This is a genomic window from Paenibacillus sp. MER TA 81-3 (assembly GCF_023713585.1).
Taxonomy (GTDB): domain Bacteria; phylum Bacillota; class Bacilli; order Paenibacillales; family Paenibacillaceae; genus Paenibacillus_B; species Paenibacillus_B profundus.
In genome coordinates this window covers 1-57,671 of sequence record NZ_JAMAWB010000002.1, presented here as the reverse complement: position 1 = coordinate 57,671, position 57,671 = coordinate 1, and the positions used below count along the sequence as shown (strand labels likewise).

60 protein-coding genes, 2 pseudogenes and 2 riboswitches (1 of these 64 running past the window's edge) are annotated in these 57,671 nt (G+C 46.2%); of the genes and pseudogenes, 53 read left to right on the top strand and 9 right to left on the bottom strand.

What is annotated here, in order from left to right:
• Positions 1-740: the start of an SLC13 family permease gene (locus tag M3650_RS02505; protein WP_251572109.1), read on the bottom strand. The gene continues 1,126 nt to the left of window position 1, outside the view; only the first 740 of its 1,866 coding nucleotides appear in the window; the start codon lies at positions 738-740; its stop codon lies off the left edge, out of view.
• Positions 741-1,517: 777 nt separating this feature from the next.
• On the opposite strand from M3650_RS02505, the gene M3650_RS02500 reads away from it, so the two are divergent.
• The 21 genes from M3650_RS02500 (at position 1,518) to M3650_RS02400 (ending at position 26,746) form a co-directional block, all read left to right on the top strand.
• Positions 1,518-2,468, top strand: coding sequence for an ABC transporter permease (locus M3650_RS02500; protein WP_251572107.1), 951 nt, complete (start codon positions 1,518-1,520; stop codon positions 2,466-2,468).
• Positions 2,469-2,562: 94 nt separating this feature from the next.
• On the top strand, positions 2,563-4,293 hold the full coding sequence (locus M3650_RS02495) for an extracellular solute-binding protein (RefSeq protein WP_251572105.1): 1,731 nt from the start codon (positions 2,563-2,565) through the stop codon (positions 4,291-4,293).
• Positions 4,294-4,387: 94 nt separating this feature from the next.
• Entirely contained in the window at positions 4,388-5,296 is a 909-nt protein-coding gene (locus tag M3650_RS02490) for a carbohydrate ABC transporter permease (protein WP_251572103.1), read from the top strand.
• Positions 5,297-5,324: 28 nt separating this feature from the next.
• Positions 5,325-6,215: a CehA/McbA family metallohydrolase domain-containing protein gene (locus M3650_RS02485; RefSeq protein WP_251572732.1), complete on the top strand. Its 891-nt coding sequence runs from the start codon at positions 5,325-5,327 to the stop codon at positions 6,213-6,215.
• 41 nt (positions 6,216-6,256) lie between these two features.
• Entirely contained in the window at positions 6,257-7,264 is a 1,008-nt protein-coding gene (locus M3650_RS02480) for a LacI family DNA-binding transcriptional regulator (protein WP_233699093.1), read from the top strand.
• 81 nt (positions 7,265-7,345) lie between these two features.
• Positions 7,346-8,278, top strand: coding sequence for a carbohydrate kinase family protein (locus tag M3650_RS02475; protein ID WP_251572101.1), 933 nt, complete (start codon positions 7,346-7,348; stop codon positions 8,276-8,278).
• A gap of 23 nt (positions 8,279-8,301) precedes the next feature.
• Positions 8,302-9,672: a family 4 glycosyl hydrolase gene (locus tag M3650_RS02470; protein WP_251572098.1), complete on the top strand. Its 1,371-nt coding sequence runs from the start codon at positions 8,302-8,304 to the stop codon at positions 9,670-9,672.
• Positions 9,669-12,521, top strand: coding sequence for an alpha-mannosidase (locus tag M3650_RS02465; RefSeq protein ID WP_251572096.1), 2,853 nt, complete (start codon positions 9,669-9,671; stop codon positions 12,519-12,521). Before M3650_RS02470 ends, M3650_RS02465 begins: the two co-directional genes overlap by 4 nt.
• A gap of 382 nt (positions 12,522-12,903) precedes the next feature.
• Positions 12,904-13,809, top strand: a complete 906-nt coding sequence (locus M3650_RS02460; RefSeq protein ID WP_251572094.1) for a metallophosphoesterase family protein — start codon at positions 12,904-12,906, stop codon at positions 13,807-13,809.
• On the top strand, positions 13,809-15,236 hold the full coding sequence (locus tag M3650_RS02455; protein ID WP_251572092.1) for a leucyl aminopeptidase family protein: 1,428 nt from the start codon (positions 13,809-13,811) through the stop codon (positions 15,234-15,236). Before M3650_RS02460 ends, M3650_RS02455 begins: the two co-directional genes overlap by 1 nt.
• A 263-nt stretch (positions 15,237-15,499) precedes the next feature.
• Positions 15,500-16,219 carry a glycerophosphodiester phosphodiesterase gene (locus M3650_RS02450; RefSeq protein ID WP_251572090.1) on the top strand — a complete coding sequence of 240 codons (720 nt, stop codon included), beginning with the start codon at positions 15,500-15,502 and terminating at the stop codon, positions 16,217-16,219.
• 509 nt (positions 16,220-16,728) lie between these two features.
• Positions 16,729-16,789, top strand: a riboswitch (Fluoride riboswitch).
• A gap of 60 nt (positions 16,790-16,849) precedes the next feature.
• Positions 16,850-18,169, top strand: a complete 1,320-nt coding sequence (locus tag M3650_RS02445; RefSeq protein WP_251572088.1) for a voltage-gated chloride channel family protein — start codon at positions 16,850-16,852, stop codon at positions 18,167-18,169.
• 104 nt (positions 18,170-18,273) lie between these two features.
• A complete protein-coding gene (locus M3650_RS02440; RefSeq protein WP_251572086.1) occupies positions 18,274-18,531 on the top strand; it encodes a TroA family protein in 258 nt (85 codons plus the stop codon).
• Positions 18,532-18,601: 70 nt separating this feature from the next.
• Entirely contained in the window at positions 18,602-19,291 is a 690-nt protein-coding gene (locus tag M3650_RS02435; protein ID WP_251572084.1) for a metallophosphoesterase family protein, read from the top strand.
• 65 nt (positions 19,292-19,356) lie between these two features.
• Positions 19,357-19,548, top strand: coding sequence for a DUF4083 family protein (locus M3650_RS02430; RefSeq protein ID WP_251572082.1), 192 nt, complete (start codon positions 19,357-19,359; stop codon positions 19,546-19,548).
• A 331-nt stretch (positions 19,549-19,879) separates the two neighbouring features.
• The gene (locus tag M3650_RS02425) at positions 19,880-20,155 is read left to right on the top strand and encodes an alpha/beta fold hydrolase (RefSeq protein ID WP_251572081.1); all 276 of its coding nucleotides are present in this window, start codon (positions 19,880-19,882) and stop codon (positions 20,153-20,155) included.
• Positions 20,156-20,366: 211 nt separating this feature from the next.
• Positions 20,367-21,401 (top strand): ABC transporter substrate-binding protein, encoded by a 1,035-nt coding sequence (locus M3650_RS02420; RefSeq protein WP_251572079.1) that lies wholly within the window; start codon positions 20,367-20,369, stop codon positions 21,399-21,401.
• 217 nt (positions 21,402-21,618) lie between these two features.
• Positions 21,619-22,107 carry a ferric iron uptake transcriptional regulator gene (gene fur / locus M3650_RS02415; RefSeq protein WP_285848258.1) on the top strand — a complete coding sequence of 163 codons (489 nt, stop codon included), beginning with the start codon at positions 21,619-21,621 and terminating at the stop codon, positions 22,105-22,107.
• Between the two features lie 161 nt (positions 22,108-22,268).
• Positions 22,269-23,237 carry an ABC transporter substrate-binding protein gene (locus M3650_RS02410; RefSeq protein WP_251572077.1) on the top strand — a complete coding sequence of 323 codons (969 nt, stop codon included), beginning with the start codon at positions 22,269-22,271 and terminating at the stop codon, positions 23,235-23,237.
• A 4-nt stretch (positions 23,238-23,241) separates the two neighbouring features.
• The gene (locus tag M3650_RS02405; RefSeq protein ID WP_251572075.1) at positions 23,242-25,014 is read left to right on the top strand and encodes an ABC transporter ATP-binding protein; all 1,773 of its coding nucleotides are present in this window, start codon (positions 23,242-23,244) and stop codon (positions 25,012-25,014) included.
• Complete coding sequence (locus M3650_RS02400) at positions 25,007-26,746, top strand: ABC transporter ATP-binding protein (protein ID WP_251572073.1); 1,740 nt, start codon at positions 25,007-25,009, stop codon at positions 26,744-26,746. The genes M3650_RS02405 and M3650_RS02400 overlap by 8 nt, the downstream gene beginning before the upstream one ends.
• A 213-nt stretch (positions 26,747-26,959) precedes the next feature.
• On the opposite strand, the gene M3650_RS02395 is transcribed toward M3650_RS02400, so the two are convergent.
• Entirely contained in the window at positions 26,960-27,277 is a 318-nt protein-coding gene (locus M3650_RS02395; protein ID WP_251572071.1) for an AzlD domain-containing protein, read from the bottom strand.
• On the bottom strand, positions 27,274-27,984 hold the full coding sequence (locus M3650_RS02390) for an AzlC family ABC transporter permease (protein WP_251572069.1): 711 nt from the start codon (positions 27,982-27,984) through the stop codon (positions 27,274-27,276). The genes M3650_RS02395 and M3650_RS02390 overlap by 4 nt, the downstream gene beginning before the upstream one ends.
• Positions 27,985-28,139: 155 nt before the next feature.
• Between M3650_RS02390 and M3650_RS02385 the strand changes: the two genes are divergently transcribed.
• The gene (locus tag M3650_RS02385) at positions 28,140-28,718 is read left to right on the top strand and encodes a helix-turn-helix domain-containing protein (protein ID WP_251572067.1); all 579 of its coding nucleotides are present in this window, start codon (positions 28,140-28,142) and stop codon (positions 28,716-28,718) included.
• 81 nt (positions 28,719-28,799) lie between these two features.
• Here the strand turns inward: M3650_RS02385 and M3650_RS02380 are convergent, their stop codons facing one another.
• Both M3650_RS02380 and dhaS read right to left on the bottom strand, forming a co-directional pair.
• Complete coding sequence (locus M3650_RS02380; protein WP_251572065.1) at positions 28,800-30,380, bottom strand: oleate hydratase; 1,581 nt, start codon at positions 30,378-30,380, stop codon at positions 28,800-28,802.
• Between the two features lie 251 nt (positions 30,381-30,631).
• Complete coding sequence (dhaS, locus tag M3650_RS02375) at positions 30,632-31,201, bottom strand: dihydroxyacetone kinase transcriptional activator DhaS (protein WP_251572063.1); 570 nt, start codon at positions 31,199-31,201, stop codon at positions 30,632-30,634.
• 139 nt (positions 31,202-31,340) lie between these two features.
• Here dhaS and M3650_RS02370 point away from each other — a divergent pair, with 139 nt between their 5' ends.
• The 7 genes and pseudogenes from M3650_RS02370 to M3650_RS02345 all read left to right on the top strand — a co-directional run.
• Positions 31,341-32,027, top strand: a complete 687-nt coding sequence (locus M3650_RS02370) for a serine hydrolase domain-containing protein (protein ID WP_311295016.1) — start codon at positions 31,341-31,343, stop codon at positions 32,025-32,027.
• Positions 32,018-32,338, top strand: a complete 321-nt coding sequence (locus M3650_RS02365; protein ID WP_251572059.1) for a hypothetical protein — start codon at positions 32,018-32,020, stop codon at positions 32,336-32,338. Before M3650_RS02370 ends, M3650_RS02365 begins: the two co-directional genes overlap by 10 nt.
• Before the next feature lie 646 nt (positions 32,339-32,984).
• Positions 32,985-33,446, top strand: a complete 462-nt coding sequence (locus M3650_RS02360; RefSeq protein WP_251572057.1) for a hypothetical protein — start codon at positions 32,985-32,987, stop codon at positions 33,444-33,446.
• Between the two features lie 730 nt (positions 33,447-34,176).
• Positions 34,177-34,359, top strand: coding sequence for a hypothetical protein (locus M3650_RS02355; RefSeq protein WP_251572055.1), 183 nt, complete (start codon positions 34,177-34,179; stop codon positions 34,357-34,359).
• The gene (locus M3650_RS02350) at positions 34,356-34,619 is read left to right on the top strand and encodes a hypothetical protein (RefSeq protein WP_251572053.1); all 264 of its coding nucleotides are present in this window, start codon (positions 34,356-34,358) and stop codon (positions 34,617-34,619) included. Before M3650_RS02355 ends, M3650_RS02350 begins: the two co-directional genes overlap by 4 nt.
• 632 nt (positions 34,620-35,251) lie before the next feature.
• A complete protein-coding gene (locus M3650_RS32465) occupies positions 35,252-35,329 on the top strand; it encodes a phage terminase small subunit-related protein (protein WP_369011088.1) in 78 nt (25 codons plus the stop codon).
• 92 nt (positions 35,330-35,421) lie between these two features.
• Positions 35,422-35,667, top strand: a pseudogene (locus tag M3650_RS02345) (DNA translocase FtsK); the annotation flags it as partial.
• Between the two features lie 146 nt (positions 35,668-35,813).
• On the opposite strand, the gene M3650_RS02340 reads toward M3650_RS02345, so the two are convergent.
• Positions 35,814-35,963, bottom strand: coding sequence for a hypothetical protein (locus M3650_RS02340; RefSeq protein ID WP_251572051.1), 150 nt, complete (start codon positions 35,961-35,963; stop codon positions 35,814-35,816).
• A gap of 432 nt (positions 35,964-36,395) precedes the next feature.
• Here M3650_RS02340 and M3650_RS31740 point away from each other — a divergent pair, with 432 nt between their 5' ends.
• Positions 36,396-36,518, top strand: coding sequence for a hypothetical protein (locus M3650_RS31740; RefSeq protein WP_019424478.1), 123 nt, complete (start codon positions 36,396-36,398; stop codon positions 36,516-36,518).
• A gap of 339 nt (positions 36,519-36,857) precedes the next feature.
• On the opposite strand, the gene mgtA is transcribed toward M3650_RS31740, so the two are convergent.
• Positions 36,858-39,503, bottom strand: a complete 2,646-nt coding sequence (gene mgtA, locus M3650_RS02335) for a magnesium-translocating P-type ATPase (RefSeq protein ID WP_251572049.1) — start codon at positions 39,501-39,503, stop codon at positions 36,858-36,860.
• A 364-nt stretch (positions 39,504-39,867) separates the two neighbouring features.
• A riboswitch (M-box (ykoK) riboswitch) is annotated at positions 39,868-40,040 on the bottom strand.
• Positions 40,041-40,400: 360 nt separating this feature from the next.
• Here mgtA and speD point away from each other — a divergent pair.
• The 23 genes from speD (at position 40,401) to M3650_RS02220 (ending at position 56,584) form a co-directional block, all read left to right on the top strand.
• Positions 40,401-40,790 (top strand): adenosylmethionine decarboxylase, encoded by a 390-nt coding sequence (speD, locus tag M3650_RS02330; RefSeq protein WP_251572047.1) that lies wholly within the window; start codon positions 40,401-40,403, stop codon positions 40,788-40,790.
• A gap of 323 nt (positions 40,791-41,113) precedes the next feature.
• Positions 41,114-41,812, top strand: coding sequence for an MgtC/SapB family protein (locus M3650_RS02325; RefSeq protein WP_483311724.1), 699 nt, complete (start codon positions 41,114-41,116; stop codon positions 41,810-41,812).
• An 87-nt stretch (positions 41,813-41,899) separates the two neighbouring features.
• A complete protein-coding gene (locus M3650_RS02320; protein ID WP_251572045.1) occupies positions 41,900-42,076 on the top strand; it encodes a magnesium transporter MgtE N-terminal domain-containing protein in 177 nt (58 codons plus the stop codon).
• A gap of 166 nt (positions 42,077-42,242) precedes the next feature.
• On the top strand, positions 42,243-42,914 hold the full coding sequence (locus M3650_RS02315; RefSeq protein ID WP_251572044.1) for a GNAT family N-acetyltransferase: 672 nt from the start codon (positions 42,243-42,245) through the stop codon (positions 42,912-42,914).
• Between the two features lie 140 nt (positions 42,915-43,054).
• Positions 43,055-43,627 carry a histidine phosphatase family protein gene (locus tag M3650_RS02310; RefSeq protein WP_251572042.1) on the top strand — a complete coding sequence of 191 codons (573 nt, stop codon included), beginning with the start codon at positions 43,055-43,057 and terminating at the stop codon, positions 43,625-43,627.
• Between the two features lie 305 nt (positions 43,628-43,932).
• On the top strand, positions 43,933-44,553 hold the full coding sequence (locus tag M3650_RS02305; RefSeq protein ID WP_311295010.1) for an apurinic/apyrimidinic endonuclease family protein: 621 nt from the start codon (positions 43,933-43,935) through the stop codon (positions 44,551-44,553).
• A gap of 276 nt (positions 44,554-44,829) precedes the next feature.
• Positions 44,830-45,045 (top strand): hypothetical protein, encoded by a 216-nt coding sequence (locus M3650_RS02300; RefSeq protein WP_251572040.1) that lies wholly within the window; start codon positions 44,830-44,832, stop codon positions 45,043-45,045.
• Positions 45,046-45,131: 86 nt separating this feature from the next.
• Complete coding sequence (locus M3650_RS02295) at positions 45,132-45,446, top strand: hypothetical protein (protein WP_251572039.1); 315 nt, start codon at positions 45,132-45,134, stop codon at positions 45,444-45,446.
• A gap of 69 nt (positions 45,447-45,515) precedes the next feature.
• On the top strand, positions 45,516-45,977 hold the full coding sequence (locus M3650_RS02290) for an NUDIX hydrolase (protein ID WP_251572037.1): 462 nt from the start codon (positions 45,516-45,518) through the stop codon (positions 45,975-45,977).
• A gap of 152 nt (positions 45,978-46,129) precedes the next feature.
• Positions 46,130-46,366, top strand: coding sequence for a hypothetical protein (locus tag M3650_RS02285; protein ID WP_251572035.1), 237 nt, complete (start codon positions 46,130-46,132; stop codon positions 46,364-46,366).
• 115 nt (positions 46,367-46,481) lie between these two features.
• On the top strand, positions 46,482-47,423 hold the full coding sequence (locus M3650_RS02280; protein ID WP_251572033.1) for a phosphotransferase enzyme family protein: 942 nt from the start codon (positions 46,482-46,484) through the stop codon (positions 47,421-47,423).
• Between the two features lie 152 nt (positions 47,424-47,575).
• Entirely contained in the window at positions 47,576-48,298 is a 723-nt protein-coding gene (locus M3650_RS02275) for a cupin domain-containing protein (RefSeq protein WP_251572031.1), read from the top strand.
• Between the two features lie 131 nt (positions 48,299-48,429).
• The gene (locus tag M3650_RS02270) at positions 48,430-48,987 is read left to right on the top strand and encodes a histidine phosphatase family protein (protein WP_251572029.1); all 558 of its coding nucleotides are present in this window, start codon (positions 48,430-48,432) and stop codon (positions 48,985-48,987) included.
• A 121-nt stretch (positions 48,988-49,108) separates the two neighbouring features.
• Positions 49,109-49,606: a phosphotransferase gene (locus tag M3650_RS02265; RefSeq protein WP_251572026.1), complete on the top strand. Its 498-nt coding sequence runs from the start codon at positions 49,109-49,111 to the stop codon at positions 49,604-49,606.
• Positions 49,607-49,640: 34 nt separating this feature from the next.
• A complete protein-coding gene (locus tag M3650_RS02260; RefSeq protein ID WP_251572024.1) occupies positions 49,641-49,970 on the top strand; it encodes an antibiotic biosynthesis monooxygenase family protein in 330 nt (109 codons plus the stop codon).
• Positions 49,971-50,170: 200 nt separating this feature from the next.
• On the top strand, positions 50,171-50,701 hold the full coding sequence (locus M3650_RS02255) for a DUF1697 domain-containing protein (RefSeq protein ID WP_251572022.1): 531 nt from the start codon (positions 50,171-50,173) through the stop codon (positions 50,699-50,701).
• A gap of 28 nt (positions 50,702-50,729) precedes the next feature.
• The gene (rpiA, locus tag M3650_RS02250) at positions 50,730-51,398 is read left to right on the top strand and encodes a ribose-5-phosphate isomerase RpiA (RefSeq protein ID WP_251572020.1); all 669 of its coding nucleotides are present in this window, start codon (positions 50,730-50,732) and stop codon (positions 51,396-51,398) included.
• A 107-nt stretch (positions 51,399-51,505) separates the two neighbouring features.
• Positions 51,506-52,579 (top strand): hypothetical protein, encoded by a 1,074-nt coding sequence (locus M3650_RS02245; protein WP_251572018.1) that lies wholly within the window; start codon positions 51,506-51,508, stop codon positions 52,577-52,579.
• Between the two features lie 30 nt (positions 52,580-52,609).
• Complete coding sequence (locus M3650_RS02240; RefSeq protein WP_251572016.1) at positions 52,610-53,527, top strand: DUF7638 domain-containing protein; 918 nt, start codon at positions 52,610-52,612, stop codon at positions 53,525-53,527.
• Between the two features lie 3 nt (positions 53,528-53,530).
• A complete protein-coding gene (locus M3650_RS02235; RefSeq protein WP_251572014.1) occupies positions 53,531-54,235 on the top strand; it encodes a Type 1 glutamine amidotransferase-like domain-containing protein in 705 nt (234 codons plus the stop codon).
• Between the two features lie 26 nt (positions 54,236-54,261).
• A complete protein-coding gene (locus M3650_RS02230) occupies positions 54,262-54,879 on the top strand; it encodes a hypothetical protein (RefSeq protein WP_251572012.1) in 618 nt (205 codons plus the stop codon).
• Between the two features lie 29 nt (positions 54,880-54,908).
• Positions 54,909-55,556: a DUF2625 family protein gene (locus tag M3650_RS02225; protein WP_251572010.1), complete on the top strand. Its 648-nt coding sequence runs from the start codon at positions 54,909-54,911 to the stop codon at positions 55,554-55,556.
• Positions 55,557-55,570: 14 nt separating this feature from the next.
• The gene (locus tag M3650_RS02220) at positions 55,571-56,584 is read left to right on the top strand and encodes a Gfo/Idh/MocA family protein (RefSeq protein ID WP_251572008.1); all 1,014 of its coding nucleotides are present in this window, start codon (positions 55,571-55,573) and stop codon (positions 56,582-56,584) included.
• A 155-nt stretch (positions 56,585-56,739) separates the two neighbouring features.
• Here the strand turns inward: M3650_RS02220 and M3650_RS02215 are convergent.
• Positions 56,740-57,432: pseudogene (locus M3650_RS02215) on the bottom strand (SDR family NAD(P)-dependent oxidoreductase); the annotation flags it as partial.
• A 24-nt stretch (positions 57,433-57,456) separates the two neighbouring features.
• Positions 57,457-57,671 (bottom strand): transposase (locus M3650_RS02210; RefSeq protein ID WP_251572006.1); only part of this gene is annotated, 215 nt, incomplete at its 5' end.

Genomic DNA, 57,671 nt, shown 5'->3' with positions numbered 1-57,671 from the left:
TCAAGCAGCGTCTTTGTTGTGATGAGAGAGTCGTCACTCACTTGGACGCGATATAGATTTTGCGAGAGCCGGTACTGACGGGCAAGCTCGTTCAAGGAGCGGCCGCGTCTGTTTCCTTTCCCCTCACCATGTTCTTTAGGCAGCAGCTTGCTGAGAAGCAGGATAAGGCCGGTGCCGATAACCAAGCAGACCAATCCGATCGGGGTGAACGAGAAGAAGGATAGTTCCTCGAATCCCGCCTTGCTTAGCGTTTCGCTGATGACTAGATTGGGAGGAGTACCGATCAAGGTAAGCGTGCCGCCCAAGCTGCTGGCAAAAGCCAACGGCATAAGCAAACGCCCCGGACTGATATTAGCACTCGTGGCCAGACTGACCACAATGGGCAGCATGACGGCTACCGTACCCGTGTTGCTGACGAAGGCGCCGATAAAGGAAGTGGCCAGCATCACGGTTATTAATAAACGGAACTCGCTCTCTCCCGCCAGCTTGAGCATTTTCCCGCTAGCCATCTTGGCAAGACCCGTCTGAAAAATGCCGCCCCCAACGATGAACAGGCCGATCATCATAATGACGATGGAGTTGGAGAAGCCAGAAAGCGCCTCATTCGGACTTAAAATATCGAGCAAAACAAGCAGGACTAATGAGCAGATTGCTACTAGATCGGACCGGACCTTGCCGCTCATGAACAGAATAGCTGCTGCTGCTAAAACCACGAGAGTGATAATCATGTCTGCAGTCACTGTAAAGCCCCTTTCCTGACTATTTCTGTATGACTTATAAGGAATACATAGGGTTCATATATACATATGATACTTTGTATTCAAGCCGAATGGGATGCACTTTTATGACATGTTTTCGAGCATGCGATTTTCAGAACGTGAAATGGAGAAGTATAATCTATAAGATAAACCCCTTGGAAAAAAAGCATCCTTCGCAATTATTGTGACGCAATCGTATAAAGGAGAGGGAGTATCCTAGCCTGGACGGCCTCCATTAGAAGAGCACTTTTGCTTCGGGCCACTTTCATTGGCTGTGTAGAACAACCATTAGGACGATGTGAGCGCCAACATTTCTGTTGACTCTGGAAAGGTTTTTAGATAGAATAACGCTAAAAGGAAAGCGCTTACTCGTATGAGATGCGGCAACTTCATGATCAAATGGAAGCCGAGCCTATTTTGGGTTAATTATCCTAGACCGAAGGCATTTTTCTCATTCTTGAGTGTATTTTCTAGCTCTTTATGGTAACGTTATCATACGGTTTTTTGTTCAAGTGAGAAGAAAAAGGAATTACCCCGGTATTATAATCATCTGCTAAAAAAAACTCTAATCTTAATCGCTCGCTTTCTTGGATATAGGATAATCTATAGCAGGACAGTATTATAAACTTATTTTTTTGTTGCTTCACTTTGTTAATCTGATATTTTTTTTATTCTAATATGGTAACGATTTCTTATAGAAGGAGGTGAGTAAAAAGTCAATCCGACAGCCTCACAGACTCTAGGGAAAGGACTGATGGAATGCACGCGAATATTCAAACTGCCGGAATTCGGTTGGAAAAACGGCGGAAGCTATGGAAAAGGATTGTACTACATAAATATTTGTACTTTATGCTTTTGCCATGTATCGTGTACTTTATTATTTTTAACTATATTCCTATGGGTGGCTTGGTACTAGCATTTAAAGATTACAAGTTTAATATGGGGATATTAGGAAGTCCGTGGATTGGCTTTGACTATTTCAAGGCATTTTTCAATGATTATCAATTTTGGATGTTGATCAAAAATACGCTCATTATCAGCTCGCTGAAGCTGTTTGTTGGATTGCCTTTTCCGATTATTTTGGCTCTCATGTTCAACGAAGTGAGACATAAACGATTTAAAGGGATTGCCCAAAGCATTTCTTATTTGCCTCACTTTATTTCCTGGGTGGTCGTAGTCGGCATGCTGCAAAGAATATTGGCGCCGGATACCGGACTGCTCAATCAAGCAATCAGCGCTTTTGGCGGAGACGGCTCAATTTTTTACCTTATGGAAGGCAACTATTTTTACTCTATAATGTTCTGGAGCTACATATGGAAAGGGATCGGCTGGGAATCGATTATTTATTTGGCAGCCATATCCGGCATTAATCCTGAGCTATATGAAGCCGGAAAAATTGACGGAACGAACAAATGGAACGAAATTTGGAGCATTACGCTTCCATCCATATTGCCAACTATCGTCATTTTATTCATTCTATCGCTTGGCAACATATTATCTGCCGGATTTGATCAGATATATCTGTTAAGGACACCTGGGAATATGCATCTGGCGGAAATATTGGATACGTACATTATTCGTGTCGGTTTGCAAAACGGCCAGTTCGGCTATGCGACCGCAGTCGGTATGATTCAAGGGATGATTGGCCTTATCCTTGTCATTGTTGCCAATAAAATATCCCGCAAGGTTTCCGACACATCATTGTGGTAACGATTCCATGTTTTTGACGGACCAATTGTTATTCAGCATGAACGGCTTCGAAAGACGTCTTTCATAAACCAATTAAAAGAAAAGGGGTGTGGGTATGAAGGGGAAATGGGGAAAGTGGATGACATTAATGCTTGCCATCGTCATGCTGTTAAGCGCTTGCAGCGGGGGAGGGTCTGATAGCCAGTCAGCGGGAGGCAGTGATTCGACGAGTATGGATAAGGGGGAGAAGCCGGCGACCTGGATCGCGGATCGCATCATTAAGGGGCGTTTGTTCATGAATGGAGTCATGAATGATATTTCGGGCAATCAGATTGACAACGAAGTAGCCAAAAAAATTAAAGAACTGACCGGAATTACGCTTGAGTGGGAGAATACCCCGGCAAACAGCTCCCTGGAAGGATTGACGGCCGGACTGGCTACAGGTGATTTGCCAGATGTTATCGTCAGTTATTTGAATCATAGCGGACGGCCGGAAATGCCGATTCTGCTCAAAGCGGCCCGTGAAGGAATGTTTACGGATTTAACGCCTTATTTAAAGGATATGAAAATATACAGCAAATATTTAGAAGACGGTTTTCTGCCTGTCGATACGAAAAACGGTGTCATGTTTCGTCCGGAATTCAATGGCTCAACCTATTTCGTTCATATGCGAATAAACCGCGAGGGCGGTCAGGAAACCCGGAAATGGGTAGGGGGGCCGCATATCCGCAAAGATATTGCGGAAGCGCTTCAAATCGACCCGAAATCCATTACAACCTCCGAACAATTGTATGAGTTGGCGAAGAAGATTAAGGCCGGCAACTTCAAAGATTCGAATGGCAATGAAGTGTATCCGATTGGGCCTCGTTATTGGGGCGGCAATGAAAACAGCTACATCTACTCCGATCTGTGGTGGGGAGACGAAGGATTCTTTACGGACAGCGATGGCGCCATCAAGCACGAGAGTCAGACGGAGTATGCAATGAAGCGGATCGAGTTCGTTCAGAAATTGCTCAATGGAGGCTTGCTCCATCCAGAATACTATACGATGGACGAGACGCGCGCTACAGAAGGGGCTCTGAACGGCTCATTCGCTATTATTTCCGACATGCACAACTACTTGGAGTTCAATAAAGATATGCATTACTTGCCGCTCGGTCCTTTGAACAGCGTGGAAGGCCCGTATCAGATGAGTCTGACTTACAAATCGGGGTACAACATGTGGGCGATCCCGGCTACGACGGAACGCCCGGAGGAAATTGTGAAGTTCGCCGATTTCCTGGCAAGCCGCGAAGGCAAGCTGTTATGGCAGTATGGGATAGAAGGCCGCGATTACACTTTGGATGAGAAAGGCAACCCGATCGTGAAGAAGGAAGTTATCGATCTGAAAAAGCAGGATCCAAAAGCAGCGCAGCAGCTTGCTTTCCAAGGCGCAGGCGATACGTGGGGCGAGTACCTCGGCAATACGGATTTGGATCCGGTAGCTGACTTCGGCGAAGCGGAATATGGGGACGCCGCATTCCCGGCCGAAAATGAAGGTCCTAACAAAATCGCCGACTATTTCGGTTGGGACGAGAAATATAAAAATGCGAAAGTCGAAGACGGCTATGGACCGCTGTCCTTCCTTGGCGAATATGAAAAAGGTACGCAATTGAAAACGGCATTGGATAATTATAATGAGAGCTTAATCCGGGCGTATTATTCGAAGTCGATGACTGAAGCGGCCAAGATTATGGAGTCCGTTAGCAAGCAGCTTGAGGCGGCGGATGTGCAAGGCTACATCCATCTGTTAGAGCAAAAGGGCAAAGATCCGAGCACGCCAATCTTGTTAAGACCTGCGCAGTAGACAGAAAGGAGCAGAATCCGTAGAGGCATTCCCTCGGCGGACGAGGGCCTCTACGGGTATTCCTGCTGCATTTCAAAAGGAAAGGGGAACGACTGTGAACGATTTCTATAAAATTTCTAGAGGCGAGAAAATATACCGCATCGTCATCTATGCCGTCATCATATTGTTATGCCTGTCGATTATCCTTCCGTTTCTCAATATATTTGCGCTGTCGTTCAATGCGGGGAAAGATGCGGAAAGAGGCGGCATTTTTTTCTGGCCTCGGGTATGGACCTTGGAGAATTATCAAGAAGTGTTCCATTCATCCAATATTTTAGGGGCTTACGCCATTACGCTTTTCCGTACGATTGTAGGCACGTTCTTCAGCGTGTTCCTGACAGCGATGGCCGCTTATACATTGAAGAGCAAAACACTTCCGGGAGTCAAGTTTTTTACGTTAATGATCTTCTTTACGATGCTCTTCAGCGGTGGCGTAATTCCGTACTATATGCTGTTGAAGCAGCTTCATTTGGTGAATACGATCTGGGTCTATGTCATTCCCGGGCTGTACAGCGCTTGGAACATCATCATTATGAGAACGTTCTTCTCGCAAATCAGCGTCAGTCTGGAAGAGTCGGCGAAGCTTGACGGCTGCAACGATTTTACGACCTTCCTCCGAATTATTATGCCGCTTAGCAAACCGGTTATTGCGGTTATCAGTCTGTTCAACGCGGTAGGGCATTGGAATGATTGGTTCACCGGAGCATTCTATGTGCAAAAAACGAATCTGAGGCCGGTATCGACGCTTCTGCAAGAGATGTTGACGAGACAAGACGCGATTCGTGCCGCATTGATGCAGAACGCGGGCACGACGTCGTATGAGATTTTGGAGAAGATGCAGGTTACAGGCAATTCGTTGAAGATGGCAACCATTATCGTTGTCGTAACTCCGATTATTTGCGTATATCCGTTTATTCAGAAGTTTTTTGCTGAAGGTGTTATGATCGGATCGGTCAAAGAATAAGCGAGAAGGCGAGGTTTTCACTGTGATAATGATAAAAAATCCATACGATAAGCAGGGAGTATGGCTGAAAGGCAGCTTTCACAATCATACGACCAACAGCAAGTGCGGCACGCAGCCGCTTGAAGTGGTCTATCAAATGTATGGACAATATGATTATTTGGGCATCTCGGATCACGATGTCATTACGGCTCATAAGGGAGAGCGGCGTATTCCGACGGTATTCGAAGGGATGGAAGTGAGTAGTCCCGAAGCGCATATGGTGCTTGTCCAGCCGCCGCATTCGATTATGGAGGGCTACCATCATACGTTTACGATTGATAACTATCAGCATTTATCCGATGCATGCATTTCCAATGACGGAATTAGTATTTTGGCGCATCCGAATCGTTATTTTTCCCAATATTGGCGTTTGGAAGATATGTTGAGCTTAACGGGCTATACGGGCATAGAAATTGTTAACGGCGACGGCAACCCGGAGTATGACGTGGCATTCGACAAGTGGGATCAACTGCTGACTGCGGGCCGCACCGTATGGGGATTCGGCAACGATGATTTTCATGTGTATGGTCAAGAGAAGCGCGCCTGGAATATGGTTCTTACGGAGCGAAATACGAACGAGAGCATTTTGGAAGCCGTCAGGGCGGGAAGCTTCTATGTATCTACCGGATTTGATTTCGCTGGCATCCATGCTGCCGAAGGGCTGATTACCGTTGATCTGCCCGCTAATGAGAGATTGAATCAGATGTATAAGTATGTTACGCTGATTGGAAAAGAAGGCCAAGTGTTACATGAAGAGACAGGCCGTCTGAACCGCGTACAGTATCAATGCAGCGGAGACGAAGGCTATGTCCGAATAGCGGCATATCTCGAAGGGGGCTATGGAGCGTTTTCCCAACCTTTATTCGTAGATTATGACTAGCAGGATGAATACATTGTATTGTGTAAAGGAATCGATGGACTATGGCAGTGCGAATTAAAGACGTGGCCCGGAAAGCGGGCGTGTCGGTTACGACCGTATCGAGAGTATTGAACAATGAGAAATATGTAACGGATGAATTGAAGAAAAAAGTGCTGGCAGCCATTGAAGAGCTCGATTACAGTCCGAATCATATTGCCAGAAGTCTGGTGCGCAAGAAAACGAACTTAATCGGGGTTATTGTGCCTGATCTCGCCTCCAGCTTCTATTCGACCATTTTAAGCAGCGTGGAAGAAGCGGCGAGCGAGAATGGATACAATCTGCTTGTCTGCAATATCATTGAAGACACAGATAAGGAATTGAAATATTTGAATGTGTTCCAGGAGATGCGCGTAGAAGGCATCATTATTATGCACGAGAAGATCAATAATGAAATTAAGCATTTTTTAGACAGATCCAATATACCTGTTATTTTTTCAAGCGTGAAACCGGTGAACCGCAAGTTCCATTCCGTTATTATCGACGATTACAAGGCGGCTTATGAAGCGACGGAATATTTAGTTTCCCTGGGACATAGCCGGATTGGGTTCATCGGCGGAGACATGAGAGACATTACTTCCGGTCAGAATCGATATGCTGCGTACCGCAATGCATTGGCCGCCTATGAGATTCCTATTTTGTATGAATATATTAAATTCGGCGACTACAAGCTTCAGAGCGGATACGCCATAATGGAGGAGTTGCTGCAATGCGATCCGATGCCGACGGCGGTTTTTGCCGTCAGCGACGATATGGCGCTGGGAGCGATGAATTGCATTAGCGACCATCAGTTGCAAGTGCCTGAGCATATCTCGATCATCGGCTTCGACGGAAGCCCGTTCACGGAAATTATTCGCCCGCGGCTTACCTCGATGCAGCAGCCGATTCAGCAGATGGGAAAAGAGTCGGTAAAGGCATTGCTGAGTCTCATATCGGAACCGTCCGCTCTGAATCAAGACATCATTTTACAGCATGAGCTTGTCGTACGGGATAGTACCAGAAAGATAAAGTAATTTTTTTTATTTCAATATGGTAACGATACCATATTGAATATGACAACATTCCTTTGAGAGGCAGAGATGAGGGGAAGGCTATTGAAAAAATATGATGCAGTAGTCATTGGTGATGCGAATATCGATCTTGTTGTGGTGGGCTGTCCAGAGATGCCGGCGCCTGGGGAAGAAGTATTTGCCGATCAGATGCAGGTGCATGTAGGTGGAGGAGCGGCGCTGTTCACATTGTCACTGGCAAAGTTAGGATTGAAGCTTGCTTTCAATGGCGTATTGGGAAAAGACGATGACGGGCAGTATATTTTGAACGAGTTCCAAAAGCATGGCGTAGATACACAATATATAAAAATAAGCGAACGGAATAACACGGGAATATCGATCGCGCTTAATTCGGACAAAGACCGCTCATTCATCACGTATATGGGCACCAACAAAGAAATCGATCTGCAGCAACTTGATCTGAAAAGCGTCGAGCTTGCAAGACATGTTCATTTAACAGGATATCGCGGCCGCAGAAATCATGACGATTATATGGGGATGATTGCCAGGCTGAAATCGATGGGTGTGACATTGTCATGCGATGTCGGCTGGGACGATACGGGCGAGTGGTATGAAGGAATATATGAATTGATGAGGACGGTTGACATATTTTTCATGAACGAAGCGGAAGCGCTGCACTATACTCGTTGCTCTTGTGAAGCGGACAGTATTGCGCAGTTAAGGAAGCACTCCTCTCATTTTGTCATCAAATTGAGCTCCAGGGGAGCGCTCGCGTGCATTGACGGCAAGACGACCCACAGTGAGGGCTTTAAGGTGGACGCCATTGATACGACGGGCGCAGGTGACGCCTTTAATGCCGGATATATGTTCGGATACTTATCGGGCAGACCTGTAGAGGAATGCTTATTGTACGGAAATGCATGCGGCGCTTGTTCCGTCATGAATTACGGAGGGAGTACGGGCATTCCGGACATCTACGCGCTGCAGCAATTCATAACTTCAATAACAACGGTGTAATCCATTTGGCGGGAGGACTTACGATGAAATTAGCACTAATTGGCGGAGGCGGCGTTCGGGCCGTATTGTTTACGAAAAGTCTAACATTAAAGGCGGAGCAGACCGGAATCACGCAACTGGTGTTGCATGACACCGACGAGGAACAGTTGGCGATAATCGGGAAGCTATGCCGAATTGTCATCGAACAAAGCGGCATCGATCTTCGGCTCGATACGACTGTGGATGCTCGGACGGCGTTGGAAGGAGCGGATTATATTGTTACGACGATTCGCGTCGGGAAGGAGCAATCGCGGTATATCGATGAGAAGATTGCGCTCGACCGGGGATTGCTTGGGCAAGAGACGACCGGACCGGCCGGCTTCTCCATGGCGTTGCGAACGATTCCGGTATTGCGGATGTATTGCGAATTAGCGAAGGAGGTTGCGCCGAACGCCTGGATTTTCAACTTCTCGAATCCTTCCGGTCTTGTCACGCAAGCGTTGAGAAGCTACGGATACGACCGTGTCATCGGAATATGTGATACGCCCAGTCATACGAAGCTGCGCATTGCGGAAGCCGTTGGCCTGGATGAACAGAAGCTGCAAACCGAAGTTTTCGGCCTGAACCATCTTTCCTGGATCAGCAAACTGATGTATGAGGGAAAAGATCTGCTGCCGGAACTGAAAAACGATCCGGCCTTCGTGAAGTCAGTTGCGGAATTGAAAATGTTCGATCCTGATTTGCTGCGGGAACTGCCGTATTTGCCGAATGAGTACTTATATTATTACTACCATCGCGAGAAATCGCTGGATAATATTCAACAGGCGGCAATGACGCGCGGACAAATGATAGCGCTGAATAATAAGGCCATGCTTGATGAGTTGAAAAAAATGGATATTGACAGCGACCCGCAACTGGCGATTCAAACTTATCTCTATTACACGCAAAAGCGTGAAGCGTCCTATATGTCTGCGGAAACGAATTCGGAGGTCAAGGAAATGCTTCCGATCGAGCAGCTGATGCTTCCCGAAACGCTCGGATATGCGGGAGTGATGCTGGATTTCGTGGAATCATTGCAGACCGGCCGCCAACACAATATCGTTCTGTCCGTCCCGAACGAGGGAAGCATCAATGGCTTTGAGGATGACGATGTCGTTGAAATTTCTTGTTATATCGCGAAGGATGGAGCCCATCCGGTGAAGATCGGCAGCATTCCGGACGATATGCATGCGTTGATGAAATCGGTGAAGCTGTTCGAAAGACTGACGGTAGAAGCGGTTGCGAAGAAGTCGAGAAGTCTGGCCGTGAAAGCGCTATCGGTTCATCCGCTTGTCAATTCGTATTCTCTGGCAAAAGCTCTTGTTGCCGATTATTTGGAAGCTTATCGTGATACGTTAGGAGAATGGAACGGATGAATACGAACGAATTGTATGGCAAGCTGACGGCTTTGACGAAGAGAACCCTGCCGGGCTACTGGGGAAAACGAATCCTATCCCAATTGGAGTATATGAATCGAGTATCCTATGTACAAGATCGAAAGTGGGATGGGGCCATTCTCCCGGTTGTCGAATGGCTGCTTGCTCGCGTGGATAACGAGGGCGCCATTACAGAGAGGACAGCGCTCCAGGCGGAGAGCATGCTGGCCGAATGCGGGCCAGCCGCCAAGAGCTATACGCTTCATTGCGCTGCACATGCTCATCTGGATATGAACTTTCTATGGGGCTGGGCGGAGACGGTATCCGCCACGTTGAATACGTTCCGCACGATGCTCGATCTGCTGGAGGAGTATTCGGACTATTTGTTCTCCCATTCGCAAGCGGCCGCTTATCACATCGTGGAGCAATACGATCCCGAGATGCTTGAGGAGATCAAGGCGCGGGTCCAGGAGGGACGGTGGGAAGTCACGGCTTCAACCTGGGTCGAAGCGGATAAAAACATGCCTAGCGGCGAGAGCATGGCAAGGCAATTGTTGTATGCCAAAACCTATCTTTCGCAGCTGTTCGGCCTCGATCCAGACAGCCTGCAAATCGATTTCGAGCCCGATACGTTCGGACATAGCATCAACGTTCCGGAAGCGTTGAATCATGCCGGCGTGAAGTATTACTACTATTGCCGGGGCCATAACGACAACGGCCATCATTTGTTCAGATGGGAGTCCCCGTCAGGGCGATCTGTCGTCGCATACAAGGAGCCGCATTGGTACGATTCCAGAATCGAGCCGGAAATGGCGCTTACGGTGCCTGAATTTTGCTCGCGAACGAATATGACCACGATGCTGAAAGTGTATGGGGTCGGGGATCATGGCGGCGGACCGACGCGTCGCGATATCGAACGAATACGGGATATGCAGACATGGCCGATTTTCCCGAACATTCAGTTTGGAACCTATCAGCAATTTTTTGCTTTAACGGAGCGAATAGCGGACAGCTTGCCGGTAATTCGCGAGGAGTTGAATTTTATATTTACCGGCTGCTACAGCTCGGAATCGAGAATCAAGCTTGCGAACCGGATGTCGGAAAATATGCTCGGCGAAGCGGAACTGTTCGGCAGCATTGCTTCTCTATTCACGTCGGCCCGCTATTTTGGAGAAGAATTGGGCGATGCCTGGAAGAAAACCTGCTTTAATCAATTTCATGATATTTTGCCTGGCTCCTGCGTATTGGAGACAAGAGAACATGCTATGGCTTCGTTCCAGGAGATTATGGCGACGGCCGGCAGCAAGAAAAGCTACGCTATCCGCAAACTTGCTGAGCAAATCGATACGTCGGCTTATATCATTGCCGATGAAGATGTGCGCGAGAGTATGTCCGAAGGGGCCGGCCCCGGCGTTGGCGTGCATTTGTTCCGGATGGGTGCAAGCGAACGCGGCCGGGGGAAGACGCGCATATTCCATCTGTTCAACTCTTCCGTCCGTGCGCGCGAAGAACTTGCGGAGATTGTGATCTGGGATTGGAACGGGCATATTGACAGCATTCAGTTCCAAGACAGTGAAGGACAGAGCGTTCCTTTTCAGTATATAGACAGAGGATTCATAGAGCATTGGGGCCACTACTTTTTACGAGTGCTGCTGAAGGTGAACGTGCCCGCCATTGGATACAGCACGTACGTCATGACCGAGAAGGACGGCGATATGACACGGTTATCCGCCAATGATTTCTATTTAGCCGAACAAAATTTGCCGCCAATCGAGAAATATGAGTTCGTACTAGAGAACGCTCATCTTACCGCACGGTTTGATACGCAGCGATTTACGATCACTTCCCTGATCGACAAGCATACCAATCGTGAATACATAGACCCGGCAAATACCGCGGGCGTATTCCGATTCATTGAGGAAGATACGTTTAACGGCGGAGGCAATGCTTGGCTTGTCGGAAGATATCGCCATGTGGAACCATTGATTCAGTGGAATCTTGAAAGCTGTGAAATCGGTGAAGGCTTTCTGCGCCAGTCTATCACGATCCGCACGACCTTTAGAAGCTCGAAACTGAAGGTCATCGTTTCTTTGGATCGCGATAGCTGCGCCTTAAATTATAAGGTAGAGTGTGATTGGCATGAGATTGGAAAGAAGGATCAGAATACGCCGCAGTTAAACTTCTATATGCCTGTAAAGGTTGATTGCAAGTTTTTTAAATATGATGTTCCTTTTGGAACAATCGATAGAGAAGGTATGGAGTTTGATGTGCCGGGCAACAGTTTTGTAGCTGCGATCCCGACTCAAAGAGACGTAAAAAGATCGGTTATGCTGCTGACGGATTCGAAATATGGCTTTAGAAGCGACGGCCAGGCGATGGCTATTACGTTGCTGCGCAGTTCGCATAGTCCTGATCCGTATCCTGAAGTCGGCATGCACAACTTCCAGTTTTCCGTATGCTTGACCGACTATACCAGCACGCAAGAGATGTTGCAGGAATCGTATCATTACCAGCATCCGCTTGAAGCCGTTTCCGTGCGGCCGAGCAGAGGGGTTTTGCCGCTTGTCAACAGCTTTGTAACGCTGGAGCGTGGACAGGTATCAATTGCGGCGATCAAAGTGGCTGAGAGGTCTGCGCCCAATCGCTGGATTGTGCGGCTTTATGAAACGGAAGGGGAACAAACAACCGTTTCATTGAAGTTTAGCGAAAAGGTGAAGAATGCCTATTTTGTATCGATTGTTGAGCAGAAAACAGACGGGGTGGAGATTTCGATCAATGGATCAAATATTACGTTCGATGTAGGCGCATCTAGCCTTGCGAGCATATGCGTAGAGTTCGACTGCGACTAGAGATGTAAGTGAGAGAAATATATGAATTGAGTATTGGTTTGGTTCTATGTTCCGGTTTAGCCCGTTCGATTTGGAATATTTTTAACGAGATCTAGCATCCATAAAGCTATTTGATTTACTGCCTGTTCTAGCGATGGAATTATGGCAAAAGAATCTTTCATGGGTAGCGTATCTTTTTTACTGTTGACGATTACGGTACACAGGGTGCATGTTTCTTACAAAAGCGCGATATGTCGATTTCAATTGGCTCACGTTTGCCTTTCTCGTAAGTTTCTGCATAGCGGGACATTTGTTGAACTACCTGCACCCTGTAGCACTGACTGAAGTGGCGATCTTGGCTATGGTTCAAGCTTCGTTACCAAAATGAGAGGGGATTAGAATTATGTCTAAGACATTAACTTTTCGTGAAGACGGAACATTCAAAATATTGCAGTTTACCGACGTTCATATAGGCGATGGAGTCGATGGCAGGGACAAAGATGCACACACCGTCGCATTAATGGAACGGTTAATTGAACAGGAGCGACCCGATTTGATTGTATATACGGGAGATCTGTGCTGGAGCCACGGTGTGAAGGATCCTGAGCAAGGCTTTCGCCGTGCCATTTCCCCTGCTGTCAAATCCGGTCTTCCTTGGGCCGCTGTCTTCGGCAATCATGATACAGAAGAAGGAGTCACGCGCGAGCAATTAATGGACGTGATGTTAGAGAGCGATACTTGCTTGGCTGAACCGGGACCAGAGCATCTTAGCGGTGTCGGCAATTACATGCTTCCCATCCAAAGCGCGGGAGGCGGGAAAGTAAAGGCTCTGCTTTATTTTCTGGACTCCGGATGCGAAGCGCCGAAGCATATCGGCGGTTATGAATGGATTCATGGAGACCAGGTGGAATGGTATGCTGGCGTCTCGAAAGAGATGACGGCCCAACACGGGTCTCCGCTTCCTGCCCTGACCTTCTTCCATATCCCATTGCCGGAATATGATGCGGTTTGGCATACAGGAAGCGTTATTAGCGGCAGTAAATTCGAAAGAGTATGCGCTCCGAAAATGAATTCCGGGCTATACGCCAGAATGGTAGAGATGGGGGACGTTATGGCCACTTTTGTCGGACATGATCATGATAACGATTACATCGGGGAACTTCATGGCATATCCCTTTGCTACGGCCGTACAACGGGTTATAACTGCTATGGTAAATTGCAGCGTGGCGCGCGGGTGATCCAGTTAATTGAAGGAACACGCGAATTTCATACATGGCTGCGGCTTGAAAATGGGACGGTGTTGAAATGATGTTCCAAATCAGCAAGGGAGAAGCGGCGCAAGTTGTTATTTATCCTGTTTTTCACGAAGCGGCAGAAGCTCCCTTTCAATCGATTCAATTGCTGGGCCATATGGGAGAGCGAGGCGCTGTAACATGGTTCTATGGAAGACAGAGCGAGCGGCATCTGTTGTTTGTAGGTCTTGGGAGCCGAGAGAAATTCGAGCTTGAGCATGTAAGAGAAGCAGCCGGTAATGCGGTGAGAGCCGTGGAGCAGCATAAGCTGCCAATAGTCGCGGTTTCCTTGGAAGATTGCGAAGGTATAGCCAATATGGAGCAAGCTGTAACCGCCTGGGTAGAAGGCTGGCTGCTGGGAGCTTATGTTTTCGATAAGTTTAAAGCGGAGAAAACGGTTCGCCATGTGCAAACGGTCTGCTTGGATCTCAATCAGCAATATTCGTGGAAGGATGCAATATCGCAAGGGGAGGTTCGTGCCGCAGGCATTAAATTTGCGCGCGATCTGGGTAATGAGCCGGCGAATCATTTGCGCCCGCGGACACTTGCTGACCGTGTCATGGAACGGTTTGCAGGAAGCGACGTTCAAGTGAAATGTTATGAAGGCGAACAATTGGCAGCGCAGCAAATGTGCGGGTTAGTCGGTGTCGGTCAAGGCAGCGCCAATCCTCCTGTAATGATTGAAATTCGCTACTGCACCGATCCTTCCAAGGAACTGATCGCCCTTGTCGGGAAAGGGATCACGTTTGATACGGGCGGTATCAGCCTGAAGAGAGATAACGATATTAGCGATATGAGAATAGATATGGGCGGCGCAGCCGCCGTAATCGGTGCGGTAGACATCATTCGCAACAGCGGTGTAAAGGTGAACTTGGTCGCCATCATTGCCGCCGCCGAGAATGTTCCGGATGGAAATGCGCTGCTGCCGGGAGATGTCTTGCAGTTTCCTAACGGCGTATCGGTTCAAGTCGGAAATACGGATTCAGAAGGACGGTTGGTGCTTGCGGATGCTTTGATCCATGCCCATAAATTAGGGGCAAAGGAAGTTATCGATATGGCAACATTAACGTATTCCTGTGCCAGTGCGCTTGGATCAAAGTTTGCGGGGATATTGGGACATGAACATACAGTTTCGACCATAAGGAACTTAAGCAAAGTAACAGGAGAAAAAGTATGGGAGCTTCCGCTCGCGGACGAATATGAAGGCTATCTAAAAAGCGACTATGCGGATATTTGTAATATCAGCCGTGTAGGTGAGGCTGGAGCGATTACAGCGGCATTGTTTTTACGGAAGTTTGTGCATCCGTCTATGAAATGGGCGCACATAGATATGTCGGCATTGAAAGAAGTGTCGGCCACCAACGGGTATGCAGCGGCCGGCGCTACTGGTTATGGCGCGCGTACGCTGGCGGAGTTTGTAGTGGAGCGTTCCAAATCAGCTTAAGCGTGAGCGGCGACGGATTCTTGTTAGCGCGCCTGTGCATATCTGGAAGCGGCGCTCGGAGTTGTGCTTGATCATAAGGAGATTGAGAGCGTCATGATATTATTCATCGCGACATGATTGCGAAAACGGGGCTATTGCCGACGTGTCGTGGTACCAAATACACTCACGAGATCTTTTTTTTTCGAGCAAGTCGACTTGCGTTAAGCTTAAGACAGTGAGTTCTCTAATAGATAAGCAGAAAAATAAGAGGTGAAAGAGTAATCATGGCACAAAAATATCCTTTGGTTAGCGCACATACGGGAGGAGGAGCCGCTCCTGACAATACGATGGAGTCTTTCCTTGAAGGCATGCAATCGAGTGCCGATCTTGTCGAAATTGATTTGAGAGTGACAGCGGACGGCACCGTAGTTCTCCTGCACGACCATTCTCCATTGCTGCTTCAGCATACCTATAAACAATTAAATCAATATGAAAATCGCATTCAATTAAGCCCTATCTATGAAAATAGACATATTGTGAAGTTCGCGCAAATTCTCGAAGTTGTAAAACAGTATGACATTCAACTCAATTTAGATATCAAAAATGAAGAAACAGTCGAACCTGCGATGCAATGTGTCGTAGAGTACGGCTTAGAGAAGAAAGTCTTCGTTACTGGCTGCAGTCACGGCATTGCAAGCAAATATAATCGGATCCGAATCGTGTTCAATACGCCGGATGAGCTGAGTGAACGAGATATCGCCAATTACGGAGCGTTTGCCCAAAGAATGTGCGATGAAGCCGTTCGTAGCTCCGCCTACGGCTTAAATATGGATTATCGGACATGCCGCAAGGAGCTAGTAGACTTAGCGCATACACATCATTTAGCCATATGGGTATATACGGTTAATTCAACAAACGATATATTAAGGTTTATCGAAATGGGTGTCGATGCAATTACGACCAGAGAGCCTATAAAGTTAGCACAATTAAAATTATTGTTATAAAAGCGGACGCGAACATATCGGGGACTATCGTAAGAGGGAGGAAGGCCGGCACCGATAACCAAGCAGACCAATCCGATGGCCCTTAGATCCACTCTCCCATACATTCAGGAAAGATAACGACGGGGACAAGACACAATCCGTTTCGTTTCGTATAGAGGTCATTCCATGAAGCGGCTAATTATAATGGCAGTAATCTAGAGTGAGCATGCCCCCTTCTGATGGAAGGGGAGAATGAAGCAAAGGGACGGGGGATGCGCCCTTGTTAGTCTGAGCGTGCCGCTGGACGAGCGGAACAGCAAGCGTTATTGATAGGTCACCGTAAGACTGCTCAAAGCTTGAATCTCTGGTAAACGTAATTAGAAATCGATATACTGTTGACTGGCAGAATTGCGTCGCAAAACATACAAATCCCCGTTAAGCTTGTGGAGAGGCTGTCAGTCGGTCCTGCAAGGGATTTCACTCATGGATTAGCTATTGCATTCTCCATTAAATATCGAATATAATGATAACAAATCATAGGCGATGGAGTTCGCCTTTAACTGCCTTTGAGCTAATGACTCCTACCGGTAAGCAACTTTTACTGGTAGGAGTCTGTTTTTTTGGCTTAATTGCACCTGGAGGAACAAATCGATGGAAAAACTAAAGCTACAAGCGAGAAGGTTGGCAAAAAAACAGTTCCATGCCGCGATTCTATTTTATGTTCTTAAATGGATATTGCTTGGTGGTGTGGTGGGAATTGTTACCGGATCAGCCTCCGCATTTTTCCTCACCAGCTTAGAGTGGGCTACTGACATGCGCTTGCAATATTCGTGGCTGTTGTTCTTACTGCCCATTGGAGGAGCAGCCGTAAGTTATTTATATAAACGTTACGGCAGCAACGCCTCAAAAGGGAACAATTTAATCCTGGAACAAATCAATACCGAAGCACAAGAGCATGTGCCTTTTCGAATGGCCCCATTAGTATTATTTGGCACAATTGTTACCCATTTGTTTGGCGGATCTGCAGGTCGGGAAGGAACAGCGGTGCAAATGGGAGGAAGTCTGTCGGAATGGATTGGCAAATGCTTTAAACTAGATGCATTGGACCGAAAAATCATACTTATATGCGGCATAAGCAGCGGGTTTGGCTCGGTCTTTGGCACACCGTTGGCAGGCACTTTTTTTGCCATTGAAGTGCTGGCAATTGGCATGTTCAGGCACAGTGCTATTTTCCCAAGCTTTGTTGCCAGCTTGGCGGGGGACAGAGTAACTGCTGCGTGGGGGGTTCACCATAGCCATTATACCATTGGGGCCATTCCAGAGATGACACTTCCCTTGATTCTAAAAGTGTGTATTGCAGCCATTTTGTTTGGTTTGACAAGCATTTTGTTCAGCGAGCTGACCCATCGTTTGAAAAAGGGCTTCTCCATCCTTTTCAAAAATCCGATGTTAAAAAGCTTTGTTGGCGGTTCGATTGTCATCGGCTTGGTCTATCTGGTCGGAACTCGTGATTATATTGGACTGGGGCTTCCATTATTGACGCAGGCTTTCGATGGTGAAGTCGCTCCAGGCTCCTTTTTCCTGAAGACTATATTTACATCGGTGACCCTTGGATCCGGGTTTCAGGGAGGGGAAGTGACCCCGCTCTTTGTCATTGGGGCTACTCTAGGCAACGCTTTGGCCGCTTTGCTGCAGGTGTCGGCACCATTTATGGCTGCTTTAGGCATGGTCGCTGTCTTCAGTGGCGCAACCAATACTCCGCTAGCTTGTTTTGTGATGGGGATTGAATTGTTTGGTTCCGAAGCGAGCGTATATCTCTTTATGGTGTGCGTGGTCAGCTATTTATTCTCTGGGCATACCGGCATCTATACATCTCAAATGATAGGTGTAAGCAAGAGCCGGCTCTTTCCATATCCGAAGGCTTCAACCCTGGATTCCGTTCATAGCAAACAAAACAAAGAGGAAAACTGACCAGCGCTCCTTATCAACTGTAAGGCACATGAAACGTACTGCTGCGAAATGGAGAATATTCTGTTTACTGTAGTCGTGAATGATAAGGAATGCGCAGGGGGTAAGTGGATCAGGGGGAAACATATAAGCAAGTTTCTTTTGAAGTGCTGGCTGATTATGCCGGTAATTATATCTTTTTGGATGAATCGAATGGCGGTGCGTTGAACAAAAAAGATCCCATATGGAGTTCTATCGCTGCGGTTAAAAATGACCGGGTCTTCTACCTTGATGCAAAACGATTTTGGCCCTATGATCCGATTGCTGTGTTAGCCCATGCGGAGGAAGGGGCTGATATGCTTGTGCGTATAGTCCCTGACAATTGAATATTGTTAATGGCTGGAAAAGAAGCGAACGCCCATGTTACGATGGTAGGCAAAGGAAGTGAGCGTTACAATGGAACGAATATTGGCAATCAGCGACATTCACGGGGAACTGGAAAAGTTCGAGCAGCTATTGGAGACGGTTCACTACGATCCGAATCAAGACCAGTTGCTGTTGCTTGGCGATTATATCGATCGTGGTCCGCGCTCGAGAGACGTCATTCAAAAGGTGAGGGTGTTGCAGCAGCAAGGAGCCATAGCGCTAATGGGAAACCATGAGAAAATGATGCTCGATGCGTTTCGGAACGAAGACAAGGCGCTCGGACGTTGGTTCCGCAATGGAGCGAGGCAGACGCTGCTAAGTTACGATTATCCATTTCAGGCAAATGAAACCGAAGAGGTCCCTGTGTTGGCCCACTTGGAATGGACCGATGAATTAAAAGAGACTGTCTCATTTCTGGAGAAGCTGCCCTATTATTATGAGACGGATGCATATATTTTTGTTCATGCCGGCGTTGAGCCTGGCGTACCTTTATCTGACTGTGATCCGAACAGGCTAGTCTGGATTCGAGGGGAATTTTATGATGGGTATTGCGGGGCGAAGACGGTCATTTTCGGTCATACTAACACCAAGTCGCTGCATGGAACGGACGACGTTTATTTTGCTGCGAATCGGATAATCGGAATCGATGGCGGGTGTGTATACGGCGGCCGCTTGAACTGCTTGGAATTGCCGTCCAGACAAACATATTATGTAGAATGAGTGGACCTAAACCATTTTGATACAGGAAGAGGAAATGTTATGAATAAGAAAAGGGAGGTGCAACAATGACTTTTAATTGGGGGATTGCAATCTACCAGATCGTATTACTCGGATTAATTGCCTTGTTTTTCATTGGGTTATATCGGTTTGTAAATCGAATGGTACAGCATATGCGCAATACGAAAGCTACCTTGCAGCGTTTAGAGGAAAAAGTGGACTATTTATTGAATGATAAAGATAAAACTCAGGCGAAGTGAAGGGTCAAGAAGAAAGGACAGTAGAGGACGTGTGCGATTCGTGATGAAGATTGGATTGGTCAGACATTATAAAGTGACCATATCTGGCCTTGCACATCCTGTTCATTGGATTTTAGAGAGTGAAAAAGCCTCGTGTACCTCTTCACGGCAGGCTTCATTGGAGTTTGTCCAATGGATTGACACTCATACCGCAACAATCGCTGAAAACAGCCAAATCCACTGGACAAAGTACAGTCTACATGTCGTGTAGCTGCGCAGTCCGCACATTCTGCTGTACATTTTCCAATGGAACCTGATTCGACCGCGGAAAACAACAGCGTGCATTCTCCCAGTGCGCGTGTTGCGGTGGGGCATGGCTTTGTTTCTTTCAGAGAAAAATTGTAAAAAGCTGTTGAGGAAATTAACGGGGCCGAATTATTCTGTCTTTGAACAAAATAAAGCACTGTTTTTAATAGGTGAATACGATAGGTTATCCAATTACGCGAAAGCAATAGCCAAGTTAGACGAGAATAAGCTGCTGTACAAAATAATAAGAGATGCTGTTCATACTATTAATCATGAACAAGCCGAGATGATAAACAAGGAGATTATGAATTTTCTGGAATGAGAACGTAGATCCCTCTGCGAGCCAAGGAAATTGCAGTCATTTTGTATAATAGATCACGAGTTTGTATAAGAAATGAACCGAGAAATTGCATTGTAAGACGTAAATGTGATGAGCTACAATTGTCGTGAACGAATAAATGAGAATGAGAATCATTACATATGAGTATTCTCTGTTCGTTACATTTACAACTTGCATGGGAGTGGAACGGTTTATGGTTAGTTCGCGTCGGATAATGGATATATGGATGGCTGTATTGCTTGTTATGATTATGAGTCTGACTGGTTGCGGAGCGCAAGGGCAGTCGGCGGGACAGACGGAGCAGCAGGAAAACAAAGAGAATGCAGAGCCAAATACGGACAAATCGTCCACTGAACAAAAACAAAAGGAAAGCGAACAGCAAACAGGCAGCACTCGGGTAGTTACAGATGCATTCGGTGAAGTCGAGATTCCAGTAAAGCCACAGCGGGTGGCTGCTCTTTACTTGGAGGATTATATCGTGGCATTGGGTCAACAGCCGGTGGTGCAATGGTACACGCATACGTGGGGCACACAAGAATATCTGAATCTGGACGTGCCGTTGTTCGATATGGACGGCAGCATTGAGGCACTGTTAGATGTAAATCCAGATTTAATTATCCTTCCTGGAGATCCTGATGCGGCTAAGTACGAGCAATATTCCAAGATTGCGCCAACCTACTGGCTGCCGACTGATGTCAATCAAAATATGCCAAAAACACTTGAAACGATGGGTGATTTGCTAGGTGCGACTGATAAAGCAAAGGATGTTCTTGCACAGTATGAGCAAAAAGCGGCGGAAGCAAAAGGAAAGCTGGAAAAAGCGATTGGAAAAGAAACCGTGGCCGTGATTCGGCAAAGCGGCAAAGATAAATCATTAGCATTGTTTAGCGCACATAAGGGCTTTATCGGTCCTACGATGTACACAGATCTTGGCTTGACACCACACAAGTTGGTCACAGATATCAAAGACTATCATGCACAGTTATCATTAGAAAAAATTCCTGAGCTCGATGCCGATCATATTTTTATTTTTCCATCCAATGGAGACTGGAATACGGATTACAATAAAGAAGCAATCGCGGAATTAGAGGGTGCAACATTGTGGAAGAACTTGCCGGCTGTGAAAAATGGACATGTATACAAGGTAGAACGCTCCCATTGGCAAACGACAGCGGTTACAGCAAAAATGATGCAAATTGATGATGTAGTTAAGATGTTAGTGAAGTGAGAAGCAGCAACGAAGTCAGCAGTAACTAGGAAACCAATCGGTAAAGCTTTTCAGCCAATGTTGAAGAGCTTTCTTTTTGGTTTATGTTTTTTTGTCGGGACTTTGAATGGCTATTGATTATTTTTATTTATTTGATTAAACTAGTATTATAACTAAATTAAAATAATTCTAATTAAGAATTTGGCGATAAACAACAACTTGGGAGGTGTTGACGAACATGATGATGACAGAGCGGCTTGATAAAATCAATCAGCAATTGATCAGCAAGCAATACAAGCTGACCTCTCAGCGTGAAGCGATAGTTCGAGTGTTACTGGAGAACGAAAGCGATCATTTGAGCGCAGAGGAAGTGTTCATGCTGGTGAAGGACAAGTATCCCGAAATTGGACTTGCCACCGTGTATCGAACGTTGGATCTATTATCTGAGCTTCATATCGTAGAAAAAATGAATTTCGGTGACGGGGTGGTTCGCTTCGACCTGCGTGGAGACGGACATGAACATATGCATCATCATATGATTTGTTCGGAGTGCGGAGCGGTGGAAGAGATTCAGGATGATTGGCTGTTGGAACTGGAAGAACGAATCGAACGCGAATTTGGCTTTAAGGTGACCGATCATCGACTCGATTTTTCAGGCAGATACCACATATGTAAAAGCAATGTTTGCAAGAAAGCATCCGTAAAGAAATGCAAGGCAGTTTCCTAAATTAAAAAAACGAACATGACCACTGGAGTTATTTCTCCAGTGGTCTTTTTGCGTGAAGATATATTCCCGCTAACCGCAACGTATTCCGCCTACTGGTAGAAGCTCAAATCGGCTGCATTATATGATGAAGTGACTGATACTAGAAAAGGGGAATGGAAAACATGAGGGGAAGAAAAGTATTTTCGTTTTTATTAATCGTTACCATGTTATGGAGCATAGTCGGATGCGCCGGGACTGACTCGAGTCATACAGCCAAGGAAGAGGACAAGAAGTCGGCTTCAACAGCCAAAGTGGATAGTGCTGCATCAGCTTTTCCACGCGTGATCACACATTTGAAGGGCGAGACCGTCATCCAGGCACGACCGCTCAAAATCGCGACGCCCTATATCTCGTTTGTCGATTATATGGCCGTTTTGGACGAATATCCGATTGCAGCTCAAGGGGTTGAGACTATCACGCGGAATTTTCCAAGCTTGAGCAAGCGTGTGGCGGGGAAAGAGATACTAGATCTCGGTATGGAGGTCAATCTGGAGAAACTGCTGGGCGCGCAGCCGGATTTGATTATTGCAGCAGATGATATGCAGGAGCAGTATGAGAAGTTAACCCAAATTGCTCCAACCATCATTCTTCCGCAAGCGGGGGACTGGCGGGAAACGTTGCAACAAATTGCGGAGGTGATTGGCAAAGAGGACAAGGCTAACAGCGTGCTTGCCGAATTTGACCGCAAATCCGAGGAATATAAAGGAAAATTAGCGTTTAGAAGTAAGGAATCCGTACTGTTTGTCATGTACACAGGGAAAGAACAGTTTATTACCTGGAACGATGGCCGCTTCGATCCTTTCTACAAGGGGCTCGGACTTAAGCCGGTGGATGGAGCGAATGCAGATGGACAATTATCGCTGGAAAGCTTGGCTGCGCTAAATCCGGAACATCTGTTTGTAATCAACAATTGGCAGAGTCCGATTCAGGGAGGCGTCAAGGAGGCCTTGAAGGACAGCAAGGTGTGGAACAGCATGAATGCGGTGAAACACAACAGCGTGTACTTCTTGGAAGATCCTTCGCTTCCTGGACCGATGGCACTTGCCAAAATCGACGGCATCGAAGAAATTATGAATGCGATGGGGAAATAGAGAGATGGCACAGTCAAAATCATTGCGATTTCTGCTCCGACTGGCCGGCAAGCAGCGCAGAAAACTAATATTGTCTTGTCTGTGCTCTGCGGCCAGCGCTGTATTTGCGTTAATTCCTTTTGTCATCGTGTATCGCATGGCAGAAGGGCTTCTCCATCCACCGGTCGACGTGTCAGCGGTCAGGCAGCTCATTCTGGTTGCATGTATTGCTGTATTGCTGCGGTTCGCCTTGATGGGGGCCTCGACGATGCTGGCGCACACTGCTGCGTTTCATGTGTTGTATGACTTGCGTGTACGTCTGATCGAGAAGCTGGGGAAGCTGCCGCTCGGTTTTTTTAGTACGCAGCATTCTGGACGGCTCAACAAGGTTATCTCCGACGATGTCGAGCGCATTGAGTCGTTCATCGCGCATCATCTGCCGGGTCTGACGGCGTCGATCATTGCGCCGTTGCTAACGACGGCGTACCTGTTCGCTGTCGATTGGCGTCTGGCTATCGCTGCGCTGCTGCCGATACCCGCCGCCTTTGCCGTTCAGGGGGTGATGTCGGCACGCGGTCGCCGGAGCGATGATATGCAACGAATGCATGATCTATCGGAAACGATGAATGGAGCCATCGTTGAGTTCGTACATGCGATGCCGGTCATCAAGTCGTTTAACCAGACCGTGCATTCGTTCGCTCGATATCGCCATTCGGTAGAGAGCTACGCGAGCTTATGGACGCAGATTGCCCGCAAGAAAACGCCGCTCTATACCCTGTTTCTTCTGTTATTGGAATCTGGGCTGCTGTTCATTATGCCAGTGGGCGTCTGGTTGTATGGGCAAGGCGCAATTACGCTTTCTGTCTTGCTGCTGTTCCTGCTTCTTGGCGTCGGACTGACAGCGCCGTTACGGCAAATCTCGACATTGGGCCACATGATGCAGAACAATCTGGAAGGAGTCCGCCGAATTGAGGCCGTGCTTTCCGAGGAGGAACAATCCGTTCCGACACGTTCAGAGGCCAATAGTCCGCAGCGGTTCGACATTGATTTCCGCCAGGTTCGATTTGCTTATGGGGAACGGGAGGTGCTGAAAGGAATCGATCTGACGGTTGAGCATGGCAAGGTGACTGCCTTTGTCGGTCCTTCCGGAGCGGGGAAATCAACGGCTGCACAGCTGATCGCCCGATTCTTCGACCCTGCGGCAGGAGAAATCCGCTTGGGAGGCTTCGATATTCGCTCCATACCGCCGGAACATCTGATGGACCTCCTATCGTTCGTCTTTCAGGATGTTCCTATCGTAAGCGACTCCGTAGCTGCCAATCTGCGGATGGGCAAGGAAGGGGCCAGCGAGAGTGATATGATTGATGCGGCTCAAGCGGCTCAAGCGCATGATTTTATCTCCGCGCTGCTGGAAGGTTACAATACGCGAATTGGTGAGGGTGGCGTTCCTCTAAGCGGAGGGGAGCGGCAAAGGCTTGCGATCGCCCGCGCTATTCTGAAGAACGCGCCGGTTCTGATCTTAGATGAAGCTTTCGCGTTCGCTGATGCGGAGAACGAGGCCAAAATACAGGATGCGTTAAGCAGGCTGGTGCATGGGAAGACGGTCGTCGTCATTGCACATCGGCTATCTACGATTATGGATGCGGACCGCATCGTCGTGTTTGATGACGGTCAAGCAGCCGGAATAGGAACCCATGATGAGTTGCTTCACAGTTGTCCATTATACGCAGGTATGTGGCAGGCTCACCGGGATGCCGGGGAGTGGTCGCTCGAAGGAAAGGAGGAGTCCGATGTTTAGCACAATCCGCTTGATTACGGGGCGTTCCAGAGGGTTACTGTCTCGGGCGACTCTCTATACGGTGCTGGAAATGATCGCAAACGCCGCTCCTGTCGGGCTCTTATATGCCATTCTGGCATCTCTGTTTCAGGGGCCGGCTTCGCTAAAGCAAATTCTGTGGTGGCCGGTGTTGCTGATTGGCTTGTTCGCCGTACAAGCATTGTTCTCCAGCCTCGGCCAGATCGAAGCACAGAGCAACGGCGCCACGATTATGAAGGATGTGCGCTTGCGTCTGGGTGAACATTTGCGGAAGCTGCCGATGGGTTACTTCGCCCGCCGGGATCAAGGGGACATCAGCCACACCCTGCTGACAAATGTAGATGAAGTGGAAATGATATTAACCCACTTGTTCAATCATGTCATTGGTTCGATTATTCTGCCGATCGTTAGCGCGGCGTTTCTGCTGGTCGTCGATTGGCGGCTGGCGTTCGCCGTACTCGTATCCGTACCACTGGCGCTTCCTCTTGTATATTGGTCCCAGACTCTGATGAATCGGAGGAGCAAGCAGCGGCAAGAGGCAGCAGCGGCAGTGCATTCGCGCTTGCTTGAATACGTGCAGACGATCCGGTTGATCAAAGCCAACAATCAGACGGGACAGCGGTTCTCCCGGCTAGATAGCGCGATGGCCCAGCTGCGAGACGATAGTATTCGGGTGGAAGCGATGACGTCTCCAGTCGTGATGCTGTTCTCCATTGTTCTAGAGCTTGGGTTTGTGTTTCTGCTGCTGATCGGCAGCTATTTGCTAGAAGGGGGCACGCTGGATACGGCTGCGTTTTTGATCTTTCTGGTCGTCAGTATGAAGTTCTATCAACCGCTGCGCTCGGCTGGGGCGGCTTTGACACAGATGCGGTATATGGCCTCGGCGGGTGAGCGCATACGCGGCATCTTTGCCGAACCTCCGCTGTCAGAGCCTGAACAGCCCCAGTTCCCCATCTCCTTCGATATTGAATTTAGCGATGTGCGTTTTCGATACGAGGAGAAGGAAGTTTTAAGTGGGATTGATTTTAGGGTGCCGGAGCACAAGCTCATTGCGCTGGTCGGACCATCAGGCGCAGGCAAGTCTACGATAGCAGGCTTGGTTTCTCGCTTTTGGGATGTCACAGGAGGAGCCGTTCGAATCGGCGGCGTCGATGTGAGAGATATGCGCAGCGAGGAACTCCTCGCTTTGGTCAGCACCGTGCAGCAGCAGCCTTACTTATTCAATGAAACGATCGCAAGCAATATCCGGATGGGGAAGCCGGGAGCTTCACATGAAGAGGTGGTGAAAGCGGCTAAGGCTGCACATTGTCACGATTTTATTGAACAGCTGCCGCAAGGCTACGATACGGTGGCAGGAGAGGGGGGAGCGGCGCTGTCTGGGGGAGAGAAGCAACGCATATCCATTGCCCGGGCCATACTTAAGGACGCGCCGATTGTTATCCTTGATGAAGCAACGGCTTCTCTCGATCCGGAAAATGAGGCGTATCTGCAGCGAGCTATAGGCAAGCTGGCTTACGATAAAACAGTGCTGGTCATTGCCCATCGCTTGAAAACAATCCGCGCGGCGGACTGGATTTTGGTCGTCGATGAAGGCCGCATTGTGGAAGAAGGCAAGCATGAGGATTTGCTGGAAAAAGGCGGATTGTACAATAGGCTGTGGCAGGAACAACAGCGGCTCGGGGGATGGAGAATCAAGGGAGGAAGATTATCATAGCGTCGGGCTAAGGAAATAATTACAAGAAAATCTATGATTCTATCGGCTGGGAGAAACTGCTCGAGACGATCGAGGCTGCAATTATGAAGTAAATGAGATGCACATTCGAATATTGGGAACACAAAAAAGAGCGGAATCCACTGAGAATGCGCTCTTTTTGTGAATATCAATTATCAAAATATCAAAAAAACGCAATCCTCGAGGTTTACGTCGTTAAATCAACCGTAGCAACGCAATAATCAATACGCCCGAAATCATCGCCCACAGCGGACTTTTGGCGAACCAAGCGGTCAGGCTCGAAACGGCTACAGCCACATAATACACCCATTCAATCTCGCCACCCACCGTTGGGTGATAGAAGATGGCCGGCGCTACCAGAGCGGCAAATACGCCGATAGGCACATAATGGAAGCCGCGTTCAACTCGTGGGGATACTTTAATGTAACGGCTGAGCGCCATGCTCGGGTAGCGGGTCAGAAATGTTGCGGCCGCGGCCACACAGATGACAACAAAGATAGTATTTGACGTCATTTCGAATACACTCCTACAGCAAATGCCGCAGCAGCTCCGGCAAATACAGCTCCGGACGTGCCGAACCATTGGTAGGCGACCACGGATGCGATTACTGCCAGACCGGCAGCCAAGAAATGACTGCGATGCTTCAGCATGACGATGAGAAGCCCGAGAAACGCTGCCGTAAAGGCAAAGTCCAGTCCGAAGCGGGCCGGGTCTGTAATAAACCCTCCCAGTTGATATCCGACCGCAGCGCTCGACACCCATGCCAGCAGCACGACCAAGCAAGCTCCGGCCATATATCCAAGCCCTAGCTTCCCTTGTCTTGCCTGCATCGTGCCGACGCTGTAGCTTTCATCCGTAATGCCATATGATAACCAGAGCAGATGCCTGCGATGTACGGGGCCGAGGTCTCGGCCTAGCGATAGTCCATATATAATATATCGAGCGTTAATGAGAAAAGTGCTGATTGCAATCGTCCACAGTGTGGCATCCTGCTGAAGGAGAGACAGAATCGTAAATTGTCCCGCTCCTGCGAACACGAACAGAGACATCGATACGGTTTCCAACCATGTAAAGTGATTGGCGTTATTCGCTAGCGCTCCGAAGGCAAGTCCATAAGTGAACACGCTGAGAGCAAGCGGAAACACATCGAATACGGCCTTCATAAAACCGTTCCGTAATGGAATTTCTTTTGTTATTGTAGATGATACATAGCCGTCCATCCGCGATTACTCCTCTAATATGCTATAATAACTCCCGAGATATAATATAGCATATCTATTGTGGTGGTCAACTGATTATTTTGTCTAAATCTAATCATTTTTTTATAAAGTGATTAATTTTAATCACATCACTTTACCTGATGGAGGTCGTTGTTATGGAAAAAGACTTAATCTCTGACCGTATTGGCAAACGTTTGCGCCATTATCGGCAGCAGTTAAACATGACGTTGGACGATTTAGCCGAGCTTACTGGTGTCAGCAAGCCGATGCTCGGACAGATCGAAAGAGGGAGCTCCAATCCGACGGTAGCTACACTGTGGAAGATTGCTTCCGGACTTCAAATCCCTTTGACCGCATTCATATTCGAGAATCCTTCCTTAAAGGTCGTGCGAGCGGAGGACCAGCCCCAATTCCGGGAAGACAATAAGCGGTTCGAAGCCTACAATACATATGCGGCGCCTGGCATATCATTAGAAACGTTCCGGGCTCGACTGCTGCCGGGCTGTTCTTATCAATCAGAGCCTCATGGGCTCGGTGTGATTGAATCCGTCACCGTGTTTGCGGGCACGCTGACGATCGAAATCGGACCGGAGACAAGCACGCTTGGGAAAGGGGATGCGATCTCCTTCTCGGCTGAAACGGGTCACATTTATAAAAACAACACCGATGAATCGTGCGAAATATCGGTATCCATTCTCTATTCCAATGTGTCCACGAATAAGACCTCCATCTAGCCCAATACAAAATGCCCTTGTTGCTCCGATAAGGAGCGCCAAGGGCAAGCTGATGCATTTCATATCACAATCATGTGTCGCTTAGCGGAATGAAGTTACGAGTCCATTCAACAAAGTTCTTACATCATATTGATACTGATTGATTGGAGCAACCGGCTTATTGAGGCCTAACAGTGTATACACGGCGATTCTTGCGGCTCTTACCGAGTATTCCTCGGTAAATACGACATCGTCCGGAATCTCACAGAATTGTCCGACAAATGCCAGGTTCGTTGAGCCTTGCGGAACGACCTGAGGCCGGTCGCCGACTGCGCGCGGCATGAACTGCGCTGTAATATACGGCATCATACATGGAATGCAATTGGCGGATTGGATAATCGCGTCCATGTCTTTATCGAATTTAAGATGATGCAGAAGCTCTGTCAGTATTTCTTCTCCTGTACAGTCAGACATTTTCTTCTTCACGTAGTCGCCTGTATTGTCTGGGAATAGACCGTAGCCCCAGAATACTCTGACATGTTCAGGCTGATTGCGGAAGTGAGGTTGATGCGCTAGTACTATCGACATCAGCCAGCTGGACTCTTTAAAGGTGACCAAGGCGCCTGTTCCTGCTTTGTTGCGGGAGAAGGCTTCCATCAGATCGAAGAATCTCGAATCTTGACACGTTACGGTGAAGGACTCCCACTTTGAGCCATCGATGTTATCATCGAAGGAGGAAGGATTGCCTAAGCCAGACTTCTTGGCTGCGAGCCGATCCCACAGCTTCCAAGAGCTGCCTTTGCCATTTAAGCTTGGCGCTTTGGTCATGGAGCCAAGGCTGTAGCCTTCTGTCATGGAACCATTGGTAACGATAACGAGGTCGCCTTCATTGAGGTCAATGGTACCTGTTGTGCCTTCTTTCACATAATGAATCTTCGTCACGGTGATATCGCTTGAATCTTTGAAATCAAGATCGGTCACCGTGCATTTCATATCAAAATCAACGCCGTACTGAGCCAAATATTTATGCAATGGAAGCGTGAGTGAATCGTACTGGTTGAACGGTGTTCTCGTTACGCCTTCAAGCGTCTGAATTCTTGGGAACTCATGCATGAAGCGAATCATATACCGTTTGAGCTCTACCACGCTATGCCAAGGCTGGAAAGCGAACGTAGTCGCCCACATATACCAGAAGTTCGTCTCGAAGAAGTGCGGGCCGAACCAGTCTTGGATGCGAGCTTTACCCATCTTCTCTTCCGGCGTAATGATAAGCTTAGACATTGCAATCCGGTCCGCCATATCAAATCCCATTGATGTAACGTCCTGAACCTCAGCGTTTTTATTGACGAGTCTAGCATTGGCATGGGTTGGATGGGCCGAATCGAATTCAATGATTTCGTCTCTGACGGATTTAGCAGGATCATCGATAGATGGAATGGATTTCAACAAATCCCACGTATTTTCGTACGTTTCATCATTCAGCATTCTGCCGCCGCGAATTACATATCCTTGCTCGCCGTTGCCAGAACCGTCGTTGCTGCCGCCGAGAATTTTCGTTTCTTCAATAATATGAATATTTTGTCCAGGGAAATCACAGTCTCTAACCAGGAAAGCTGCACCTGCAAGTGACGCTATTCCGCCACCGACAAAATATACTTGTTTGTTGTTGTATTCCTTGTTCATAACAGTCGCCTCCATTGGTAATTATTAATTGTGTTCCTTAGCAACCTAAATGTATTACATCGCGGCTGCTGGCGGAATAATCAATAAACAGCGACTGTATGATTTTTAGTCATTTGTTATAAAGTGTATATATTTCAAACAAAATACTTGCAAAAATAGGAAAAGAATTGTGGAAATTGTGCGGTGGGAAAAGGGAAGAAAAACTTGGCTAGGCAGATTGCAAACTGGCGGATCGCCTTGTATGACTATTGTTATTGCGGTTTGTGCTCATATCGCTGTAACGCTTTTGCGAAATTGCCTTCGACTAATTCGTTCAATTTTTCAATCATCTCTTCCGGATCTTCCTTCATTCCGTGCTCCATCCATTGAATGACTAGGCCAGTAAAGGCAAGCGTATAGAAATTGGCGATAAATTTCTTGTCCTCTTCCTTGACTTCCATTTCGCACGAAACTTCGTTAACGACACCCATGATCAATTCTGTGGTGACGCTATACAAATAATGGTCCAGATGAGTTCTTGCTAATGAATTGAGCGTGTTAACACAGAATGCTTTGTTATTTTCGATATAGAGGAAAATCTTAAGGAGACCATGTGTCCACGTGTTATAGCTCCTGTATTGGGCGATGCTCTCAACCGCTTCCGTCTTATAGACCCAACCGAGCAGATCGTATATATCTTGAAAATGATAGTAAAAAGTTTGTCTGTTCAAGCCACAGCTATCCACGATATGCTTGACGGTAATTTTATTGAAAGGAACATGGTTCATGACTTCCTTGAGCGAAGTTGCAAGCGCTTTTTTTGTTATTAATGAACTAGACATTCCATCACCTTCTGCATGAGTATATTAAACAGAACTATGAACTTTATTATACCCACAATCTCATATCATCACAATTAATTTCCAATCGTCTCCAATTGTTGCAGTGATGAATTTGTTATAGACGTAAGAAAACGGATCCATCCAATCGGCCAGTTATCTGATCGCCCGGAATGGGAAAATCGCTGCTTGGAAGTCAATGGGCAAGTTGGGCGGCACGGCAGACAGGGGAGATCTGCAGCCGGATTCGATTCGCAAGCTGGCTTCCATCACGAAGACATTTACGACTGTAGCGCTCATGAAGCTGGTGGAAGACGGCAAGCTGTACCTGGATCAGCCCGTATGCACTATCATTGAGAAATTAAACAATCCTACGCATCAGGATATTACGCTATATCATCTGTTGACCCATACGTCCGGCATTCTGCCGATTGGGGGTTACTTCAATGAACCGTATCCTAACCCTTGGTGGGGCACGAACGGAATGGAGGATTGGATACGCAAAGTGCTGCAAGGACCGCTCTACTATAGGCCGGGCGAAGCGTACAATTATTCGTCCGCAGGATTTTTGCTGTTAGGTGAAATCATACAACGAGTATCTGGGGTTCCGTTCGAATCGTTCATCATTGAGAACATTATTGAGCCGTTGCAACTGGAGCGCACATTCTTCGACGTACCGGAATCGTTGCATGGGCAGGTGTGTGTTGTCGATCAATGGGACGTCAATTTGTTCAAGCCACAGGAGGATTATGCCAAGCTTCCCCTCGATCGGCCAGCGGGCTTTATTCAACCTTACACGATATGTGGAAATTCGGGCAGATGCTCTTAAACGGTGGAGCTTGGAACAGTGAGCGGATATTAGGGCGCAGAACGGTTGAACTGATGACACGCCGGCATCTGTTCGGCAAGCCTGCTTATCAGTGGGGAGGCAAGCTTCAAGATAAGCCCCATGCGCTTGGCTTCGACATTGCAGCAGATCATATGACGTCCTTCGAAACACATGGGACTTTCCAATTAGAAGGCGCTGGTCGTTCGGCATTGTTCGTCGACCCGACGGAGCAAATGGTAGTCGTGTTTTTCGTTCCCTCTGTCAGCTCATGGGTTCCGCTATCTGTACTGGGAACGAAGCAGATTATTTGATCGAGCCTGATGTAACATTTATATTGCTGCCGCTTCGAACAACGGAGCAGATTTTCCCTTTTCAGGGGAATCATTCCTCATGTCGAAGTATGATGAGGGGGAGGAAAACGAATGGAAAATTATGAGATAACAAAATAATCGAGAAATATCAATACGATAGAAGCATCAGTAAGTATGCTGAGAAACACTATTGGCAAGATGACAACCATTTCCGAAGAGTTGTAAGTAAGAGAAATGTTGAAGCTTCAGAAATTATATAATCAGTCTTATGAAGTCGTACAAGAAGATATATTCTCTTGTAACTGATGACATAATTGAATTAGAAAAGGCGATGGGGCGTTATGAGATATCAGTAAAGAAAGTCTTACAATGCTATGGAAGTTTTGATTTAATTTATTCCCCAGGCGAACTCTTGGGGCTAATAAACAAGATCCTTTATTATCATGATCAAGTGGAGACGACAGAGATTCGAAAAGTAATGCAAGATTAAAGCACCCTAACCGGTGCTTTTTCATTTCCCCAAATAGCTAAAAAAGTAAAATAATAGGATAACACTACTTTTGAACTATATACCTAATTAAGGATATTTTAGTAGAATAGGAAGTGAAAGGCGGCCGCTTTTACATAACCAAAAGGATGGGATAAAATGAAACACAAAAAGTTTATCTCAATGCTTCTTGTATTCGCATTAATGTTGGTGCTCTCACAGAGTGCATTTGCACTACCTGGAATGGGAGATACACAAGAAAAAGCAATTAATATTGAACCCGGTGTCAGGCTTAATAGTGCATTGCAAGATTCCACTGATTATGATTGGTACAAATGGGAAAACAAAACAGGAAAGAACAAGTATACAATTTTTCAAGTTGTAACACCATCGGAAGATTCTGGTGTGTTATTGGGAGCGGTTGTTATTTATCCACTTGGACATCAAACGCTTCCATTTTATGCAGATCCATCAATCAGAAGACACCAAAATTTATGGAACATATTAGTTCCACCATATGCAAAGATATATTTCTTTTTAAAAAACACTGGAGATAAGCTCGAACCTTATGAAATCAGAAACTTCGGTTTAATACATGAGCGTCCAGGTGATGAAAAGTAAGGGTAAATCGAAATAAGTCGCTGATTATTCAGCGGCTTTTTATTATTCCATCGAAAGGAGTTGATAGCCGTGGCAGGAGGGCGGAAAAACAAATACCAATTAGGGGTATTTTAGTGGAATGGAAATTGAAAAGCGGCCGCTTTTACATAACCGGAAGGATGGAATAACGATAAAATTCAAAAAGTTAATTTCAACACTCCTTGTGAACGCTATGTTTTTAGTGTTGTCGCAAAGTGCATTTGCTGCTACTGGGAATGCCGATACAAAGGATACGCAATAAAGATTATCCCTGGTCAAGCTCAAGATTTTAACCTATATCTCTCAAACATTGATGATAAAGATTGGTACACGTGGACCAATAATACAGGGGAAGGTAAACTTGTGACAACAATTTTGCAGGCTCGTGGAGGAAGTGATTGTTATTTTAGATTGGGAATGGAGTATATATATTCAAAAATCAAGCTAGTACAGGTCTATTTTATGCGCAGGATAATGGACCGGGAAATGCTCAGTTTTTAGAAATTATATATATTCTAGATGGCGCAAAAGTTTATATAAAGGTAGATTCAACGAAGTATGCTATGGCACAATATGATTTGTATGTCCGTATACATGACTAAAAATAAAAAAATCACCTTTAATGCACCTAACCGGTGCTTATTATTATGGCACTTTGGGGTGTTGTGTCACAAAAGTGAAATGTTGGGATGTTGATGAGGGTGGATTAACTATGAAATTTAAAAAGTTAATTTCGACGTTCCTTGTGTTCGCTATGATTTTAGTTTTTTCACAAAGTGCATTTGCTGCTACTGGCATTGCTGACACAAGAGAGAAAGCATTGACGTTATTTCCTGGACAAAGCTACAGTTTAGTAATTGAGAATAGTAAGGACCAAGATTGTTTACTTGGATGAATAATACAGGGACGATGAAGAATTTAATAGGATTTGTAAATGGGACTACAGGCGATGCCGATTTAACGCTTGCACTAATTATCAAGTATAAAAATGGAAGAGAATCGGATATGCTTTATGCTAGCAGAATGGGTACGCGTATTATAAGTGGCATACTAATACCTGATGGTGCGACAGTTTATTTAGTCACGGGCGCAATTAAAAATGTATCGGAACAGTATCGTTTAACTTTTGATGTGGGTGACGCCTCAGATTTCTAATTATATGTGAATTGAAAGCACCCTTAGTGGTGCTTTTTTCATTTCCCTAGAAAGGATGATAACAATGGAACGTGAACGAGTTGACTTGATCGACTGTACCGAATTATTACTTTGTCCAGAAATGTCGATCATTTATAGCTTTACACCAATTGGTATACATTATTAGAAAATGTTGACATACGTATATAGGTAATGATATTACAAATTTAATGGAGGGATTAAAGTGAAGAAAAGTTAAACTCTATTTTTTAAGGCAATCCTGGTCTTTTCTTTTGCTTTATTGGCTTTTGCCGATTCCTACGAGCCAAATGATATTATTGATACAGCCTCGGAAATAGGAAGTTATGGAACTATTTACACAAGAAATCAAGTCCTACTGATGTAGGTTAGTTTAGTTGGGCTAACCGTTACGGTTCTCATAGTATTACTCTTACAGCTTCATCTGGGCATACCTATTATGCATAATTATATTCAAGCAGTATCGGAAGTTCTTCTTGGTCTGATCAAGTGCCAATTTTGGTTGCTTTTTACTTTTAATTACGGAGGAGGGGAATGTAATGGCACGTAAAAGAGATCCTAACAGAGATACTGCTAGATACTGCATTTGAAATCTATAAAGCGAGTGAAGGAAAATCTCACTTATCGATATCGCCACACAGCTTGGGATATCAGACGGAACGGTAAGGGGATGGAAGGCTAAGGATAAGTAGGACATTAAATTAAACGGAACGTCCTAAAATGAAAATATAGAACATCCGATGAAACGAAAAGAACAGTCGAAGATGAAGTCGAGTCGGATGAATTATATATTACGGCCGTAAAGATTGTTGCTAAAGCTAAACAAGCATCTACCTCTTTATTGCAGAGAAGGCTTAGGATAGGACATACAAGAGCGTCTAGGTTAATCGATGCAATGGAACAACCCGGATTAATCGGCCCACTACCAAAAGAAGTATATGTCTCGAAAATGGATGCTGAGTCATTGACAGAAGTTGATGCGCCAAAAAGAATGGAACGGAACGTTCCAATAATACGGAGCGTTCCGTAACAATAAAAACTAAAAGAACAACCAGAACCACAAATACTAGGTAATGATGGGTTCCACGATAAACAGCATATAATCTTCGTGGGAGCCCTGCATGTTCTTGGGCTTTGTTGCAGCCGCCTTAGGACTTCATCAGGCGGGTCACACGTCTATTCATAAATGCTATCAGCGTTTTCGTAACGGATCTTCTCGGATTTGACAGTTTCAACATGTGGGCTATCTTTTTCTTCCTGAGTAAAATCTTGAGCTTTAATGGTCTTTTCTAAATTCTTCAGTCCGTTTTTTGTCGTTTTATCCACCCATAACACCCCCTTATTCAGGAATAGTTTTATCAATATAGTTCCTTCTCATCCCCCCTCATGATATTAAATTCCTTATGACATCCTAAAAAAGAGCAATCTGTTCATTTGGCAGGTTATTATTTCATAAATACATAAAAATTTAACAGAGCCCCACGCTGCGATAATCGCCAGCGCGAGGCTCTTTATGATCCAATATCGTTAGACGTTCTAACTGGAAGAGGCTACTTACTGTTCTTATTCAAGAATATCGGTATTGAAAGGGCTGCATGTTTTGTATTACAATACAATTAATGATAATCATTATCACCCATTTGAGAAAGGACATGTTTGAGATGGAATGGGTGAAAGTCATCCAACACTATCAATTATCGGAAGGTATTTAGTTCAACTTATATAGTAAGAAAAATCGATGAGGGGGAAGAGCGCATCATGAATTCGTTATATCCGATTTTGACTGTCGCTTTAATGATTGCAGGAGGTTTTTGTTTATGGCTGGCGCTGGCTCATGATCTGCGTTTCAGGAAGTGGAAGAGAAGCGAATCGCCAGAATGAGGCGCTTGGACACAACGATGATTTCTCCAATTAAGGGCCTTACAAACGGCTCTTTTTGTGATTTCACCGGTTAAAAGTCATCTTTGTGCATCTTTCAAATCGTTTTTATTTTGGGTTTGTGGTACCGGGATTTCTTTATGTAAATGCAACATAATTAGAAGTATTATGAAGGAGAAGCTAATGTGAAAGTTGAAAAGCTTCTATTATAATAGGAAGCGAAAATTTGCCTTGGCTAAGTGGCAGATTGCAGGCATTAAAATGAAAGAGGCTGGGGGCATAGCCCCCAGCCTTTCATAATGGCTCCCTTGTTGCTTACGACGGCAAGACATAGCCTCCCCGTTACAGCCATTCGTTGAATTTGCGAATGTACCATTTTTTGACCAGTTGAGTCAGCACGCAATAGCACAGCAACGTTCCCACCAGCCATGGGAAATATTCCATTGGCAGCGGCTGCAAGCCGAGACTCGCGCCAAAGCCCGAGAACGGGACAAAAATACCCGCGATCATAATGGCACAGGTCAGCAATAACACAGGCATGCTGGCTCTGCTCTGGATGAATGGAATTTTCTCGGTACGAATCATATGCACGATCAGTGTCTGCGATAGGAGCCCTTCGATAAACCAACCGGAATGGAATAACGTCTGCTGATCGATTGAATTGGCTGAGAAGATGTACCACATCAAGGCGTAGGTAGTGATATCAAAAATGGAACTGATTGGGCCAATGAATATCATAAATCTGCTGACAGACTTTGAGTCCCATTTCCGAGGTTTGCGTAAATACTCCTTATCCATATGGTCCCAAGGAATGGAGAGCTGGGAAATATCATAGAACAAATTTTGAATCAGCAGATGAATCGGCAGCATCGGCAGAAATGGGAGAAAGGCGCTTGCGACCAGTACGCTGAATACGTTGCCGAAGTTCGAACTTGCGGTCATTTTAATATATTTGATCATGTTTCCGAATGTTTTACGGCCTTCGATTACGCCGCGTTCCAGTACCATCAAGCTTTTTTCTAGCAATATGATGTCTGCCGATTCCTTGGAAATATCGACAGCCGTATCTACGGAAATACCGACATCCGCTTCTTTGAGCGACACTGCATCATTAATGCCATCGCCCATAAATCCGACCGTGTGCCCTTTGCTTTTCAAGACACGGACGATTCGCGCCTTTTGCATTGGATTCACTTTGGCAAAGACATTAGAGCTTTCGGCGACATCGGCTAACTGTTGATCCGTTAATCGTTCTATCTCACTTCCAAGCACGATATCACTGATAGTAAGCCCGACATCTTTACATACTTTGCGGGTAACCGCCGCGTTATCTCCGGTAATGATTTTTACTTCCACACCGCTGTCTTTCAGGGCCCGAATGGCCTCCCGTGCCGTTTCTTTCGGCGGATCGAGGAAGCCGATATATCCGGCCAGTATGAGATCCTGTTCGTCTTTTACGCTATACGGTTCGTCTGTTGCCGCCATTTGCTTAATGGCTACGGCGATGACTCGCAAGCCGTCCATGTTCAAGCTGTTGACCAATCGTTGAGCCCGGTCGGCTCGTTCTGGCGTGAGGGGGACGATCTGCCCGTTGTCGGACACATGCGAACAAATGCTTAGAACTTCCTCCATAGCTCCTTTACAGATGAGCAGATGTCCGTTGCCCCGTTTCTCCAGTACGACGGACATGCGGCGGCGGTTGAAGTCGAACGGAATCTCATCGAATTTCGAATAGTTATTCTCTGCGCCCAACACATCCGACAGCTCCGCGTGCTCCAGAACCGCCACATCCAGCAAGTTTTTCAGCCCAGTCTGGTGGTAGCTGTTCAGATAAGCATATTCCAACACTTGATTATCATCTTCGCCATTGATGTCCAGATGACGTTCCAAAATAATTTTGTCCTGAGTCAGAGTGCCGGTTTTGTCCGTACATAAGATGTCCATGGCACCGAAGTTCTGAATTGAATTGAGCCGTTTAACGACCACTTTGTTCCGCGCCATAATCGATGCGCCTTTGGCAAGATTGCCAGCCACGACAACCGGCAGCATTTCCGGCGTAAGGCCGACCGCAACGGATAAGCCGAAGAACAGCGCGTCCATCCAATCTCCTTTTGTGAACCCGTTGATAAGGAAAATAACAGGAACCATAATGAGCATGAAGCGAATAAGCACGAAGGTAACGCTCTTGACGCCTTTGTCGAAGCTCGTAAGCGGCGGCTTGCCGATTAAGGTGCTGGCCATTGAACCGAAGTAGGTATGGTCACCCGTCGACACAACGACAGCGGAGGCTGAACCACTGATTACATTCGTGCCCATATAACACATATTGTTCAGTTCCAGCGCATTGGTGGGCGTCAGTTGGTTGCGATTGCGAGCCAACTTCGAGGCGCCGCGCGGCAGCGTATCCAGCTTCTCCACAGGCATCGCTTCACCGGTCAAAGCGGATTCTCCGACAAACAGATCCTTCGAGTGAACGAGTCTGACATCTGCCGGCACCATGTCGCCTGCGGAGAGATGGATGATATCACCGGGGACGAGCAGTTCCAGATCAATTTCTTTGCGCTTAGATTGACGGTTCACCGTTGCTGTCGTTTTGACCATTTCCTTCAGCTTCTCGGCGGTGCGTGCGGAACGGAATTCTTGCGTGAATGTAATGATGACACTAACAGTGACCATGGTTGTAATAATGACGACGGCTTCGACATCATCATCGGCGATATATGAGAATAAGGCCAAGGAAAGCAGGATGAGAATAAACGGGTTTTTGAAGCAGGCAAGCAATTGGACATACCATGCTGGTGTTTTCTCGTGCGCCACTTGATTTTTCCCATATTGCTCCAGTCTCTTGTTGGCTTCTATGTCCGTGAGCCCCCCAGAACTTGTGCCAAACTCTTCCATCAAATCCTCTTCGTGGACGATGGAAGCTTGGATTAAACGTTCCGCGATCTCGCGGTTTTGCATTTCTTTATCTTTCATTGGTTTGTTCATTATTCTAACTCCTCTCTACACAACAGGCGTTTTCGATTGAAAGCGCCTGTTCTACTTCACTTCAAATTGAACGCAAAAAAGCTCTCCCTGTTGGAGGGAGAGCGAGTGTTCCGAGCATTCATCATGGGCTTGCATGTCTCAACTGCGCATACTTAAATACACCCGCCTGCATCTGCAGTTTGAATGGAAATAAAAGTATGGGAAACACGCAAGAGCATGACAAAGCCAGCTCTCCTTCAGTACAGGATATCGGTTGAACTTACATAATCGGCTGGTTGGTCCACTGTCCAAGGATGTTCCCCCCTCTGCAAAATAAAAACCCTCCAGGAGACCTAGAGGGTTAGAAACGCACGCAAAAAAGCTTCCGGATCCCCCTAGTCGAGTTTTGGCACTATACAACGTAAAGAGATGCAATGTCTCTTAGCCACCTTAAGAAAAGCCTTAATCCGGCAGTTCCTGTTCTACCCATGGGCATCTTTCGATATTTCTGGGCAGTGGCCTCTGTTTGTATAGGAGCCTCACCTAACGAGGACTTATTTAATTCCTAGTCATCTTAAGTCTTATATTTTCGTTTGTCAAGCTGTAAATTTGTTCAAAGAGATACTGCTGCTGTGTATGCGGTTCGGTAAATATGAGAAAAATGGGCATAACAAAGCAGTTTGTTAGGATTGACAATTGGATGGTCAGGAAGTACGATTTTCTTGTCAGTATTTTACTATTTTGTGTGCAACAAAGGGGGTATGCACCATGGACAGTAGTGACAGTCGACAATCGCAATCAAAACTACTCATAACAAGGAGCGGGGAGGATAAGCGCTCGCATGGTGCTGCCATCAGCAGATAATCAGGCTGGGAACAGCAAGCTGATTGTCTTCTCCCCAGAAAGGGGAAATGCCAAATGACCTACTCTACGTATGGAAGACACGTCGTGGCTGACTTATGGGAAGTTGATTTTGACCGGATTAATAATGCTGAATTTTTACAGAACCAACTGATCGAAGCCGCAGAAAAATGTGGAGCAACCGTGTTGTCCGTGTCGGAACAGCAATTTGAGCCCCAAGGGGCTACCGTACTTTTGTTATTGTCAGAGAGCCATCTCTCGATTCATACGTATCCGGAAAAAGGGTTCGCAGCTTTGGATTGTTACACCTGTGGGGACAAGGTTGATCCCGAAGTAGCCATTCACTATTTACTGTCTGTGCTCAAGCCTAAAACGTATATTGTGAAGAAGCTAATCCGGGGAGTCGGAGAAATGATAGAAGAATCGCCAGCGATAACTTCGATGTAGACACCTATTGACAACATGATTCATCTGAAGTAAAATCCAGAATGCTTGCAGGATTTATATTTGTTGGAAAGGGGGAATATATTCATGGATAGCAGCCCAGGCCGAAATGTCATGTTTTCAGTCTGTTCATTTGCTGTAAAGAGGAAGAGCTCTGTTCTTTTGCCGCTCCCATGTTCCCCGTGTTTGGATTTTCATCGATCCCATCAAGCAGGATGGGTCTGTTCAAGCAGGTTTATTTGACATGTGAGCCACACAAGTACACTGCCAGCTCTCCCTTTCCGGGGGAGCTTTTTTTGATCTATAGAGAGGTGATGCCGTTGACTATGGAAATAGTGCTGAAGCTGGGACTTGCTTTATTTTTTGGAATGCTCATCGGAATCGATAGACAAATTAAACAAAAACAATTGGGATTAAGGCCTAGTATGATCATCTGTATTGCCAGCTGTCTACTCACCATCGTTTCGATTGAAGCATTCGGCAAATTTGGTGGTGCGGATCACCCTAATATGGATCCGATGCGATTGGCCGCGCAGATTGTAAGCGGAGTCGGGTTCATTGGGGCGGGTGTCATTTTGCGAAGAAGCAACGAGGTTATTTCGGGCCTGACCTCTGCGGCGCTTATATGGTCAGCTTCGGCGCTTGGCATTGCGATCGGGGCAGGGTTCTATGCGGAAGCGGCATGTGGCGTCATCCTGATGATTGCGGCTGTTAATGTCGTGCCCTACCTCATCAAATCAATTGGACCGGCAAGGCTGAATCGGTACGATGTCGCCGTCAAGATTGTAGTGGAATCCAATTTGCGCATGACTGAATTAATCAAGATGCTCGAACGTAAAGGTCAGTTTGGCCATGCCAAAAAAGATGAATTCAAAATACGGCATTTAAAGCTTAAGGATCTCGATAACGAACGACAGCTCATCGATTTGGTGCTGTCCGTGCCGAAAAATCAATATACGACGGAAATATATTATTACATTAAGAAAGTGGACCATGTGTTAAAGGTGGATGTCGAGAATTTGTGATGTCAAGCGGAAGGCATAAACATTTTGGATGAAAGGAGTCTTGTATGATGATTAGGCTAAATGAATATCAATTTAAGGAATTCCTTCTTGTCCCCAGCTGAATTTGGGCATATTTTCGCTGAGCTTCATCCGCTGCAGCAAAAAAAATACATTCTGGAGCTCGATCATCAGTATGCTATAACGATGTTGAATGAGCTTCCTTCGGATAATGCCACTCATTTTATCGGGCTGCTGTCGAACAAAGAGGTTTTCTCTGGAGCGTAATTCGCAAGTCATATCCGTCTCCACGGATGCGAATGAAGTGGAAAGCTAGACTTGTGGAATTATATGGCATATACTTGTTTCAAATGAAAACGGTCACACCGATCTTTCGTATATTTAACGTAGAGAAAGCGAAAGAGTATTGCTGTTGCTAACATTGAATACCTGTATGAACGACTCACAACAAAGCAATATAAACATGCTCGTCCTGGCTTGGATCACGACGATAAGTGATTGTCTATTACGGATCCCTTTGGCAATCGTCTTCATTTTTTTGAGCCCCAACCATAACGATGACCTGGCATTAGAAACCCGTACCCGCTGCTGCTATTCAAGAGGCTGTTATGCGGGTTTCTTTCTACCTGTGGAAGGAGAATATTACATGAAGCAATTCGATGTTGAAATTAGAGCGGCAGCAGAAAGCGAATGGGACCAAGTCTGGAACCTGCTTGAGCGCAGAGGAGCAACCGATGCCAAGGAATTAGCCGAATCCCGATTTTTATCCATTTTTCAGAATAGACAGCATTATTTGCCTATCGCGGCTGTAGATCAAAAGCTTGTAGGGTATGGCTGGGTGCAAAATTATGGGCCGCATTTGCGCTCGGGACAACAGCTATTCCGATTGCATGATCTTTTTGTGCTCGAACCATACAGGAAGAATCGAATCGCCGCCGCTCTTTTTGAGAGTATGAAAGAATGGTCACAGCATAACGGAGCATCGTGGTTGCAATGGAACGCAAATCCCACATCGACGAGTTTTTATATGCGCTTAGGTTATCAGCCCATTCCAGAGGAAGATGAAGGATTCCCTTTCTTTGAAATCGAGTTTGCAGCGAAATAGAACAGCGAGACTTGGAGCTGATATCCAACGAAGGACAGAAGAACTTTGTAGATTAAAGTGGTGCAGGGCAGCAGCTGCCATTCGCTTACAGACGTAAAAAGCACATCGTTTCTAGAATGAAATCAAGGTGGTGTATCTCCATGAAACGTATCTATCTGATTAGGCATTGCCAGGCCGCAGGACAAGAGCCAGAGGCTCCGTTGACAACGGAGGGAGTAAGGCAGGCGAAGGAACTAAGAGACTTTCTTGCTCACCGAGGTATTGAACGAATCGTTGCAAGTCCTTATTTGAGAGCGGTTTCAACAATCCGTCCCTTAGCTGAATTGCTGCAAATCTCCGTCCATACGGATGCCAGACTTCAGGAACGAGTGCTATGTTCATATGACATGATTGATTGGCTTGATAAATTAAAGGAGACCTATGCGGATATAGATTTGAAGTATGAAGGCGGAGAATCGTCGCGGGAGGCGATGAATCGTGGGCTTGAAGTCATTGATGAAGCACTTGAAAGTACCAAACACAATATTGCGATCGTAACCCACGGAAATTTGATGTCGCTGCTTCTGAATCATTTCACGAATGATTTCGGATTCGAAGAGTGGGAGCGGCTGACCAACCCGGACGTGTATGAGCTTCATATATTCGAAGAGAACGATAACATCACTGTAGACTCTCACAAGTTGTTTCATACGATTAAGCCATACATTCGATAAGCCGATGAGCGTAACAAATGATACGAACACCAATCATAATAAAAAGACAATAACCCCGTATAAGCTTCTGTTGGTTAGCAGAATCTCGTATGGGGTTCTATTCGTATCTTCTTATTTTTGGTAGGTATTATATGGTATATTGCATAGTAGATCTAACCATGGCAGACAGTGACAAGCGCCACCTGAAAAGAGGGAATGATGTTGAAGCAGTTTATGATCGGTCAGTACGGAGGTTTTGATGATAAAAAGTTCAAAAGAGATTTCAAATTAGGATTTCATGGAATTGAAGCCTGTCTTTGGATTATATGACTTCGGTCAACCCCGATTACGTGTTATTTCATTATCCGAAGCCCGTAATTCTCGATGATCGGGTAGATTGGAGTCTGTGGCGCTTCACGGATGAAAGCGAGTATGTGTATGAGAGTAAATATTCATTCGCGGAGTTTTCCGAGAAGAGTGAGCTATTATTTGCATGGTTGTCGGACAAAAGCGAGGAGTATCGATTTACACCGGTGCTTGAATTTGACGGCTTGAATAAATATATATACGAGACGGACTTTCTTGAATGCTTATTGGATAGGTATCCCAGAATTAGATTGTGCCTGGATACGGCCAGATTGCATTTACAGGATGAAACGGATCCGCATTTCGATGCTAAGCTCGTTGTACATAAATTCACCAAGTATGCCCATATCATTCATTTGAGTAATGCGCAAGTTGCTGCCGACGGGATTCAGAACAGACATTACCCGGTATTGCCTGAATTGCGTCCGGAGGAGGGCTGGGCGCCAATAGCGAAGTATTTGCGAATCGTTCGACAGGAAAATCGAAATGTGAAAATTATGTTCGAACATCGTTCTGATCGAATCAGTGACGAGCAGTTGGAAAGATGCTATGCATGGGTAGATGAGCTATTGAACAGCTAGTGCACGACGGCTAAATTAGCTAGAGTTACTCTATCCTGTCCGGAGAAGATATGTCCTTTCCGCATCCTTTTAACCACTCTCCCCCTCATTCAGATTGCAACACCTTGCCTCTGCAAATGAAGCGTACTCAATGCGGAATGTGCTTAGGTATGCAAGTATGGAAAGACGCGAGTGGCAAGTTGGCCAGAAGAAGCTAAGAAGCCGTGCACAGGCGTGTGGATGCAGAACGCAGTCTAACGTCACGAATTAGGAGTAATAGACTGTAGGTGATTTCACATGACAAGATTAGGACAACCGTTTTTGGAAAAGGAAGGCTTATCGCTCAGTCAGTATGGATTCACTCCAGACGAAGGAATCGTAGAGTTGGCAGCTGGAACGGTAACGTATTATCACTATACTCATGCAGACAAGCTGGAAGAAATCTTTTCTCCGGATAGCGGCTTGTTGGCAAGAAGACCAGCAGCATGTCCCAATATACCAGAGCAATTTTAGGATCGTTATGTAACCGAAGGATTTCTTGAACCCTTTCCCAACTGGCTTAATACTGCACTTACTTTGACGATCTAGGGTATGAACTGATGAATAGGCACATTGGAAATATACTGTTGGAAATCAAGCTGCCTGTCCGTGAATTTGATGTTCATATTGCGGATTATGCACATGTGATGGAATGCAAAAGCATTGAATTGAGAGGGACCCCAGCATTACAACTTGGGTACGATTGCAGCGGCGGGAGCGAAGTGACGCAGGCCTATGTGCATTCATTTATTCCAGTGGCCGAGTACAATCGTGGGCATGTGGCGCCTGTCGTCCAACTGTTGCGCAAAGGGGAAGGAATAGCCGTTCCGAACGGCTATATCTCTGTATCAAAGATTCAACCTTTTCAAAAATAAATGCAGTGTGCTTCTTGGAATATAATCACCATACATAGGAAGAAGTGACCGAACGTGACGATGCTTTCATTGGAAAGCGGACAGAACACTTTCAACGTAAGAGTGTCGGGAATACTCATCGTTGACAATCATTTGTTATTGCAACAGCACGATGGTGGCGACTATTGGTATCTGCCGGGAGGAAGAGTCGAAATGTTCGAGACTTCGGAAGAGGCTTTGCGCAGAGAGTTTATCGAGGAAACCGGAATAACAATAACGAGTGCGAAACTGCAGTGGATTGTTGAAGAAATGTATGCAATTGGTGACAGACAAATGCATGAAATAGGTATGTATTACTGCATCGACACGATCGATCATGACGATAGGTTGATGGAAACAAGTCAGGAAGCAGGGTATATCAACGATTGGATAGAATTAGATCGATTGGATGCATGTAAAATTGTGCCTGCTTTAAAGGACACGTTTTCGTGTGCAGATTTCGAGAGCCACCTAACGCTAATAAAGCCTAATTCCGTTTTGACTGGTTTGTAGGTTTTCATGATATTCTCCTTGCGCTTAGCAGAGATGCCATTTATGTATACGACATTCATTATGATTACAATCGCAGAACCGTTACGCTACAGGGAGAATTTAACGGACTATTATGTTCGGATATTTCCAGTGAAGAATTTATAGCATATGAAATGATATTTGAAGACGTGTATGTCTTCAAATCCATCGAGTTAGATGTGTGCCTGGAGCTAATGGATACAGAAGAAGTAACATATTGCAGCATCGGAGAGTATACCGAATCGGATTTGCTAGAAACGATTAAAAAGGCTAGAAACGTACATCTGAAACATTATGTTATACAAACGTATGATGATGTATTTGTAATCGCATGCAAACATCTCAAGCTGACGCTGATACAGCAAGCCTAGCCTAATTCGCATTATACTACGTTTTCTTATTTACCTTATGAGTCAAAGGGGTTTGTCAGACAGAATGATTACGCGTTTGAATTTATATAACCCGAACCTGTAAAGGAGAGATACAATGCACACCAAATCACAAATATACGATCTAGCGAAGAATGCGGTGGATGCAAGCCTGAAGCAGTATAATCTGGATATTCACAAAATCTACTTTCTCGGACGATCAGAGCACGTGACGTATCGCATCGATACGTATTCCAATGAATCTTATTTGCTGCGAATTCATACGAACGAATTGCGTCGGGAAGAGATTGAGTCTGAGCTTGTATGGCTTGAACATTTAAGTGGGGGCGGACTACAGACACCGCGAGGAATGAAGAACAACAATGGTCAATATGTAACCGAAGTTGAAATTGGGGAAGCGACGATGCATGCGACATTGTTAGCATGGGTAAAGGGCCAATCTCTGCAGGAACAAATAACGCTGGACGATGTTGCTCATGTGGGACAGCTGATGGCGAAGCTGCATGAGCGGACAACTTCCTTTCAACCAGGTCCAGAGTTTGTGCGCCCTGTATGGGGTGAGGATAGCCTTAGAAAAGATGTAGAGAAATTAGGCCGCCATTATTTCGACTTTATGACGGATGGAGAATTTGAGCGAGTGCAAGAAATTGCAGACAAGATTTGTGCCCGCATTCACTCATTAGCTAAAACTGGCGATACGTATGGAGTCATTCATGCTGATTTGCATTGGGAGAACATCGTTCACCACAACGGAGAGCCGCGTGCCATCGATTTTGGACGCTGTGGTTTCGGCTTTTATTTGTACGATATCGCCCAATCGTTGATGGGACAGTCACCGCAAGGAAGAAAGGCGTTTATTGATGGATATGCGAAACAACGTTCGCTGCCTGCTGATTACGCGAACGACCTTGAATCCTTTTTCATTATGGCTGTAATCGAAAATGCCAGCTTCCATTCCGATAACCCTGAAGAGCTGGAGCACTTGAAATCCTTGAAGAATTATTTAATGAAGGTGATGGATCGTTATTTAGAGGGATAATCATTTTTGTTTGGAAATTAATTAAAATAGTGCACAATGCATTCCTTCCCACTCATTATGGGATAAAATTGGTTGCACGTGCTCTTAGGCGCATGCATACGTTACTCCATAAGGGTAAATGCCTAATAAGCAAAATGAAAGGCAGGGTTTACATGGCAGTGTCTTATATGGACTATTCTTCGCCATCCGCACAGTTTACTTATGATTTGAGCAATAACCCATTTTTTAAAAAGGATGATCGGAATCTTATTAACTTTCTTTCCATCAATCAGATAAACACATTAGGGAACGTTTCCCTGTTGGACATTTACCTCAGTACGGGAAATGTTATCGAACCCCACACCCATCAAAATGCTTCAGAGCTGGTATACTGTATTTCAGGAGCGGCGGTGGTTTCCTTAATTAACCCGTTTACAAAAGAACTTCGCAATTTTCCGATTCAGCCGGGCCAGGTGGCAAATGTGCCGCAGGGATGGTGGCATTATGAGGTAGCCTCGGTTGACAATACACATTTATTGGCGATATTCGATGCGCCGGTTCCGGAATTTATCGCGGGTTCCGATCTCTTGCGATTAACTCCTGCAAGTGTGTTTGCGCATACGTACTGCCTGGATGAGGCCAAAGTGAAGGATACGTTGGCACCCATTACAAAAACGGTCGTCATCGGCCCGCCCAGTGATTGCAAAATGAATCAGGTTCGGAGTAAAATAGCGCCAGCACAACATGCCAATCCGACCTATTCAAATCATTCGGTTCCAAGCCAGTCATCTCACAACCAAGGGTATGGCCAGCAGCACCGGCAACAATATTATTACCCGCAGCAACAGCACGTTATTGGCAACGGGGGATATCCATTTCAATATAACGATTGCTGATCTTCCTTCACAAGCTGAAAAAACCGGAAAAACCAGGGAATCAGTGGCTGGTTTTCCGGTTTCTCAGGTATCGATACATAAGAGCAGCGGATCAAGGCCTTGCAAAAAATAGTGGTGGTGATAGTGACGATATGAGAACTAAAGTTTATTTCGTGAGGCATGCCGAATCAATATATATGGAAGGCGCAGAACGCTCGCGGGGCATATCTGGCCAAGGAAAAGCAGATGCGCGCAGAGTCTGTGAAATATTAATACAAGAAGCTATCGATTGTGTCATGTCCAGTCCCTATGAGAGAGCAGTCCAGACCGTTCAAGAGCTTGCAGCGGAGCGGGGGCAGGAGATTTTGCTCCTTGAGGATATGCGAGAACGGAGAATCGGCGATTTTCCCGACGGAAAGTTTACGGAAGCGAAGCAGCGAGTGTTCGGTGATTTCCGTTTCTCTTACCCAAATGGAGAATCGAGCTGCACCGCACAGAAGAGAGCGGTAGACGTCTTGCTGGCGATATTGAAAGACTATCGCGGACAAGGCATCGTTATAGGGACGCATGGAGATATTATGACGTTGATGATGAACTATTTTGATGATTCATACGGATTTGACTTCTGGAAGTCGACGACAATGCCTGACATATACAGATTGGAATTTGATGAAGCAGCTCTATTGACGGTAACAAGAATGTGGAGCTAGATGTAACAACAGAAGGATGATTAGAAAATGAAAACGAGATCTTATGTAAACGCAATCAGTTCGAAGTGCCCTGACATCCCAATTGCAGGAATGCCGCATTTTACAGCATTTGCACAGGCGGATGCATGTCCGGATTCCCCATCCCGAATATGTGAGTCTGTCTGCTTCCGATAACACGTTATTTATTGGTTACGAGATGATCGAAGGTATTCCGTTGTCTGATGACATCTTCCACAGCACGAAGGACAAGCAGAAACTGGCAGATGAGCTGGGCAGTTTCCTTAAAACACTGCATGGCGTAGAAGCTGGCAGCGCTTTAGATATGGAAGCGGATTTCGGGACGTCGAATATTTTGATTCACCCGGAGACGGGAGCGCTGGCAGGGGTCATCGATTTCGGGGATTCCGGGCTAGGAGACCCGGCTTTGGATTTTGCGGCTCTATATGCACAATATGGGGAAGGTTTCTTGGAAATGTGTAAGGCAAGCTATGGCGGAATGGAGCGTGTCCAAGAACGGCTTGATTTCTATGCGAGGACCTTTGCACTGCAGGAAGCCCTATTCGGTATCGAAAATGACGATAAAGCAGCCTTCGAAAATGGGATTAGAACGTATATATAAAATACAATAAAATTGATGCAAAAGAGGTGAGGAAATGATTCTGGAAGTAGCCATGCTGCATATTAAACCCGGCATGAAGAGTGATTTTGAAAGCAGCTTCAGGAAAGCATCGAAGATAATTTCGAAGATGAGAGGCTATATTGAGCATGAACTGCACAAATGCGTGGAGGAAGACAATAAATACGTATTGCTTGTTCGTTGGGAGACGTTGAAGGATCATATGGTAGGATTCCGTCAGTCTGACAAATATGAAGATTGGAAGGCGTTGCTGCACCACTATTATGATCCGTTTCCAACCGTAGAGCATTACATTACGATCAACTTAGAAAGCTTGAATACAGATGAAGAGGATGAACATAAATGACGACAAAGCTGGAGCAAGCCATAAAGCTCTTCAGCAAAATCTGTCTGAAGAACATTATCCCGGTGCCATGCTGGGTCTCGGCAGCACGTACCGGACATTGGGCCGACACGCCGAGGCCAAGGACATCCTCGGGAAAGGCATGAACGAATATCCCAACAACCGGGAATTTTACAATTCACGCATAAATGAGGGGACAACACATGAACAAATACGTTGCATTGTTACGCGGAATTAACGTCAGCGGACAAAAGATTATTAAAATGGATGCTTTAAAAAGCATCTTCGAAGCGCTGGCATTTCAAAACGTCAAAACGTATATTCAAAGCGGAAACGTCATATTTGAAGCGTCAGCAACGGAGCCTGAACTCCTTGCCGAGAGCATTGAGAAGCAGCTTAGAGTGGAGCTTGGCTATGAAATCACCGTTGTCGTAAAGACACTCAGCGAATTGGAAGAGGTCATTCAGCATAATCCGTTCACAGAGAACGAAGCTTCCGAAGGTAAATTATATGTTTCATTCTTATCCAAGGAACCAGTTGCCGAGGACTTGACTGCGCTCTTGTCCGTTCAGAACGGCGTTGACGAGATTCGTGCGCTAGAGCGCGAGGTCTATATTTTGTGTCGGCAAGGGTATGGGAAATCTCAATTTTCCAACAATTTCATTGAAAAAAAGCTCCGCATGCCGGCAACGACCCGCAATTGGCAGACCGTCAACAAGTTAGCGAATATGTAAGCGAAGAAGATAAGGAAGTGTGTTTAGAATGAACATGAAAAAGTTGGCGGCGGAAGCTGCAGTCGAGCTCGTGCAGGATGGGATGGTCGTAGGTCTCGGAACCGGATCTACGGCTTATTGGGCGATTGAGAAGCTCGGTCACAGAGTGAAAGCGGGATTGCGAATTAATGCGATTGCAACCTCAAGTTCTTCCGAAGAATTGGCCCGGCAATTAGAAATACCGATCGTATCGTTTGCGGATATCCATCATATCGATCTTACGATTGATGGCGCGGACGAGGTGGACTCGAAGCTTACTCTGGTCAAAGGCGGCGGCGGCGCGCTGCTGCGAGAGAAAATCGTGGCCGCTGCAAGCCGCATCTTCTATGTCGTGGCAGATGAATCCAAGCTCGTATCACAGCTGGGCGCGTTTCCTTTGCCTGTCGAGGTCATTCCGTTCGGAGCGGACATGACGAAGCGACAAATCGAAGGGTTGGGCTGCGGCGCAACCATTCGAATGCAAGCGGGAAAATGTTATATTACCGATAACGGAAATTACATTTTGGACTGCGAATTCGGAGCGATTCACGATCCAGAACGCCTTCATGTTCAACTTAATGCGATACCTGGAGTCGTGGAGAACGGCCTGTTTATCAACATGGCTCATAGTGTATTTGTCGGTTATCAAGATGGCAGTGTCAGAAGGATGGAACTGTAATTCGGGTATTCCGTATAGCCTGTTATCGGAAAGATCGGCTCAATAGGGAGTTGAGTTCGATGAGTAATCTCACCTAAGAAAAATATGGCGAGAGCGAGGAGCAGCTTGTGAGTAATTATGAAAATGTATTGCAGGCTCTGGAACGAAAAGGCTGGAGCACCAAGGGATTGGACGTGAAATTCCTGGGCGAGGGCGCTTGGTTCAAGGCATATTGGTTCACGACCAACGAACGCGAATCGGCGGTGATACGATTTCCGCAGCCGGTATCTTATGGCAAGCCGTTTCAATATGACGAGACCGAGCTGCTTACGGAATTCGCTTCCCGAGGACTGTACTATGAGGCGGCTAACAACCTTGTGCCCGGAATCTGTCCGCAGTGGTATACCTATGATGTTCAGCCTGACTTATCGTTCACCATCGAAGCGTATTGCGGCGACACACTGCGGCTGAAGCAGACCGATGATACGCAGGCGGCACAGCTTGGCAGACAATGCGGCGAACTGTGCCGGGCCATGACCGGAATGCAGTTGGGCATCGATGGGTTCGGCTTTTTGGAATGGCGCGAAGGAAGGCTGCATGGAACGACTCAGGGTGACCATCAGGAGTACTGGATTCAAGATACGAACGGATATTGGGAGCAATTTGAGCAATTTTTGGCCAACGATTATCCTTGCCAGTCAGGCGCTATTAAGGATAAGCTGCAGCGGATTATCGAACGCCGCTTACAGTCTGAATGTACGCTTTCTCTAGCCAATCGGGATATATCGCCTGAAAATATAACGACAATGAACGGTAGCATCAGGTTAATCGATCCGTATCCGCTGTATTACAATGGGCATGTCTTTGCTGGCAACCTGTTGAACAATTTCAAGACGCTCTTCCCGTCTTATTACCGTTCGCCCCGCTATGCTAAGCATCAATTTCATGTGTACCAACGTCAATTGGAATGCTTCGCTGAAGGGTTTCTCGATGGGTACGCCCAAGGGGAGCGGGAAATCCGAATGACCGTGCTGATGGAGGAATATCTCATGCTGTTTGATTTGACCGTGGAGCATATGAACTTATTGAAGCAAGATCATTTTCAGGAAGAGACCGTGCTTCGTGCGGGCAATCGGGAAGCAGTAGGCGAAAGAATGCCGGGTTACGTGAAGAGGCTGGAGCAATTCAACTTTGACATATAGAAATATAAGAGGCAGCAGCAGGAGGATATGATGCACAAAATAAACAGGAAAAAAACGGTGGAAGGCACAAGAATACCGGGCTTTATTCGCAATGGCCAATATTTTTACATCAATGTGGATGTATATGAAGACGGCATGATCAATTGTTGGGAATTGGTAGATATCGCAGGATTGGAAGGGAAACTCGACATCAATTGGCTGCAGCCTCAGGTTCCAGTTGGTGAGAATATATCGATTTTCGGGTTGGGTTATTATAAAGTAGAATCGGCAGTATGGAAATATGACAAGATGAGCTATCTTCAGTACATAAAAGAAAAAATAAAACAGATGAATCCTGAATTGTCCAATCTGTATGTCGTCACTGATGCGGAAAAAGAACGGCTGGAGAAACGCAGAATCGCTTACTCACCACGCGCGAAAGAGTTCTATGTCAAAAGCGAGCTCGGCTATCAAACCGTTGAGGGCGGTAGTTTTACGGTGTTCTTCAACCATCAAGACCATAATTATTTGGTCAATCTAGTCGTCTATGAAGATGGAACAGTTACGATCTATCATTCTGATTTTACCATTCAACAAAGAGTAGAGGATATGGAAGCCCTGTTCGATGACGGGACGCTATTCACTTCCTGTGATGCACCGACACGAATCATCTTGGATAACTTCGGAGAGGTTACGTTGACGGATGCGGGCTATTCGGTTGACGGGAAAGAGAAGCTGAAGGAATTGATGGACCTTTACAAAGAGATGAACGGCGAAGAAACGACATTGGAAGTATGCAGGAACTTGTATTATCAATATTTGCAATATCCAGATGAGGACACGAAAGCGGCGTTAAAGGTAGCTTATGAAGCGATTCCCGAGCATGAACGGGTTTATTTGGGAGATATGGACAGCCGGGATACGGATTATATTCGAATTCTGTATACGGATGAGACAAGGGAGGTTTAAATGATGAAGCAAATCATTGCAATGGGCGGCGGCGGATTCTCCATGGAACCGGAGAACCCGCTCCTTGATTTATATATTTTGCGGCAATCGGGTTCAGAGCAACCGAAGATATGCTTCTTGCCGACGGCCAGCGGAGATGCGGATGGGTATATACAGCGATTTTATAAGGCGTTCGGCGAGCACGCCTGCATTCCCTCCCATTTGTCATTGTTTAATGCTCCCACGAAAGACCTGAAAGATTATGTGCTGAGCAAAGATATTATATATGTCGGCGGCGGAAATACACGCAATTTGCTTGTTCTGTGGAAAGAATGGGGACTCGATCGCATCCTGCGAACAGCATGGGAGCAGGGTATTATTTTGGCCGGTCTCAGTGCGGGATCCATTTGCTGGTTCGAAGAAGGGGTGACTGATTCCATTCCGGGCGAACTTACTGGATTGGCAGGTTTGGGCTTCTTGAAAGGGAGCAACTGTCCCCATTATGACGGTGAAGCAGATCGAAGACCAAGCTACCATCGATTGATGCAAACGGGCAAAATAAGCGGCGGCATCGCTACGGATGATGGGGCAGCAATTCATTACCGGGATCAGGAACTCTATCGCGTGATTGGATCAAGACCGGAGGCGAGGGCATATCATGTGGACTGTGCCGCTGGGCGAGTGACGGAGAGCGCAATCATACCAGAATATTTAGGGAATATGTTCTGACAACAAGGCAGAAAGGAAGTACATCCATGCCGTTGAAAATCAAAGACAGGCAATTCCCGATTAAAGAGGCGGCTATTACGGCAACTCTATTGGACCCGTACTGGATTGACACATACGGGCCCGAGTATCCCCGGCATTTGCTCTGGTCACTGAATATTGACACCGTTCCCCGTGAATATGATGAGGAGCAATGGGAACCGCGGTTACATCATGAAAATTTGAATTTTGCGCTGCGAAGCTGGAAAGGGTTGGAAGGGAAGCGCCATTGTTGGTCGGAACCCTTGGATGCAGAGGGGGAGCCGGAGGGCGGAATTTATGTGTTCGGACATGAAGATATAACAGAGGGCAACTTGCATATCGGAACTCGTAGAGGAAATCACTTTCAGGTAGACTGGAAAGGCGTATGCCATATTTATTGGGATGACGAGTATGGCAGCGACGTTCCATTTGAACTGAACTGCACGGCTGTGTTTACGGGAATTCAGATCAATTGCAGCGAGAAAGATGACGAGCGCATCGTTGCAGAACGGTTATCCAAGTGGATAGATACTGGCGATCTGCAACAGCTGCCTATTCAGTACAGCAGCCACCAGTATGAGTCCGGGGTCGGAATGGCATCTGCGAAATTTATTCCTTGCACGTAACAAACATAAAAAAATGAGGCGATTGAAAATTGAATGCTTCGGACAATAATGAGCAGACATGGGCTGAAATTGTGAGTTTATTCGAACAGGGCAGCAATGACATCGTCATCATGCCCGTATGCCCAGAACGCGCGGAGGAGACGCTGCAGCGGCTTCAAGTATCTGAACGCTCTTATTTGGGATCCATCGCTTGCCATTCCGGCGGTGTGATGGTCGATCGAGGGTGGATTAAGCTGCTAGGTTCTGGCAGCGAGCTTGTATATGGAGATTTGCTGAGCTGGAATGGATTGGGCGAAGATACAAGGATTGCGCCTTTGCGCGGCGCATGTGTGATAGCGTATGACATGGCTGGCGGATTTTTTGCCTTGAATGGCGGCCGTTTCGGAGAAGAAGAGCATTCTGTCTATTATTTTGCGCCCGATACATTGGAATGGGAGAACACCGAGCTGGCTTATTCCGAGTTTCTTGCATGGCTGGCGAATGGTGACTTGGAACTCTATTATCGTACTTTTAGATGGAGCAATTGGCAGGAAGACGCTGCATCAATGGATGCGAACCAAGTGATTAGTTACTTCCCACCGCTCTGGTCCGAGGAAGGATCTGCGGAGACGAGCAGCAGGAAAGCAGTACATATTGAAGAGATATGGAACTCTTGCGTATATGAGCAGAAAGATTGATTGGAGAGAGAACAATGACATCTAGAAAAATTAGATTGGCTATCATCGGCTTGGGGAATATGGGACAGCATATGATTCGTCTCGTGAACAAGCCTGAATTTCAACCAGAAATCGAATTAACGGCAATTTGTGAATCGAATGACCATTCGCGCCAACAATGCCGGGAAAAATACCCAGAATTGAAATGTTACGCTGACTATCAGCTCCTGTTGGATACTACGGACATCGACCTGCTCTATGTAGCCGTCCCGCCTGCCTTCCATCATGATGTCGTATCTGCTGCATTGCGCAAGAACATTCATGTCTTTTGCGAGAAGCCTCTCGCTAACAGTCTGGATGAGGCGAAGCGCTTGCTGCTGATGGCCAAGGAGGCCGGCGTTGTGCATGCGATTCATTTTTCGATGCCGCATGAACCGGCAGTGAGACAGATGAAGAAGATGGTGGCGGAGGAAGCTATCGGAGCAATCCGTAAAATTGACCTTATTTTGCAATTTCCAAAATGGCCACGTGACTGGCAGCATAACTCGTGGATTTCTTCGAGACAGCAAGGCGGATTCGTGCTTGAGGTGGGGGTTCACTGGATTCACGTTATGCAGAAGCTATTTGGCCGCATTACTCATGTGCAGAGCGAACTGGAGTTCTCGGAGCAGCCAGACCGCTGTGAGATCGGAGTTCGCGCGAAGATGCTGATTGCCGACGGGGTACCCGTTCAACTGAACGGAATGTCAGAGTTCGCAGGAGAAGAACGCGTCTCCCTCGTTGTTTACGGTACAACCGGTACGATTGCGTTGGAAAATTGGAGCGAGTTATTCGCCGGTTCGATTGGTCAGCCATTGCAGCCTGTCGCTGCAGACGATGAGCTTGGCGAGCCGACTGTGTTGAAACATGTCATCCAAGCCATTAGAGGGGAACAAGCCGATCTATATGATTTCCATGACGGCTATGATGCTCAGGTTGTGCTGGAGGCGTTGCGGCATCCTGAATCTTCTCAGTTAGTTGATATTAGAGAGCATGATATTCATATATGAGAAGCCGCTGATTACATTAAATAGACACGAAAACAGCAGCCTTCAATGGCTGCTGTTTGATTTGAAATAAAGTTGCACTGCTTTACCCCTTTTGGATAATCGTTAAAGAGAACGCATGACTAATTTATCCATGCAATACTAGTGTCATATGTTCGTCAAGCATTTAGATCTGTTATGGCTGGTACATGAATCTCTTTGACGCAAGATACTTTTGACAAGTTCACAACACATTTGACTAAAGAGACAATATCCTGGACTGGAATTCGTGTGCCGTTATATTCAGAAATGGCTTTTTCAGCACCAGCCTCATATGGGATTTCCGCCGCTAGTTCACCTGGATTGATGCAAGTGACAGCAATTCTATCTTTCCTAACATGTTCACGCAAAGCATTTGTTATACCGCGTAGCCCGAATTTAGAAGTCACGAAAGACACCTGAGAATTATTTGTATTATCTAACCCAGCAGTTGATCCAATCAAGACTATCTTACCGCTTTCTGACCTTCTTAGATTTGGCAACAAGGCTTGAATATAGGTTATTGTGGATGTTATATTTATATTAATTATATTTGCAATGTCTTCTGGATCGTCATGTTCGAAGTCATAATCATCTTCAAACCCTTCTTTTTCCCAAACTCCGACGTTATAAATAAGCACATCTATTCTTTCATTTTGGAGAGTTTCCGTAATCATTTTTATTTTATTTTGTTGCGATAAATCTGCTTCCAGCCATATCCGCTGAACTCCGTCATTTAAGTCTAAGCTTTTGGGTCTGCTTCTGGAGACAATCCATACCTGGTCTCCAGAATTGGGTAACCCTTTGACAAATGCGTCCCCTAAACCTTTGCTATATAAGTTGAATTATTGAATCACTTAGAATCTAACACAAAGACGATCGATGATGGACAAGGGATATTTCATGATCTCGTCCATAAACTGCTGAACATTTTTGCGGATTTCAGCGACTGTGTGATAGAAAACATTGTTAATGACCTCGGACTTGAGCCACTTCCATAACCCTTCAACAACGTTGAGATGCGGGCTGTATGGGGGCAGGAACACAAGTTCAAGACGCCCTTTCATTTTAT

Excerpts from the sequence above, each read along its gene's own strand:
- M3650_RS02500 (WP_251572107.1), top strand. The coding sequence starts at position 1,518 with ATGCACGCGAATATTCAAACTGCCGGAATTCGGTTGGAAAAACGGCGG.
- M3650_RS02495 (WP_251572105.1), top strand. The coding sequence starts at position 2,563 with ATGAAGGGGAAATGGGGAAAGTGGATGACATTAATGCTTGCCATCGTC.
- M3650_RS02485 (WP_251572732.1), top strand. The coding sequence starts at position 5,325 with ATGATAAAAAATCCATACGATAAGCAGGGAGTATGGCTGAAAGGCAGC.
- M3650_RS02480 (WP_233699093.1), top strand. The coding sequence starts at position 6,257 with ATGGCAGTGCGAATTAAAGACGTGGCCCGGAAAGCGGGCGTGTCGGTT.
- M3650_RS02470 (WP_251572098.1), top strand. The coding sequence starts at position 8,302 with ATGAAATTAGCACTAATTGGCGGAGGCGGCGTTCGGGCCGTATTGTTT.
- M3650_RS02465 (WP_251572096.1), top strand. The coding sequence starts at position 9,669 with ATGAATACGAACGAATTGTATGGCAAGCTGACGGCTTTGACGAAGAGA.
- M3650_RS02460 (WP_251572094.1), top strand. The coding sequence starts at position 12,904 with ATGTCTAAGACATTAACTTTTCGTGAAGACGGAACATTCAAAATATTG.
- M3650_RS02455 (WP_251572092.1), top strand. The coding sequence starts at position 13,809 with ATGTTCCAAATCAGCAAGGGAGAAGCGGCGCAAGTTGTTATTTATCCT.
- M3650_RS02450 (WP_251572090.1), top strand. The coding sequence starts at position 15,500 with ATGGCACAAAAATATCCTTTGGTTAGCGCACATACGGGAGGAGGAGCC.
- M3650_RS02445 (WP_251572088.1), top strand. The coding sequence starts at position 16,850 with ATGGAAAAACTAAAGCTACAAGCGAGAAGGTTGGCAAAAAAACAGTTC.
- M3650_RS02435 (WP_251572084.1), top strand. The coding sequence starts at position 18,602 with ATGGAACGAATATTGGCAATCAGCGACATTCACGGGGAACTGGAAAAG.
- M3650_RS02430 (WP_251572082.1), top strand. The coding sequence starts at position 19,357 with ATGACTTTTAATTGGGGGATTGCAATCTACCAGATCGTATTACTCGGA.
- M3650_RS02420 (WP_251572079.1), top strand. The coding sequence starts at position 20,367 with ATGGTTAGTTCGCGTCGGATAATGGATATATGGATGGCTGTATTGCTT.
- fur (WP_285848258.1), top strand. The coding sequence starts at position 21,619 with ATGATGATGACAGAGCGGCTTGATAAAATCAATCAGCAATTGATCAGC.
- M3650_RS02410 (WP_251572077.1), top strand. The coding sequence starts at position 22,269 with ATGAGGGGAAGAAAAGTATTTTCGTTTTTATTAATCGTTACCATGTTA.
- M3650_RS02405 (WP_251572075.1), top strand. The coding sequence starts at position 23,242 with ATGGCACAGTCAAAATCATTGCGATTTCTGCTCCGACTGGCCGGCAAG.
- M3650_RS02400 (WP_251572073.1), top strand. The coding sequence starts at position 25,007 with ATGTTTAGCACAATCCGCTTGATTACGGGGCGTTCCAGAGGGTTACTG.
- M3650_RS02395 (WP_251572071.1), bottom strand. The coding sequence starts at position 27,277 with ATGACGTCAAATACTATCTTTGTTGTCATCTGTGTGGCCGCGGCCGCA.
- M3650_RS02390 (WP_251572069.1), bottom strand. The coding sequence starts at position 27,984 with ATGGACGGCTATGTATCATCTACAATAACAAAAGAAATTCCATTACGG.
- M3650_RS02385 (WP_251572067.1), top strand. The coding sequence starts at position 28,140 with ATGGAAAAAGACTTAATCTCTGACCGTATTGGCAAACGTTTGCGCCAT.
- M3650_RS02380 (WP_251572065.1), bottom strand. The coding sequence starts at position 30,380 with ATGAACAAGGAATACAACAACAAACAAGTATATTTTGTCGGTGGCGGA.
- dhaS (WP_251572063.1), bottom strand. The coding sequence starts at position 31,201 with ATGTCTAGTTCATTAATAACAAAAAAAGCGCTTGCAACTTCGCTCAAG.
- M3650_RS02365 (WP_251572059.1), top strand. The coding sequence starts at position 32,018 with ATGCTCTTAAACGGTGGAGCTTGGAACAGTGAGCGGATATTAGGGCGC.
- M3650_RS02360 (WP_251572057.1), top strand. The coding sequence starts at position 32,985 with ATGAAACACAAAAAGTTTATCTCAATGCTTCTTGTATTCGCATTAATG.
- M3650_RS02355 (WP_251572055.1), top strand. The coding sequence starts at position 34,177 with ATGAAATTTAAAAAGTTAATTTCGACGTTCCTTGTGTTCGCTATGATT.
- M3650_RS02350 (WP_251572053.1), top strand. The coding sequence starts at position 34,356 with ATGAATAATACAGGGACGATGAAGAATTTAATAGGATTTGTAAATGGG.
- M3650_RS31740 (WP_019424478.1), top strand. The coding sequence starts at position 36,396 with ATGAATTCGTTATATCCGATTTTGACTGTCGCTTTAATGATTGCAGGA.
- mgtA (WP_251572049.1), bottom strand. The coding sequence starts at position 39,503 with ATGAACAAACCAATGAAAGATAAAGAAATGCAAAACCGCGAGATCGCG.
- speD (WP_251572047.1), top strand. The coding sequence starts at position 40,401 with ATGACCTACTCTACGTATGGAAGACACGTCGTGGCTGACTTATGGGAA.
- M3650_RS02325 (WP_483311724.1), top strand. The coding sequence starts at position 41,114 with ATGGAAATAGTGCTGAAGCTGGGACTTGCTTTATTTTTTGGAATGCTC.
- M3650_RS02315 (WP_251572044.1), top strand. The coding sequence starts at position 42,243 with ATGAACGACTCACAACAAAGCAATATAAACATGCTCGTCCTGGCTTGG.
- M3650_RS02310 (WP_251572042.1), top strand. The coding sequence starts at position 43,055 with ATGAAACGTATCTATCTGATTAGGCATTGCCAGGCCGCAGGACAAGAG.
- M3650_RS02305 (WP_311295010.1), top strand. The coding sequence starts at position 43,933 with ATGACTTCGGTCAACCCCGATTACGTGTTATTTCATTATCCGAAGCCC.
- M3650_RS02300 (WP_251572040.1), top strand. The coding sequence starts at position 44,830 with ATGACAAGATTAGGACAACCGTTTTTGGAAAAGGAAGGCTTATCGCTC.
- M3650_RS02295 (WP_251572039.1), top strand. The coding sequence starts at position 45,132 with ATGAATAGGCACATTGGAAATATACTGTTGGAAATCAAGCTGCCTGTC.
- M3650_RS02285 (WP_251572035.1), top strand. The coding sequence starts at position 46,130 with ATGATATTTGAAGACGTGTATGTCTTCAAATCCATCGAGTTAGATGTG.
- M3650_RS02280 (WP_251572033.1), top strand. The coding sequence starts at position 46,482 with ATGCACACCAAATCACAAATATACGATCTAGCGAAGAATGCGGTGGAT.
- M3650_RS02275 (WP_251572031.1), top strand. The coding sequence starts at position 47,576 with ATGGCAGTGTCTTATATGGACTATTCTTCGCCATCCGCACAGTTTACT.
- M3650_RS02270 (WP_251572029.1), top strand. The coding sequence starts at position 48,430 with ATGAGAACTAAAGTTTATTTCGTGAGGCATGCCGAATCAATATATATG.
- M3650_RS02265 (WP_251572026.1), top strand. The coding sequence starts at position 49,109 with ATGCATGTCCGGATTCCCCATCCCGAATATGTGAGTCTGTCTGCTTCC.
- M3650_RS02260 (WP_251572024.1), top strand. The coding sequence starts at position 49,641 with ATGATTCTGGAAGTAGCCATGCTGCATATTAAACCCGGCATGAAGAGT.
- M3650_RS02255 (WP_251572022.1), top strand. The coding sequence starts at position 50,171 with ATGAACAAATACGTTGCATTGTTACGCGGAATTAACGTCAGCGGACAA.
- rpiA (WP_251572020.1), top strand. The coding sequence starts at position 50,730 with ATGAACATGAAAAAGTTGGCGGCGGAAGCTGCAGTCGAGCTCGTGCAG.
- M3650_RS02240 (WP_251572016.1), top strand. The coding sequence starts at position 52,610 with ATGCACAAAATAAACAGGAAAAAAACGGTGGAAGGCACAAGAATACCG.
- M3650_RS02235 (WP_251572014.1), top strand. The coding sequence starts at position 53,531 with ATGAAGCAAATCATTGCAATGGGCGGCGGCGGATTCTCCATGGAACCG.
- M3650_RS02230 (WP_251572012.1), top strand. The coding sequence starts at position 54,262 with ATGCCGTTGAAAATCAAAGACAGGCAATTCCCGATTAAAGAGGCGGCT.
- M3650_RS02220 (WP_251572008.1), top strand. The coding sequence starts at position 55,571 with ATGACATCTAGAAAAATTAGATTGGCTATCATCGGCTTGGGGAATATG.